General features: G+C 64.5%; 55 protein-coding genes and 1 tRNA gene (2 of these 56 cut by a window edge). 32 read left to right on the top strand and 24 right to left on the bottom strand.

The features are described from left to right. Positions 1 to 866 carry the 5' portion of an acetylornithine transaminase gene (locus tag NLM25_RS23820; RefSeq protein ID WP_254138612.1) on the bottom strand. Its footprint begins 325 nt before the window's first position, so only the first 866 of its 1,191 coding nucleotides appear in the window; it begins with the start codon at positions 864 to 866; its stop codon lies beyond the left edge, outside the window. Positions 867 to 1,137: 271 nt separating this feature from the next. After that, complete coding sequence (locus tag NLM25_RS23815) at positions 1,138 to 1,779, bottom strand: hypothetical protein (RefSeq protein WP_254141250.1); 642 nt, start codon at positions 1,777 to 1,779, stop codon at positions 1,138 to 1,140. 300 nt (positions 1,780 to 2,079) lie between these two features. Here NLM25_RS23815 and NLM25_RS23810 point away from each other — a divergent pair, with 300 nt between their 5' ends. Then, on the top strand, positions 2,080 to 3,021 hold the full coding sequence (locus NLM25_RS23810) for a hypothetical protein (protein ID WP_254138611.1): 942 nt from the start codon (positions 2,080 to 2,082) through the stop codon (positions 3,019 to 3,021). Between the two features lie 36 nt (positions 3,022 to 3,057). Here the strand turns inward: NLM25_RS23810 and rimO are convergent, their stop codons facing one another. After that, the gene (rimO, locus tag NLM25_RS23805) at positions 3,058 to 4,383 is read right to left on the bottom strand and encodes a 30S ribosomal protein S12 methylthiotransferase RimO (protein ID WP_254138610.1); all 1,326 of its coding nucleotides are present in this window, start codon (positions 4,381 to 4,383) and stop codon (positions 3,058 to 3,060) included. A 111-nt stretch (positions 4,384 to 4,494) separates the two neighbouring features. On the opposite strand from rimO, the gene NLM25_RS23800 reads away from it, so the two are divergent. From NLM25_RS23800 to NLM25_RS23780, 5 genes are all read left to right on the top strand, one after another. After that, positions 4,495 to 5,085, top strand: coding sequence for an ANTAR domain-containing response regulator (locus NLM25_RS23800; protein WP_129275551.1), 591 nt, complete (start codon positions 4,495 to 4,497; stop codon positions 5,083 to 5,085). Further along, positions 5,082 to 6,245, top strand: coding sequence for a CmpA/NrtA family ABC transporter substrate-binding protein (locus NLM25_RS23795; RefSeq protein WP_254138609.1), 1,164 nt, complete (start codon positions 5,082 to 5,084; stop codon positions 6,243 to 6,245). Before NLM25_RS23800 ends, NLM25_RS23795 begins: the two co-directional genes overlap by 4 nt. A 334-nt stretch (positions 6,246 to 6,579) precedes the next feature. After that, complete coding sequence (locus NLM25_RS23790) at positions 6,580 to 8,361, top strand: NirA family protein (protein WP_254138608.1); 1,782 nt, start codon at positions 6,580 to 6,582, stop codon at positions 8,359 to 8,361. Beyond that, complete coding sequence (locus NLM25_RS23785) at positions 8,358 to 9,965, top strand: sulfite reductase subunit alpha (RefSeq protein WP_254138607.1); 1,608 nt, start codon at positions 8,358 to 8,360, stop codon at positions 9,963 to 9,965. The genes NLM25_RS23790 and NLM25_RS23785 overlap by 4 nt, the downstream gene beginning before the upstream one ends. A gap of 305 nt (positions 9,966 to 10,270) precedes the next feature. After that, entirely contained in the window at positions 10,271 to 10,423 is a 153-nt protein-coding gene (locus NLM25_RS23780; RefSeq protein ID WP_167561251.1) for a hypothetical protein, read from the top strand. A gap of 130 nt (positions 10,424 to 10,553) precedes the next feature. Here NLM25_RS23780 and NLM25_RS23775 read toward each other — a convergent pair whose 3' ends face one another. Genes NLM25_RS23775 through pxpB form a run of 3 tightly spaced genes read right to left on the bottom strand, consistent with a single transcriptional unit; the run spans position 10,554 to position 13,120 of the window. Beyond that, on the bottom strand, positions 10,554 to 11,321 hold the full coding sequence (locus NLM25_RS23775) for a LamB/YcsF family protein (protein ID WP_254138606.1): 768 nt from the start codon (positions 11,319 to 11,321) through the stop codon (positions 10,554 to 10,556). Between the two features lie 33 nt (positions 11,322 to 11,354). Beyond that, positions 11,355 to 12,392 (bottom strand): biotin-dependent carboxyltransferase family protein, encoded by a 1,038-nt coding sequence (locus NLM25_RS23770; protein WP_254138605.1) that lies wholly within the window; start codon positions 12,390 to 12,392, stop codon positions 11,355 to 11,357. Continuing rightward, a complete protein-coding gene (gene pxpB, locus NLM25_RS23765; RefSeq protein WP_254138604.1) occupies positions 12,389 to 13,120 on the bottom strand; it encodes a 5-oxoprolinase subunit PxpB in 732 nt (243 codons plus the stop codon). The genes NLM25_RS23770 and pxpB overlap by 4 nt, the downstream gene beginning before the upstream one ends. Positions 13,121 to 13,370: 250 nt before the next feature. Here pxpB and NLM25_RS23760 point away from each other — a divergent pair, with 250 nt between their 5' ends. After that, entirely contained in the window at positions 13,371 to 14,069 is a 699-nt protein-coding gene (locus NLM25_RS23760) for a ribonuclease activity regulator RraA (RefSeq protein ID WP_008129640.1), read from the top strand. Between the two features lie 23 nt (positions 14,070 to 14,092). Continuing rightward, a complete protein-coding gene (locus NLM25_RS23755) occupies positions 14,093 to 14,497 on the top strand; it encodes a cupin domain-containing protein (RefSeq protein ID WP_254119572.1) in 405 nt (134 codons plus the stop codon). 61 nt (positions 14,498 to 14,558) lie between these two features. Here NLM25_RS23755 and NLM25_RS23750 read toward each other — a convergent pair whose 3' ends face one another. The 3 genes from NLM25_RS23750 to NLM25_RS23740 all read right to left on the bottom strand — a co-directional run bounded on the left by NLM25_RS23750 (position 14,559) and on the right by NLM25_RS23740 (position 17,017). Continuing rightward, positions 14,559 to 14,915 carry a hypothetical protein gene (locus tag NLM25_RS23750; protein WP_254138603.1) on the bottom strand — a complete coding sequence of 119 codons (357 nt, stop codon included), beginning with the start codon at positions 14,913 to 14,915 and terminating at the stop codon, positions 14,559 to 14,561. A 180-nt stretch (positions 14,916 to 15,095) separates the two neighbouring features. Next, a complete protein-coding gene (locus NLM25_RS23745; RefSeq protein WP_254138602.1) occupies positions 15,096 to 15,959 on the bottom strand; it encodes a DUF2147 domain-containing protein in 864 nt (287 codons plus the stop codon). Between the two features lie 275 nt (positions 15,960 to 16,234). Then, complete coding sequence (locus NLM25_RS23740) at positions 16,235 to 17,017, bottom strand: transporter substrate-binding domain-containing protein (protein ID WP_254138601.1); 783 nt, start codon at positions 17,015 to 17,017, stop codon at positions 16,235 to 16,237. 113 nt (positions 17,018 to 17,130) lie between these two features. On the opposite strand from NLM25_RS23740, the gene NLM25_RS23735 reads away from it, so the two are divergent. Next, positions 17,131 to 17,628 (top strand): DUF1993 family protein, encoded by a 498-nt coding sequence (locus NLM25_RS23735; RefSeq protein ID WP_254141249.1) that lies wholly within the window; start codon positions 17,131 to 17,133, stop codon positions 17,626 to 17,628. On the opposite strand, the gene NLM25_RS23730 is transcribed toward NLM25_RS23735, so the two are convergent. The 6 genes from NLM25_RS23730 to NLM25_RS23705 form a co-directional block, all read right to left on the bottom strand. After that, positions 17,629 to 18,117 (bottom strand): hypothetical protein, encoded by a 489-nt coding sequence (locus NLM25_RS23730; protein WP_254138600.1) that lies wholly within the window; start codon positions 18,115 to 18,117, stop codon positions 17,629 to 17,631. A gap of 257 nt (positions 18,118 to 18,374) precedes the next feature. Continuing rightward, the gene (locus tag NLM25_RS23725) at positions 18,375 to 19,364 is read right to left on the bottom strand and encodes a hydroxyacid dehydrogenase (RefSeq protein WP_254119562.1); all 990 of its coding nucleotides are present in this window, start codon (positions 19,362 to 19,364) and stop codon (positions 18,375 to 18,377) included. Positions 19,365 to 19,398: 34 nt separating this feature from the next. Continuing rightward, positions 19,399 to 20,499: an ABC transporter ATP-binding protein gene (locus tag NLM25_RS23720; protein WP_254119560.1), complete on the bottom strand. Its 1,101-nt coding sequence runs from the start codon at positions 20,497 to 20,499 to the stop codon at positions 19,399 to 19,401. A 19-nt stretch (positions 20,500 to 20,518) separates the two neighbouring features. Continuing rightward, on the bottom strand, positions 20,519 to 21,430 hold the full coding sequence (locus NLM25_RS23715; protein ID WP_254119558.1) for a carbohydrate ABC transporter permease: 912 nt from the start codon (positions 21,428 to 21,430) through the stop codon (positions 20,519 to 20,521). After that, complete coding sequence (locus tag NLM25_RS23710) at positions 21,430 to 22,368, bottom strand: carbohydrate ABC transporter permease (RefSeq protein WP_254138599.1); 939 nt, start codon at positions 22,366 to 22,368, stop codon at positions 21,430 to 21,432. The genes NLM25_RS23715 and NLM25_RS23710 overlap by 1 nt, the downstream gene beginning before the upstream one ends. A 153-nt stretch (positions 22,369 to 22,521) precedes the next feature. After that, entirely contained in the window at positions 22,522 to 23,862 is a 1,341-nt protein-coding gene (locus tag NLM25_RS23705) for an ABC transporter substrate-binding protein (protein WP_254119554.1), read from the bottom strand. Positions 23,863 to 24,343: 481 nt separating this feature from the next. Here NLM25_RS23705 and NLM25_RS23700 point away from each other — a divergent pair, with 481 nt between their 5' ends. Beyond that, positions 24,344 to 25,147, top strand: coding sequence for a Spy/CpxP family protein refolding chaperone (locus tag NLM25_RS23700; RefSeq protein WP_254138598.1), 804 nt, complete (start codon positions 24,344 to 24,346; stop codon positions 25,145 to 25,147). Between the two features lie 111 nt (positions 25,148 to 25,258). Further along, the gene (locus NLM25_RS23695) at positions 25,259 to 25,636 is read left to right on the top strand and encodes a response regulator (protein ID WP_254119550.1); all 378 of its coding nucleotides are present in this window, start codon (positions 25,259 to 25,261) and stop codon (positions 25,634 to 25,636) included. Between the two features lie 113 nt (positions 25,637 to 25,749). Here NLM25_RS23695 and NLM25_RS23690 read toward each other — a convergent pair whose 3' ends face one another. The 3 genes from NLM25_RS23690 to glk form a co-directional block, all read right to left on the bottom strand. Next, the gene (locus NLM25_RS23690) at positions 25,750 to 25,905 is read right to left on the bottom strand and encodes a hypothetical protein (protein WP_254138597.1); all 156 of its coding nucleotides are present in this window, start codon (positions 25,903 to 25,905) and stop codon (positions 25,750 to 25,752) included. 146 nt (positions 25,906 to 26,051) lie between these two features. Further along, entirely contained in the window at positions 26,052 to 26,255 is a 204-nt protein-coding gene (locus tag NLM25_RS23685) for a hypothetical protein (RefSeq protein WP_254119546.1), read from the bottom strand. A gap of 143 nt (positions 26,256 to 26,398) precedes the next feature. Continuing rightward, positions 26,399 to 27,385, bottom strand: coding sequence for a glucokinase (gene glk / locus NLM25_RS23680; RefSeq protein WP_254138596.1), 987 nt, complete (start codon positions 27,383 to 27,385; stop codon positions 26,399 to 26,401). A gap of 258 nt (positions 27,386 to 27,643) precedes the next feature. On the opposite strand from glk, the gene pncA reads away from it, so the two are divergent. The 9 genes from pncA to NLM25_RS23635 all read left to right on the top strand — a co-directional run bounded on the left by pncA (position 27,644) and on the right by NLM25_RS23635 (position 38,295). After that, a complete protein-coding gene (gene pncA / locus NLM25_RS23675; protein ID WP_254119544.1) occupies positions 27,644 to 28,270 on the top strand; it encodes a bifunctional nicotinamidase/pyrazinamidase in 627 nt (208 codons plus the stop codon). A 16-nt stretch (positions 28,271 to 28,286) separates the two neighbouring features. Next, complete coding sequence (locus tag NLM25_RS23670; protein ID WP_254138595.1) at positions 28,287 to 29,402, top strand: alpha/beta fold hydrolase; 1,116 nt, start codon at positions 28,287 to 28,289, stop codon at positions 29,400 to 29,402. Positions 29,403 to 29,543: 141 nt separating this feature from the next. Beyond that, positions 29,544 to 31,577 (top strand): NAD(+) synthase, encoded by a 2,034-nt coding sequence (locus NLM25_RS23665; RefSeq protein ID WP_254138594.1) that lies wholly within the window; start codon positions 29,544 to 29,546, stop codon positions 31,575 to 31,577. 472 nt (positions 31,578 to 32,049) lie between these two features. After that, the gene (locus NLM25_RS23660; protein WP_254138593.1) at positions 32,050 to 32,865 is read left to right on the top strand and encodes a sugar phosphate isomerase/epimerase; all 816 of its coding nucleotides are present in this window, start codon (positions 32,050 to 32,052) and stop codon (positions 32,863 to 32,865) included. A gap of 30 nt (positions 32,866 to 32,895) precedes the next feature. Then, positions 32,896 to 34,533, top strand: coding sequence for an ABC transporter substrate-binding protein (locus NLM25_RS23655; protein ID WP_254119537.1), 1,638 nt, complete (start codon positions 32,896 to 32,898; stop codon positions 34,531 to 34,533). Next, on the top strand, positions 34,534 to 35,520 hold the full coding sequence (locus tag NLM25_RS23650) for an ABC transporter ATP-binding protein (RefSeq protein WP_254119535.1): 987 nt from the start codon (positions 34,534 to 34,536) through the stop codon (positions 35,518 to 35,520). Further along, on the top strand, positions 35,517 to 36,509 hold the full coding sequence (locus NLM25_RS23645; protein ID WP_254138592.1) for an ABC transporter ATP-binding protein: 993 nt from the start codon (positions 35,517 to 35,519) through the stop codon (positions 36,507 to 36,509). Before NLM25_RS23650 ends, NLM25_RS23645 begins: the two co-directional genes overlap by 4 nt. Next, positions 36,509 to 37,438, top strand: a complete 930-nt coding sequence (locus NLM25_RS23640) for an ABC transporter permease (RefSeq protein WP_254119531.1) — start codon at positions 36,509 to 36,511, stop codon at positions 37,436 to 37,438. The genes NLM25_RS23645 and NLM25_RS23640 overlap by 1 nt, the downstream gene beginning before the upstream one ends. Next, positions 37,435 to 38,295 carry an ABC transporter permease gene (locus NLM25_RS23635; RefSeq protein ID WP_254119529.1) on the top strand — a complete coding sequence of 287 codons (861 nt, stop codon included), beginning with the start codon at positions 37,435 to 37,437 and terminating at the stop codon, positions 38,293 to 38,295. The genes NLM25_RS23640 and NLM25_RS23635 overlap by 4 nt, the downstream gene beginning before the upstream one ends. A 46-nt stretch (positions 38,296 to 38,341) precedes the next feature. Here NLM25_RS23635 and NLM25_RS23630 read toward each other — a convergent pair whose 3' ends face one another. Then, positions 38,342 to 39,718 (bottom strand): SagB family peptide dehydrogenase, encoded by a 1,377-nt coding sequence (locus NLM25_RS23630; RefSeq protein WP_254141248.1) that lies wholly within the window; start codon positions 39,716 to 39,718, stop codon positions 38,342 to 38,344. Positions 39,719 to 39,813: 95 nt separating this feature from the next. Beyond that, entirely contained in the window at positions 39,814 to 42,060 is a 2,247-nt protein-coding gene (locus NLM25_RS23625) for a TOMM precursor leader peptide-binding protein (RefSeq protein ID WP_254138591.1), read from the bottom strand. Between the two features lie 850 nt (positions 42,061 to 42,910). Here NLM25_RS23625 and NLM25_RS23620 point away from each other — a divergent pair. From NLM25_RS23620 to NLM25_RS23590, 7 genes are all read left to right on the top strand, one after another. Then, positions 42,911 to 43,834: a VOC family protein gene (locus NLM25_RS23620; RefSeq protein WP_254141247.1), complete on the top strand. Its 924-nt coding sequence runs from the start codon at positions 42,911 to 42,913 to the stop codon at positions 43,832 to 43,834. Positions 43,835 to 44,033: 199 nt separating this feature from the next. Further along, the gene (gene ilvD, locus NLM25_RS23615) at positions 44,034 to 45,884 is read left to right on the top strand and encodes a dihydroxy-acid dehydratase (protein ID WP_254138590.1); all 1,851 of its coding nucleotides are present in this window, start codon (positions 44,034 to 44,036) and stop codon (positions 45,882 to 45,884) included. Positions 45,885 to 46,105: 221 nt separating this feature from the next. Further along, positions 46,106 to 46,429: a hypothetical protein gene (locus NLM25_RS23610; protein WP_254119523.1), complete on the top strand. Its 324-nt coding sequence runs from the start codon at positions 46,106 to 46,108 to the stop codon at positions 46,427 to 46,429. Between the two features lie 278 nt (positions 46,430 to 46,707). After that, positions 46,708 to 46,797 (top strand) — tRNA-Ser (locus NLM25_RS23605). 49 nt (positions 46,798 to 46,846) lie between these two features. Next, complete coding sequence (locus NLM25_RS23600) at positions 46,847 to 47,590, top strand: DUF2786 domain-containing protein (RefSeq protein WP_254138589.1); 744 nt, start codon at positions 46,847 to 46,849, stop codon at positions 47,588 to 47,590. Positions 47,591 to 48,048: 458 nt separating this feature from the next. Next, positions 48,049 to 48,528 (top strand): hypothetical protein, encoded by a 480-nt coding sequence (locus NLM25_RS23595; protein WP_254138588.1) that lies wholly within the window; start codon positions 48,049 to 48,051, stop codon positions 48,526 to 48,528. A gap of 119 nt (positions 48,529 to 48,647) precedes the next feature. Further along, on the top strand, positions 48,648 to 48,839 hold the full coding sequence (locus NLM25_RS23590; RefSeq protein ID WP_254119506.1) for a hypothetical protein: 192 nt from the start codon (positions 48,648 to 48,650) through the stop codon (positions 48,837 to 48,839). A gap of 57 nt (positions 48,840 to 48,896) precedes the next feature. Here the strand turns inward: NLM25_RS23590 and NLM25_RS23585 are convergent, their stop codons facing one another. Next, positions 48,897 to 49,121: a hypothetical protein gene (locus tag NLM25_RS23585; protein WP_254119504.1), complete on the bottom strand. Its 225-nt coding sequence runs from the start codon at positions 49,119 to 49,121 to the stop codon at positions 48,897 to 48,899. Positions 49,122 to 49,382: 261 nt separating this feature from the next. Here NLM25_RS23585 and NLM25_RS23580 point away from each other — a divergent pair, with 261 nt between their 5' ends. Then, the gene (locus tag NLM25_RS23580; RefSeq protein ID WP_254119502.1) at positions 49,383 to 49,700 is read left to right on the top strand and encodes a DUF1476 domain-containing protein; all 318 of its coding nucleotides are present in this window, start codon (positions 49,383 to 49,385) and stop codon (positions 49,698 to 49,700) included. Between the two features lie 19 nt (positions 49,701 to 49,719). On the opposite strand, the gene NLM25_RS23575 is transcribed toward NLM25_RS23580, so the two are convergent. After that, positions 49,720 to 50,298, bottom strand: a complete 579-nt coding sequence (locus tag NLM25_RS23575) for a TIGR00645 family protein (protein WP_254138587.1) — start codon at positions 50,296 to 50,298, stop codon at positions 49,720 to 49,722. A 174-nt stretch (positions 50,299 to 50,472) separates the two neighbouring features. Between NLM25_RS23575 and NLM25_RS23570 the strand changes: the two genes are divergently transcribed. After that, the gene (locus NLM25_RS23570; RefSeq protein ID WP_254141246.1) at positions 50,473 to 50,757 is read left to right on the top strand and encodes a hypothetical protein; all 285 of its coding nucleotides are present in this window, start codon (positions 50,473 to 50,475) and stop codon (positions 50,755 to 50,757) included. Between the two features lie 32 nt (positions 50,758 to 50,789). Here the strand turns inward: NLM25_RS23570 and NLM25_RS43930 are convergent, their stop codons facing one another. After that, complete coding sequence (locus NLM25_RS43930) at positions 50,790 to 50,918, bottom strand: hypothetical protein (protein ID WP_256565480.1); 129 nt, start codon at positions 50,916 to 50,918, stop codon at positions 50,790 to 50,792. An 804-nt stretch (positions 50,919 to 51,722) separates the two neighbouring features. Here NLM25_RS43930 and NLM25_RS23565 point away from each other — a divergent pair. Beyond that, positions 51,723 to 52,643: a septal ring lytic transglycosylase RlpA family protein gene (locus NLM25_RS23565; RefSeq protein ID WP_254138586.1), complete on the top strand. Its 921-nt coding sequence runs from the start codon at positions 51,723 to 51,725 to the stop codon at positions 52,641 to 52,643. Here NLM25_RS23565 and NLM25_RS23560 read toward each other — a convergent pair. Beyond that, a complete protein-coding gene (locus tag NLM25_RS23560; RefSeq protein WP_254138585.1) occupies positions 52,637 to 53,593 on the bottom strand; it encodes an alpha/beta fold hydrolase in 957 nt (318 codons plus the stop codon). The genes NLM25_RS23565 and NLM25_RS23560 overlap by 7 nt on opposite strands. Positions 53,594 to 53,747: 154 nt before the next feature. On the opposite strand from NLM25_RS23560, the gene NLM25_RS23555 reads away from it, so the two are divergent. After that, the gene (locus NLM25_RS23555) at positions 53,748 to 55,010 is read left to right on the top strand and encodes a D-alanyl-D-alanine carboxypeptidase family protein (RefSeq protein WP_254138584.1); all 1,263 of its coding nucleotides are present in this window, start codon (positions 53,748 to 53,750) and stop codon (positions 55,008 to 55,010) included. A gap of 2 nt (positions 55,011 to 55,012) precedes the next feature. Next, a protein-coding gene (gene tmk / locus NLM25_RS23550; protein ID WP_254119492.1) for a dTMP kinase crosses the window boundary here: on the top strand, positions 55,013 to 55,487 show its 5' portion. The gene runs 212 nt beyond the window's last position; 475 of the gene's 687 nt are visible here — the first part of the coding sequence; the start codon lies at positions 55,013 to 55,015; its stop codon lies beyond the right edge, outside the window.

Raw genomic sequence — 55,487 nt, 5'->3', positions numbered from 1 at the left:
AGCACCGCGAGCCCTGCCGCGCACATGATCGGGTTGCCGTTGAACGTGCCGCCCTGATCGCCGTGCTCGAAACAGGAGGCGCGTTCGGTTGCGAGCAGCGCCGCGAGCGGCACGCCGCCGCCGATGCCCTTGCCGAGCGTCATGATGTCGGGCGCGATCCCGGTGTGCTCGTAGTGGAAGAGTTTTCCGGTCCGGCCCACGCCGGTCTGGATCTCGTCAAAAATGAGCAGCAAGCCATGCGCCTCGGTGAGCGCGCGCAACGCTTGCAGGAACTGGTCGCTCGCCGGCCACACGCCTGATTCACCCTGGATCGGCTCGAGCATCACAGCGACCGTGTTGTCGTTGATCAGCTTCTCCACCGAGGCGATATCGTTCAGCTTGGCCTTCTTGAAGCCTGCGACCTTCGGCTCGAACAGCGGCTCGAACGCCTTCTTGCCCGAGGCCGACATCGTCGCCAGCGTCCTTCCGTGGAAGCCGCCCTCGAAGCTGATGATCTCGAACGCGCCGCCTTTGTGCAGGCTGCCATATTTGCGCGCGAGCTTGATCGCGCCTTCATTGGCTTCCGCACCTGAATTGGCGAAGAACACCTGGTCGAGGGCGCTGTTTGCGACCAGCGCCTCGGCGAGCTTCAAACTCGGCTCGTTGTAGAAGGCCGGGCTCGGCGTCAGCAGCCGCTTGGCCTGCGCGCTGAGCGCGTCGGCAATCCCCGGAGGGGAGTGGCCGAGGCAGTTGACGGCCCAGCCCTGCACGAAATCGAGATAGCGCTTGCGGCTGTCGTCCCAGAGGTAGGAGCCGGCGCCGCGGACGAACACGGCCTTGGGCCGTGCGGTGATGTCCATCAGCGCGTCATAGGGATGCGTGGTCATGTCGAACTCCTGTGGGGACGGGTGGGAAAAGGGGCACAAAAAGCAGAAAGGCCGCACCTTGCGGGTGCGGCCTTCTCGAAAACTCGGCTGAATTTTAATGATTCAGCGGCGTCGTCGGACATGGCGCACCCTCTCATCGTCGCGGATGCGACGACGGAGCATTTCGGTGCGCTGATGGGTCCGAGCGTTGATCATGGGGCGCGTCCCTACAGCCGAATGGCCGGGCTTGTCAAGCGGGCGTTTTGCACATTGCTCGCCGAGCGTGCATCGGTCAGGTCGGATGCGCGGCTTCCCCGGTGTCCTTGTCGCCCCAATCCGCATCGGCAATTGCGGTGTCGATGAACTCGCCGCGCAAGAGCTTGAGCGGCGATGACCAGTACAGCGCGATGTTGTGGAAGGGATCGGTCAGCACTTTGAACACCCACACCAGCCCCGTGGCGACATCACGCGTCGCGAACAGCTGGATCATGCGAATGATGCCGCCGCTGACGCCGATCGCAAGCCAGAGCGCGCCGACATGGCGGATGTAGTCGAGCCGGGTGGCGGGCGGATCAAACAGTCCGAACAGCGTCGGGAAGGCGTAAAGCGCAATCGGCGCGCTGCCCCAGACCAGGAGCAGGATGATCTTGCGCGTCTGATTGTAGCCGACCTTGACCGCTTCCTTGTAGTCGTTGCTGACGTCGTTGACGGCGTCATAGCCGCTTGGCTCGAAGAAGAAATGGCCGGTCTGGCGCGTCAGCATCGCGAGCCAGCCGACGATGCCGGCGAGCGCGGGATCGTTGAACAGCAGCGTATAGCAACCGAGGAAGATGACGGCGCTGACGAGGTGCAGCGTCTGGTTAACGGTGCTCTGGTGGTAGAAGCGGTAGTCGTCGAAGCGCTGCGTGCGCAGCATGTCCGGGAGGCGGCTCATCATCACTCCTCGCTCGCGTTGAAATGCGCGCGGAGAGTTAGGCCGAGTCCGTGACTGGTGCGTGAATGCACTATAATTTCATATCGCAGCGCGTTTGCAGTGGTGCGCTGCAGAACGATGTCGTGGTAGAGGATTACTGAGTCCTCACCGAACGTCCCTCCCGGTCGAAACCCGCCGAGTATCGCGATGGAAACCAACAAGCCTCTAGCGCGTTTGTGATCGAACGACGCGAATTGGTTCGAACCCAACGTACCGCGGCTCAGACCAAGAGGGGCGGGACCAACCAGACAGTTTTCAGCCTTGTCAGATACGCTCTACCCGATCGACCTTGACAGCATTCGCGGCGCGTTTCCGCCAGGTATCGAGGCGCCATCCCTCCTGGTCGACTTCGCCGGCTGGCTGAAGGGGCGCCCCTGGGGCAGCGTCGGCCGCTTCTCCCTCCAGGGCCAGTTCTCCGACCATGCGCCGATCGTCGACGGCAGTCCTTTGCGTGACAGGTTTTCGCTGTTCATGCGGCTGCCGGACGGCTCGGCCGTCGGCGGCTGGTATGGCGCCGGTCTCGATCGCGACAATCCGCCGATCGTGGGACTGGGCTCGGAGGGCGACTACGAGCTGCTGGCGCCGAGCCTCGATGGCCTGCTCGCAAAACTGACATCGCAGCAATTCGAGGACGCCTGGAGCGACCTGAAGCCGCACGACGAGGTCGAGTGCCAGACGGTCGAGCTCGCACAGTGGCTCGCCGGACGGCCGACCGGCGAGGCGGCGGCGCCCGACGACAATTCGTCGGAGCTGCCTGACTTTCGCGGCTTCGTGGAAAAATGGAGCCGGGATCGCGAGGACTATTGGGCCAATCATCGCCTGATGGCCGAGCTTGGCTGGCGGCTGGCTGCACATCTGCCCAAGGGCAAGAAGCCTTGGGACCAGACGCGCTTCGAGATCGCGATCGTCGGCAAGCAGTATGAGGCGCGCGTCCTGACGCGTGGACCGCAGCCGTTCGAGGAAGCCGCCGCGATCGAATCCCTGCTGCGCGATCTGCGCGAGGAGATGCGCAAGGCACAGCCCGAACTCGGGCTGTGGTATGCGATGAAATTCGGCCTCTATGCCGATGGCCGCGTCATGCCGAATTTCGAATACGACGTGCGCCCGAGCATCGACGGCGAGCCTGCGAAACTATCCGAGGCACAGGCCGATCTCACCCGCGCGCCGCGCCCGGAGCGCTGGGTGCCGAAATGGCTGGCGTGATTGCCTCCACACCGTCATTGCAATGACGGAGCGCCGTCAGAACCCCGCGACGCTGCCGTGCAGATCGTACTGGTCGGCACGCTCGATCTTCGCGGTGACGATCTCGCCGACGCGCAAGGGGCGGCGGCTGGAGAGATAGACCGCGCCGTCGATCTCGGGTGCGTCGGCCTTGGAGCGGCCTTTTGAAACCGTCGGGCCGACTTCATCGATGATGATCTGCTGGCGCGTGCCGACCTTGCGCTTGAGCCTTCGTGCGGAGATCTTCTGCTGGCGGGCCATCAGCGCGTTGTAGCGCTCCTGCTTGACCTCTTCCGGCACCGGGTTCTCGATTGCGTTCGATGTCGCGCCCGCGACCGGCTCGTATTTGAAGCAGCCGAGGCGATCGATCTCGGCTTCGTCCAGCCAGTCGAGCAGATAGGCGAAATCGGCATCGGTCTCGCCGGGGAAGCCGACGATGAAGGTCGAGCGCAAGGCGAGATCGGGACATTCCTCGCGCCAGCGCTTGATCCGCGCCAGCGTCTTGTCCTGCGCTGCCGGCCGCTTCATCGCCTTCAGCACCTCGGGGCTTGCATGCTGGAACGGGATGTCGAGATAGGGCAGCACCTTGCCCTCATTCATCAAGGCGATGACCTCGTCGACATGCGGGTAGGGGTAGACATATTGCAGCCGGACCCAGGCCCCTAGCTCACCAAGCTCGCGCGCGAGATCGAGGAATTTGGCGCGGACCTGGCGATCCTTCCACGGGCTCTCGGCGTATTTGAGGTCGACGCCGTAGGCCGAGGTGTCCTGCGAGATCACCAGCAGCTCCTTGACACCGGCGCGGACCAGACGCTCGGCCTCGCGCAGCACGTCGTTGGCCGGGCGCGAGACGAGATCGCCGCGCAGCTTCGGGATGATGCAGAAGGTGCAACGGTTGTTGCAGCCCTCGGAGATCTTCAAATAAGCGTAGTGGCGCGGCGTCAGCTTGATGCCCTGCGGCGGCACCAGGTCGACATGCGGATTGTGCGCCGGCGGCAGCGCGCGGTGCACGGCGTCCAGCACGCTCTCATATTGCTGCGGGCCGGTGATGGAGAGCACGCCGGGATAGGCCTGCTCGATCTGCTCGGGCTCGGCGCCCATGCAGCCCGTCACGATCACCTTGCCGTTCTCGGCCATGGCCTCGCCGATCGCCGAAAGCGATTCCTGCTTGGCGCTGTCGAGGAAGCCACACGTATTGACGATGACGATGTCGGCTCCGTCATGCTTGCGGGCGAGCTCGTAGCCTTCGGCGCGCAGGCGCGTGATGATGCGCTCGGAATCCACCAATGCCTTGGGACACCCGAGCGACACGAAGCTGACCTTGGGCGCAGCCGTCTGATCCATATCCAAATCTGCCTGATTGACCGGCTTGAGCTAGTCCCAATTGCCCATAATTACAACCCTTTGCATGGCTTCCCGGCGTGCTATGGATGAATCGCCTGACGTGAGTGAGCAATGAGCGCCGAACAGTCGCCTAAAATCGTGATTGTCGACGAAAGCCCGATCCGGGCTGCGATCCTCGAGGAGGGGTTGCGGGAGGCCGGATTCACGCAGATCGTCCATATCCGCGAGATGCAGAGCCTGCTCGCCCGTATTTATGCGGTGGACCCCGACATCATCCTGATTGATCTGGAGAACCCCAGCCGCGACGTGCTGGAGGCGATGTTCCAGGTCAGCCGGGCCGTGAAGCGGCCGATCGCCATGTTCGTGGACCAGAGCGATTCATCCTCGATCCAGGCCTCTGTGGAGGCGGGGGTATCCGCCTACATCGTCGACGGGTTGAAGAAGGAGCGCATCAAGCCGATCCTCGACCTCTGCGTGTCCCGCTTCAATGCCTTCGCAAAACTCCAGGAAGAGCTGGAGCGCACTAAGTCGCAGCTCGAGGATCGCAAGATCATCGAGAAGGCCAAGGGAATCCTGATGAAGGTGAAGGGCCTCAACGAGGACGAGGCCTACGTGCTGCTGCGCTCCACCGCCATGCGCGAGAAGAAGAAAATCGGCGAGATCGCCCAGTCGATCATCACCGCGTCGGAGATGCTGAAATGACCGCACCCCTTCGCATCGGGTTCATTCCGCTGGTCGATGCCGCCGCCCTGATCATCGCCGTCGACAAGGGTTTTGCCGCCGCCGAGGGGCTCGAGGTCGAGCTGGTGCGCGAAGTCTCCTGGTCCAACGTGCGCGACAAGCTCAATATCGGCCTGTTCGATGCCGCGCATCTGCTCGCGCCTGTCGCGATCGCATCCTCGCTCGGGCTCGGCCACGTCAAGGTACCGATCGCAGCGCCTTTCAATCTCGGTATCAACGGCAACGCGATCACGGTCTCGCCGGCGCTTCATGCCGCGCTGATGGAAGAGATCGACGGCGACCGCTTCGATCCGCTCGCCACCGCCAAGGCGCTGGCGAAGGTCGTAGCTAGGCGGCGCAAGGCTGGCGCCGATCCATTGACCTTCGGCATGACGTTCCCGTTCTCGACCCACAATTACCAGCTGCGGTTCTGGATGGCGGCGGCCGGTGTCGATCCGGATGAGGACGTGCGCCTCGTGGTGCTGCCGCCGCCTTACATGGTCGACAGCCTCGCCAATGGTCACGTCGATGCGTTCTGCGTCGGCGCACCCTGGAATTCGGTCGCGGTCGATCTCGGCATCGGCCACATCCTGCATTTCGTCTCCGACATCCTGCTGCGCGCGGCGGAGAAGGTGCTGGCGGTTCGCCAGGTCTGGGCCGAGAAGCACCCGGAGGTGGTCGCAGCACTGGTGCGTGCGGCGGTCAAGGGCGCCGAGTTCATCGAGGAGCCCGCGAACCTGACCGAGGCCGCGCGGATCCTGGCACAGCCGGAACGGATCGGTGTCGATGCCGAGGTCATTCAGCGAACCCTCACGGGTCGCTTGAAGATCTCGCCCGACGGCACTCTGCGCGAGAGCGGCCGCTATCTCCTGGTCGGACGGGAAGGGGCAGGGCGCCCCGAGCCGGTGCAGGCCGCGTGGCTCTACGCGCAGATGGTGCGTTGGGGGCAGACCGCGCTGACCCCGGATGGCGTCAAGACGGCGATGGCCGTGTTCAGGCCCGACCTTTACGACGCAGCCCTCGGTCACCAACCTCCCGAGGAAGCGCCCGCGGCGTTCGGGGCGTTTGCGGGCCCGGCCTTCGATCCCGACAACATTCGGGGGCATCTGGAGGCCTTCGAGGTCGGACGCTGGAGGGCCTGATTCGAATCTGCACTGTTTTTAGGCAGTATAGATTATCGTCTAAATTTTGAGCTGGCTGCTCGAATTTCGTGAGAGTTCCGGAACCGGGATTTTCCGGGGGTGTCCCTAATTTACTGAAATCAAACATCTTTCTATTTCGTCAAAGCTGGCACGCAACTTGAATGTTGCAGTGCGGCCAGCTTGTCACAGGTGCCTGCTGAGCCGAGTCCCGCAGCAACGAAGCTGATCGGACCGTTGGGTAACGAAGCGGGCTCCAGGAGCCAGCCGTTCCTCGCGGGTCGCGCCAATGTCCGTCGATACCACTCAGGTGGCCGCAGGAGCTTCGTTACCGACCATGAAAATCGATACGCTCGCAGTCGACTTTACCGACGAGCAGAAACGCTATCTCGAAGGCTTCACGACCGGTTTGCAGATCAGCCGGGTCGGTCGCGGTCTCGGCGGCAGCAGCGGCAAGGCCAATGCCGAGCCGACCGGTCCCGACGCCGTGCACATCAAGGCGCAGGACAAGGTCATCGCGTCCGGCAAGAAGCTCGCCGACCAGGAGAAGTTCAAGCGCGACGAGCATCCGTTCGACGCCTATCCGCGTCTGCGCCAGCAGGCGCTCGACAACGCGCCGCCGAGCCCGGCAGACAATTTCCGCTGGCGCTATTACGGCATCTTCTATGTCGCGCCGACGCAGGACTCCTACATGAGCCGTCTGCGTATTCCGAACGGCATCATGAAGCACTGGCAGCTATCCGGCCTTGCCGATCTCGCTGATGAGCTGTGCGGGCCCTACAGCCACGTCACGACGCGCGCCAATCTCCAGCTGCGCGAGATCCCGCCGAAGAACGCCGTGAAGCTGCTCGAGGGCATTCAGGACCTCGGCCTGTGCTCGCGCGGCTCCGGTGCCGACAACATCCGCAACGTCACGGGAACGCCGACGGCGGGCATCGATCCGCAGGAGCTGATCGACACCCGGCCCTATGCGCGGGAGTGGCACTACCACATCCTCAACGACCGCTCGCTCTACGGCCTGCCGCGCAAATTCAACGTCGCCTTCGACGGTGCCGGCAGGATCGCGGTGCTCGAGGAGACCAACGACATCGCGTTCACCGCATTCGAGGTGAAGGACGGTTTCGGCGTCGAGCCGGGGGTCTGGTTTCGCCTCGGCCTTGGCGGCATCACCGGCCACAAGGATTTCGCAAAATACTCCGGCATCATCGTCAAGCCGGAGGAGGCCACCGCCGTTGCCGACGCGATCGTGCGCGTCTTCATCGACCATGGCGACCGCACCAACCGCAACAAGGCGCGGCTCAAATACGTGCTCGACAGCATGGGCCATGACGGCTTCCTCAAGCTGGTGGAGGAGCGGCTGAAGACGCCGTTCACGCGCGTGCCGGAGGAGGCGTTTCTCCCGCGGCCGGCCGCGGACCGCATGGCGCATATCGGCGCGCACAAGCAGAAGCAGGACGGCCTCAACTGGATCGGCGTCTCGCTGACACTCGGCAAGATCACCTGCGACCAGATGCGGGGGCTCGCCAAGGTGGCGCAGGACCTCGGCGACGGCGAGATCCGCCTGACCGTCTGGCAGAACCTGCTGATATCGGGCGTGCGCGACGAGAATGTCGAGCTCGCCTCTGCTGCGATCAAGCAGATCGGGCTCGCCGTCGAGGCCTCGCATATCCGCGCGGGTCTGATTGCTTGCACCGGCAATGCCGGCTGCCGTTTCGCGGCTTCCAATACCAAGCGCAACGCCGCCGAGATCGGCGACTGGTGCGAGCCGCGCGTCGCGATGGACAAGCCGGTCAACATCCACGTCACCGGCTGTCACCATTCCTGCGCGCAGCACTATATCAGCGACATCGGCCTGATCGGTGCGCGTGTTCCGGTGAATGAAGACGACACGGTGGAGGGCTATCACCTCTTCACCGGCGGCGGGTTCGGTCCCGACGCCGATGTCGGGCAGGAGGTCTATCACGACCTCAAGGCCGAGGACGCGCCGAAGACGGTCGAGGGACTGCTCAAGGCCTACATCGCCCATCGCTCGTCTCCCGACGAAACCTTCCTGTCCTTCGCGCGCCGCCATGACGGCGAGACGCTGCGCAAGCTTGCCGATGCACAGGTGTCCGCATGAACCAGATCACGCCTCCGCCGAAACTCGACATCATTCCCGCCAGCGCGCCGTTCTCGGACGCGCAGCGCTCCTGGCTGAACGGCTTCTTTGCCGGATTGCTGTCGCCCGATGTGGCAGCGCCGCTGTCGGCGGAGCAGGGCGCCGCTGTCATGCAGGCCGGCGACGGCGACGACGGTGAGGCGCCGTGGCACGACCAGACCATGCCGATTGCGGACCGGATGAAGCTTGCCGAAGGCCGTCCCGTGCGCCGCAAGATGATGGCGGCGATGGCGCAGCAGGATTGCGGTCAGTGCGGCTACAATTGCCACGACTATTCGGAGGCGATCGCGGGCCGCAGCGAAGCACGGCTCAACCTCTGCGTCCCCGGCGGCAAGGAAACCGCGCGGATGCTGAAGTCGCTGTACGAGGAACTGGACAAGGCACCGGCGGCCAATCCGGCTGACAAGCAGGACGCGGTGGCAGCCCCTGCTGTGACGGTGACGATCGCCGAGCCCGGCCGCTCGCGCGACAATCCGGTCGCGGCGACGTTCCTGTCGCGGCGCCTGCTCAACAAGGGAAAGTCGGAGAAGGAGACCTATCACGTCGAGTTCGATCTCTCCGAGAGCAAGCTCGACTATATCGTCGGCGACAGTTTTGGCGTGTTCGCGCGCAACGAGGTCGGCCTCGTCGACCAGATCATCGCGCTGCTCGGCGCCTCCCACACCACGAAGGTCAATGGCAAGACCCTGCGCGAGGTGCTGATCGACGACGTCTCGCTGTCGCCGGCGCCCGACACGCTGTTCGAGCTGCTCTCCTTCATCACCGGCGGCGCGCAGCGCGAGAAGGCGCGGGCGCTGGCGCAGGGCGAGGATCCCGATGGCGATGCGGCGACGCTCGACGTGATGGCGGCGCTGCAGAAGTTTTCGGGCACGCGGCCGCATCCCGAAGCCTTCGTCGAGGCGCTGGAGCCGCTTCAGCCGCGGCTTTATTCGATCTCGTCCTCGCACAATGCGACGCCGGGTAAGCTGTCGCTGACGGTCGATTCCGTGCGCTACGTGATCGGCAAGCGCAAGCGCCTCGGCGTGGCCTCGACCTTCCTCGGCGAGCGCATCGCTGAAGGCGAGAAGCTCAAGGTCTATGTGCAGAAGGCGCACGGCTTCGGTCTGCCGCAGGATCCGAAGACGCCCGTGATCATGATCGGCCCCGGTACCGGCATCGCGCCGTTCCGCGCCTTCCTGCTCGACCGCAAGGCGACCGGCGCCCCCGGCAAGAACTGGCTGTTCTTCGGCCATCAGCGCAGCGATTGCGATTTCTTCTACCAGGAAGAGCTCAATGCGATGAAGACCTCGGGTCAACTGACGCGGCTGTCGCTGGCCTGGTCGCGCGACGGCGAGAAGAAGTTCTACGTGCAGGACCGCATGCGCGAGGTCGGCCGCGAATTGTGGACCTGGCTCGCCGACGGTGCGCATCTCTACATCTGCGGCGATGCCAAGCGCATGGCCAAGGACGTCGAGCGCGCGCTGGTCGACATCGTCGCCCAGTTCGGGGCGCGTTCGACGGATGAGGCCGTCAGTTTTGTCGCCGAGCTCAAGAAGACCGGCCGCTTCCAGGCTGACGTGTACTAGGGACGGCTTCGTAAGGTGGGTTAGCCGAAGGCGTAACCCACCTCTTCTGTCACAGCCGATGCAGAAGTGGCGGATTACGCCTTCGGCTAATCCGGCCTACAAGAGCTGTCATCTCGCCGTCATCGATGTTGGTTCCAGTTCGCTCCGATCTTAACGAATAAGATTCTCGGAACCCGGATTTCAGAAGAATTTGCGCCTGCGATGCGGCTTCTTCAGAGAAGGCGCATCGCTATTTCCGCCGCCGTCTTGCCTCCCGCCCTGGTTGATCCTTCATACTCCCGCAAATGGGGCGTTGGAGATCGACCATGCGCGAACTATCGGCGGAAGCCAGGCTGCACTTCTATGCGCGCTCGCTCTCGCGTCGGACCGGGGCGAGCATGCATCATGTTGCGCTCTACAGCGCCTTTGCCGTCATCGCAGCGATCGTGTTCGGCACGTTGTCGGTGCACCCGTTCTAACGAAGCTTCACCGCTCTCGTAGGGTGGGCAAAGGCGCGCCCTTGGCGCGCCGTGCCCACCATGTCTCAACATACGAAATCGATTTGGTGGGCACGCTTCGCTTTGCCCACCCTACGGCACCTGTTGCGCTTTACCCGCGCTTGAACGGCGCGACCTCGATCCCCGCATCCTTTAACGCCTGACGTAGGCCGCGCGCGATGTCGACCGCGCCGGGCGTGTCGCCGTGGATGCAGACCGTGTCGGTGCGCATCTTGATCACCTTACCCGTCACCGAGACCACCGCGCCGTCCTGCACCATGCGCACCACGCGATCGGCGATCGCCCTGGCATCGTGCAGCACTGCGCCGGGCTTCTTGCGCGAAACCAGGTTGCCGTCGTCCTCATAGGCACGGTCGGCGAACACCTCGTGCACCATCGGCAGATTGGCGTCCTCGCCGGCCTTCACCAGCTTTGAGTTGGCAAGCACGACGAAGATCAGGCTGGGATCGACGGCCTTGATGCCCGCGGCGATCGCCTTCGCCGTCATGTCGTCCTCGCAGGCGACGTTGGAGAGCGCGCCATGCGCCTTCACATGCGTCACCTTGTGCCCGGCCGCGGTCGCGATCGCCTGCAATGCGCCGATCTGGTAGGCGACGAGATTCTCGATCTCGGAGGCCTTCAGGCCCGCGATCGGATGCCGGCCAAAACCGTGCAGGTCGCGGTAGCCGGGATGGGCGCCGACCGAGACGCCGCGCGCCTTCGCGAGCTCAACCGTCCGGCGCATGATGTCGGGGTCACCCGCGTGGAAACCGCAGGCCACATTGACCGAGCTCGCAAGGTCGATCATCGCGGAATCGTTGCCCATCTCCCACGCGCCAAAACCTTCGCCGAGGTCGCAATTGAGATCGATCGTTTTCATGGGGGTGCTCTCCGCCTCTGGTCGTCTTGTCCCTTACGGCTCCGCCACGACCTGCCAGGTTCCGGCATCGACGGCGCTGACCGCATAGCCCGCAACATTAGCATCGCTGAGCGCCTCGATGTTGAGCTCGACGGTGTCGGACGAGCGCAGGCGATCGGGCAGGTTGCGAATAAGTTGCGCGAATTTGCGCGCCTCGTCCTGCGCCTCGGCCATGGTGACCTCGAGGAACCGGAACGCGGTTCCCGCCGAGGTCTGCGCGAGGCGGCCGACATCGGCCGTGATCACGGTTGCGATCTTCGGATAGCCGCCGGAGGTGCCGCGGTCCATCATCAACGCGATCGGCGAGCCGTTGCCGGGGACCTGGATGCTGCCGTTGACGGTGCCGTCGGAGACGATGTTGTGGCCGTGCAGATGCTTGATCGCGGGGCCCTCGAGCCGGTAGCCCATGCGGTCGGAGGTCGCCGAGATCTTCCACTCGCTGTCGAGGAACAGCGCCTTGTTGGCATCGTCGAACTCGTCGTCCTGCGGCCCCAGCAGGACGCGGATCGGACCGCTCACAGGCTTCGGCAACTCGATGCGCAATTCAGGCGCTCCGCTTGCCGCATCGACCGTAAACTCGTCGCCCGCCTGGAGCGGGCGCGGGTAGGGGCTGCCGAGACCGGCGCGGGCATTGACCGCGAGGCTGCCGAATACCGGCTCGCCGCGAATGGCCCCTTCGATCGCGAGGTAGGTGAAGGCACCGCCGCGGGCAAAGCCCAGCGTCAGCGTCTCGCCGTCTTTCAGCGTCACCGAATTGTCCATCGCCACCGGCTTTCCGGCGACGTCGGCATTGCGCGGCGCCCCGGCGATAGCGACGCGCACGGCGCCGTCCTTGGCAGTGAACGTAGCGCCGAACGGGCCGATCTCGACGGCGGCTGCGAAGGGCTCGTTGCCGACCAGCGTATTCGCCGCCGCGAGCGACAGACGGTCCATCGCACCGCTGACCGTCAGGCCATAGCGTTGCGCGCCGTGGCGTCCGCCGTCCTGGACGGAGCTTGCGGGACCGATGCTGGCGACGACGAGCCGGCTCATGCGATCACCTGCTCGGCAATGATCTCGCCGGCTTCGGCGGCGCGGTCCAGTTCCTCGAATGTCTTGTGATCGATGGCGAAAAACGTCACGCGATCACCGGGTTCGGTGAGAAAGGTCGGATTCCGGTGGAGCTGATAGGTTCTGACAGGCGTGCGGCCGAGCAGGTGCCAGCCGCTCGGGGCAGCCAGGCATTGGATTCCGGCCTGGATGCCGCCGATCGAGATCGTGCCGGCGGGCGTGAACAGCCGCGGGCTCTGGCGCCGCGACATGTGCAGGGATTTGTCGAGGCCGCTGAGATAGGACCAACCCGGCGTGAAACCGATCATGGCGACACGATAGTCGCCACCGGCGTGACGGGCGACGATGTCGTCGGGCGTGGTGTTCAGCGCCTTGGCGACCTCCTCCAGATCGATGCCGTGCTCGCCGCCATAGGCGACGGGAATGCGCCAGCGCCGCGCCCTGGTGGCCGGCGGTAGCGGCTGGCTGGCGAGCGCGAGCAGCCTTTCGCCGAGCGCGTCGAAGCCGATCTTGCCGGGGTCATAATGCACCAGCAGCGAGCGATAGGTCGGAACGGACTCGGTGATGCCGTCGATGGGGCTTGCTGCGAGCGCCTTGTCGAGCGCGAGCACGCGCTCGTTGGCGGCATCGTCGATGGTGCGGCTGAACTCGACCGTGACGGCGCTGTCGCCACTGGGCAGAAGGCGGGGCGGGGGGAGCGTCGCGGCCATGAGCTGTCGAAATCGGGCCTGGAGGAAATGCGCGGCGCTCGACCTTGAGTTCCGCCTCAACCCTGCTTCGCGTAAATGCGCCGGCAAGTCCAATAAATTAATGCAGGGGTCCGCGATAAAGCGTTGTTATCGCGTCGCATAACAGCCCTGCGGCCCTGCGTTATTGTTGGCCTTTTGGCCCTTGACGCAAAGCGCCCGGCTCGCAAGATGCGCGCGTTCTTTCCCGCCCATCCGGAGCTCGTCTGTTTCCATGTCGCTGTCCCCCGAAGCCCGCAAGACCCTCGCCGGCATCACCACTGCCACCATCACCACGGTCCTGCTGAAAAAGGGCCTGCGCAATGTGTGGATGCGCGGCGCGCGTCCGCTGCGCCCGGGCCTGCCGCGCCTGGTGGGGCCGGCCTTCACGCTGCGCTTCGTGCCGGCGCGCGAGGATCTCGCGACACCGGAATCCTGGTCGTCGCCGATCTCGACCCGCACCGCGATCGAGGCGATGCCGGACGGCTGCATTGCAGTGGTCGACGCCATGGGCATCACCGATGCGGGCATTTTCGGCGACATCCTCTGCGCGCGCATGATGAAGCGCGGCGTCACCGCGCTCGTCACCGATGGCGTCGTGCGTGACGTCGAGGGCGTGCTCGGCACCAATCTGCCGGTCTGGTGCGACGGCTATGCCGCGCCGCCGTCGGTTGCGGGCCTCACCTTCGTCGGCTGGGGCGAGCCGATCGGCTGCGGCGGCGTTGCGGTGTTCCCGAACGACATCGTCGTGGCCGACCAGGACGGCTGCGTGCTGATCCCGCAGGCGATGCTCGATCACGTGCTCAATGAGGGCGTCGAGCAGGAGCGGATGGAAGCCTGGATCGTCAACGAGGTGAACAACGGCGCCGTGCTGCCGGGCCTCTATCCCATGAATGCCGAGACCAAGGCACGTTACGCCGCCAGCAAGAAGTAATCGGGAAGGAGCGAGGTAATCCCATGGAGATCACTGTTGCAGGCACCCGGCCCACCCGCCGCGCGCCCAAGGAAAACTTCACCGGCACCGTGTTGCAGGACCCCATCAACATGGCGCCCGCGCCGGCGCGGTTGAACGTCTCGCGCGTCTCGTTCGAGCCCGGCGCCCGCACCAACTGGCACCACCATCCGCTCGGGCAGACGCTCTACGTGATTTCGGGGGTCGGCCGCGTCCAGACCAAGGGGGGCCCGGTCCAGGAAATCCGCCCCGGCGACACCGTCTGGATTCCGCCGGGGGAATTGCACTGGCATGGCGCTTCACCGAACAACAGCATGTGCCATATCGCCATGCAGGAAGCGCTCGACGGAAAGTTCTCGACTTGGCTGGAGCCAGTCACGGACGAGGAATACGGGGCGCCGCTCGGCTAGCTCCGTTCTCCGACAGGACGCATCGCCCCTGGGCGATGCGTCGCCCGACGAAGGCTTGCAGCTAAATCCGCTCCGCCGTCCACGTGCCCGTGCACATGGCGCCGCGCCACGTGCCGGAGCCGGAGGTGCCGCTGAGCCGGCCGAAGCCGACGGCGCGCTTGATGCCGGTGCTCAGGGTGACGTTGATGCTGCCGGCATCGGCCACGCGGCCGGACGCGGTCACTGCGGCGCTGCTCGACGCGATCTGGCCGTTGCTGATGCCGATCGAGACCGTTGCGCCGTTGCCGCAAGTCTCGCTCGATGATGAGATGCGGACATTCCATGCACCGTCGAAGGTGGAGGTCGTCGCGCTGGCCTGCGTCAGCGGGACGGCGATGGCGACCATGCCGGCGAGGAGACCTTTGCGAAATCCGTTCATGACACGCCCCTTGGGTTGACCATGCGGGGATCGTGGCACCGTCGGTGGAACCGGCGATATGAGGGTTGTCACGTGCGCATGAGGCTGTGTGAGGTGGCGCACCCGGTGTGACACGGTGGACAAAAGCAAAGGGGCCCGCATGACGGGCCCCTTGTCTTCGTTAGAGCGTCATACCCGAAGTCAGTTCACCCGCGTCCAGGTCTGGCCGCCACAGAACATGCCGCCGAAGGCGCAGCCCTGCACGCGCAGCCGGTCGGTGCCCTTCATGGCGATCGTCGAATCGTAGGTCGAGCCGGAGTTGGGGTCGAGAATGCGGCCGGACCATTTCTGATCCTTGCCGGGCTTCATGTTGATCAGGACCTGCTCGCCATTCTGGTTCGATTTGCTGTCGACCGAATAGCCGCACAGGTTGGTGCCGCATTGCTCGATGCGGACCTTGCCTTCCTTCTCCTCGGTGAGCCAGATCCCGAGCGGTGAACTGAGGTCGCGCGTCGGCGCGACCGCGGCGGCCTGAACGGGTGCAGGTGCAGGGGCCGGCGCGGGCGGCGGAGGCGGTGCCGGGGGCGCGGCAGCCACGGTCGGAGCCGGTGGCGGTGCTACGGCGGGAGCAGCCTGTTGCTCGACCGGCGCCGGCGCGGGAGGCGGCGCAGGCGGCGGCGGCAGCACGGCCGTTTCGGCAGGCGCATTGCTGGCGGTCGCTGCCGGCGGTGGAGCAGGTGGGGGCGGAGCCGCAGGCGCTGCTGCTGCGGGCGCAGGAGCCTGTTCGGCTGCGGGCGGTGCTGCGATAGGCGCGGGAGCCGGAGCGACGGCGGCCGGTGTTTGCGGGTCGGCCTTGGCCTGCTGCGGCGGCTGGCCCGGGGTCGTCTCGTTCTTCTTGGCCTTCTTCGCCTTGCCCTGGCCGGTGTTGTCGTAGACGCCGGGAATCTGCACCGTACCGCGGTCCGGATCGATGCGGATCGTGCGCCCGCCATATTCGAAAGTGTACTGCGCTTGGGCAGCGGTGCTCGCCAAAAGGAATGCGGCCGTGGCCAACAGCTTCCTCATTTCGCATCTCCTGAGCAGGTGGTCCCCGCACCGAGGCGTACGCCCCGGCTCGATCCTAAAAAGTGATCTAGATCACTGTCACCGTATGAGTCGTGTTCCAGCGGTTCCGGGTTCAATATGCCTGGAGCCGGTCCAAAGTTTGGCGAGGCAAGGGACATGAGGACGCGGGCCGCCTGGAGCCTTTTCCGTTCCGATGGAATCGGAACGGGGCTCCAGGTTCTTATATCGACGCGTTTTCTTTACACGAACCGGTACCCACTTCGCTCGACAACGCTCTAGTCGAACCAGGCGGCGTAGATCTTCCTGTAGCTGCCATCCTCCATCGAGATGTGCAGCCACTGGTCGACGAACGCCTTCAGCGCCATGTCGCGCTGGAGCCAGTAGGCCTTCTCGGAGAAATCGAACGGCTTTTCGGGATGCACCGCGCAGAGCACGCCTGCATGCTGCTTCTGCTGGTAGCGGGTCTCGGAGGCGTCCGTCATCATCAAATCGGCATTGCCCTTGGCGATCTCGTCGAAGATCACGGTGTTGTCGGAGAAGACGGTGATCTCGGCGTCCTTGATGTTGGCGCGCGCGAAGCGCTCGTTGGTGCCGCCGGGGTTGACGATGACGCGGGTACCCTTCTTGTCGATGTCGGCGATGCTTTGGTACTTGCCGATGTCGGCACAACGCGCGATCGGCGTCTTGCCTTCGCGCATGATCGGCATCGAGAAGAAGCCCTTCTTCTGCCGGTCGAACGTGACCGAGACGCCGCCCATGGCGATGTCGAACTGGTCGGCCTCGAAGTCCTTCATCAGCTTCGGCCAGGCCGTCGGCACGAACTCGACCTTGACCCCGAGCGCCTTGCCGAGCGCCTCCGCCATGTCGACGTCGAAGCCGCTGAACTGCTGCGTCGCCTTGTCCAGATAGGTGAAAGGCTTGTAGTCGCCGGTCATGCCGACGCGCAAAGTGCCGCGTTTGACGATCTCGTCGAGACGCGAGGGCGGCGGCTGCTGCGCGTAAGCCGAGACGTTTGCCAGCAGGACCACGGCCAAAGCCGCCACGATTCGAACGATCATCTCTTTTCCACCCATGCCCGAGCTGTCATTGTGCAGCTCTTGAGACCTGGATTTAGACCAGATGCCCGTCGCTGGCGAGGCGGAATTGAAGGGAATTCGACGTGACGATCTCGATGTATGACGCCTCGGTCGGCGTCTTCGTGCCGTATCTGCGCAACCTGTCCGTCCTGCTCGACAAGGGCGTCGCCTATGCCGAAAGCCGGAAGTTCAATCCGGCGGTCCTGCTCGGCATGCGCATGGCGCCGAACATGTACGATCTGGCGCAGCAGGTGGGGGAGGCGTGCCGCCATGCCACGGTCGCCCCGGCCTTGCTGGCGCAATGCGAGCCGGTGGCGCTGCCGGCGCTGGAGCACGACATGGCCGGGCTTCAGGCGCGCATCGCGACCTCAATCGAGTTCATCGAGAGCTTGCCGCGCGCCGATATCGACGCTGCTGCAGAGCTGAAGGTCTTCTTCAGGCTGAAGAACGGGACAGAGCTGCCGTTCACCGGGCGGACGCTGCTCCTGACCAACAGCATCCCGCAATTCTTCTTTCACGTCACGACCGCCTACGACCTGCTCCGGCACGCAGGCGTCGAGCTCGTGAAGAAGGATTATCTCGGACGCAAGTGACTAAGCTTCGCCCTTGCGTTCGTAATCGGCGAGCGAGCTGCGGCCGGCGATCTCGCTGCGCAGCTCCTCGAAGCGTCGATGGGCTTCATCCTCGTGCGTGTCGACGAAATGCACCGCGGCTTCGCTCGTCATCGGGCCGCTGACCACGGGCGCGGACTGCTCGCCGATGGTCTCGTGGACGTAGAACTGGCCGTCATCGCCGCGATGGACCGTCCATTTCAGGCGGATCGCAACCACCGGCCCGGGACCGACCTTGCTGTAGCCGTCGGCATCGGTGTGCTCCGGCACCAGCGGCTGCTCCTCGACGACCGGATGCTCGTCGGCGACCTCATGCTCGTCAGAGGCCGGGTGCACGTCGGCGACCGAATACTCATCTGCAGCCGCGGCCGTCTCCGTTTCGGTGTCGCGGACGACGAGAACGGGCTCGGGGTGCTCCAGAATGCTTGCGATGGTCGCGAGCGCGTGGTCGGTCGGGTCGATCTCTGACAAGGGTCCATCCTCCAGCTCGACGCGGCCGGCTAGTCTGTCCCACTGCCGCCGCGGCCGGATATATTACGCGGGTTTGATTAAGGCTGAGTTGGGGCCCGATCTGCACCAAAATGGGACGTATTCTGGCCATCCGAAGGCGGGCGGGCGAAGCATGATCCGGAAAAGTGCGCAGCGGTTTTCCGGAAAGATCATGCTCAAACAACAACCTAAAGCGCGATGACGATTCATCGCGCTTTAGCCGCCCGCCAATCGGTTTTTCAGCCCAGCACGTCCTGATTGATGATGTTCTGCCGGATCGGATCGCCGTCCAGCACGCTCAGGATGTTGCGCGCAGTCTGTTCGCTCATGCGGCTCACCGCCTCCACCGTGACGCCGGCGACATGCGGAGCCATGATGACGTTGGGCAGCGCGAACAGGGCATTGCTGACCGGCGGCGGCTCGACCTCGAACACGTCGATACCGGCACCGGCGATCTTGCCGGAAACCAGGGCGTCGTAGAGCGCGGCTTCCTTCACGATGCCGCCGCGTGCGGTGTTGATGAGATAGGATTTCGGCTTCATCCGGCCGATCCTGTCAGCATCGAACAGGCCGACGGTTTCCGGGGTCTTCGGGCAATGGATAGTGACGAAATCGGCGTTGGGCAGCGCTGCATCGAGATCGGCGACGGGCTCGCAGCCGGCAGCCTTGATCTCGGCGGCAGGCTTGTAGGGATCGTAGACCTGCACGTTCATTTCCATTGCCTGGCAACGCTTGGCGGTGCGGCTGCCGATGCGGCCGAAGCCGATGACCAGCACGGTCTTGCCGTAGAGGTCGAACGGCAGCATGCCGAGCCGGTTGGCCCATTGGCCGTCCTTGACGCAGGCATGCATTTCGTTCGCGCGCTTGGCCAGCGTCAGCATCATGAACAGCGCCTGCTCGGCGACCGAGGGCGAGTTCGCGCTGCCCGCGACCATCAGCGGCACCTTGCGGCGGGAGAGGGCGGGCACGTCGACGGCGTCATAGCCGACGCCGATGCGGGTCACCACTTTCATGTCGCGGGATGCCTCGAGCTCGGTCTCGCCGAAAGCGGTGGCGCCGAGCGCCACGCCGTGAACCGGGGCGTGGCTCTTCAGCAAGGCCTCGAAGTCCTTCGCCGAGATCAGGTTCGCAAACTCGACGAGCTCGATATCGTCCCGCTGGGTGAGGAGGGCGCGTGCCCCTTGCGACAAGGTTTGCGTAACGAAAATCTTCTTCTTGTTGGTCGCCATCGTCTCCTGCCTGCGCGAGTTTCTTGGACCGGCATCACAACACGGCGCCGGTCGCCTCGTTTAGCAGGTGCATATTGTTGAGGTCCATCGCCAAACGCATGGGTGCCCCGTCCTTGGCGCCGGCGTTGGGATCGACGCGGCCGCAGATGGGCGTGCCGTCGAGGCCGAAATAGACCAACGTCTCCATGCCCATTGGTTCGGTGACGTCGAGCACGGTCTCGAAGGTCTCGATCCCCGGGCCGAGATGGGCGTGCGACTCGGTGAGATGCTCGGGCCGGATGCCGAGCAGCAGCTGGTCGGTGCGCGGCAGTGCGTTGTAGCGCGCGGCGCGGGCGGCCGGCAGCGCGAAGGCGATGCGATCGCTCAGGCGGATCTGGAGCGTGCCGCCGGCATCCTCCAGCCGGCACGGGATGAAGTTCATCGCGGGCGAGCCGATGAAGCCGGCGACGAAGCGCGTTGCCGGCTTGTGGTAGAGCTCGTTCGGCGTGCCGATCTGCTCGATGCGGCCCTTGTTCATCACCACCACGCGGTCGGCCAGCGTCATCGCCTCGACCTGGTCGTGGGTGACGTACACCGTCGTGGTCCGCACCTTCTGGTGCACCTTCTTGATCTCGATCCGCATCTGCACGCGCAGCTTGGCGTCGAGATTGGACAGCGGCTCGTCGAACAGGAACACCTTCGGATTGCGCACGATGGCGCGACCCATCGCGACGCGCTGGCGCTGACCGCCGGAGAGCTGCTTCGGCTTGCGGTCGATCAGGTCGGTGATGTCGAGAAGGCGGGCGGCTTCCGTCACCCGCGCCTTGATCTCCGCCTTGGGATAGTGCTTCAGGCGCAGCCCGAACGACATGTTCTCCGCGACCGTCATGTGCGGGTAGAGCGCGTAGTTCTGGAACACCATCGCGATGTCGCGGTCCTTCGGCGGTACGTCGTTGACGACGTCGCCGCCGATCATGATGTCGCCGTCGCTGATGTCCTCGAGCCCCGCGATCATGCGCAGCGTGGTCGACTTGCCGCAGCCGGAGGGGCCGACCAGCACGATGAACTCGTGGTCGGCGATATCAAGGTCGATGCCGCGCACGGCCTCGACATCGTCGTAGCGCTTGATCACCTTACGCAGGGAAACATCGGCCATTGCACTTCTACCCCTCGATTCAACCCTTTGTCGCGCCGGCGGTCAGGCCGGCAATGTAGTAGTCCATCAGGAAGGCGTAGATGATCAGCGGCGGGGCCGCGCCGAGCAGCGCGCCGGTCATGATCTGTCCCCAGTTGAAGACATCGCCCTTGATCAGCGTGGTGGTGATGCCGACCGGCAGCACGAGCTGGTCCACCGACGTCGTGAACACGAGGGGATAGAGGAACTGAGCCCACGACACGGTGAAGGCGAAGATGGTCGCTGCGATCAGCCCGGGCAGCGCGACGGGGATGAATATCCGCGTCAGGGTCTGGAGCCAGGAGGCGCCGTCGATCAGGGCAGCCTCATCCAGCTCCTTCGGGATCGAGGCGAAATAGCCGATCATGATCCAGGTGCAGAACGGCACCGTCAGGGTCGGATAGATGAACAGCAACACGTACCATCTGTTGAGCAGCGTGATGCCGGTCAGATCCTGGACGAGCCCGAGTGTCTTGAACAGCGGAATGAACAGGAGGCTGTCCGGGATCAGGTAGGTGAGGAAGACGCCGGTGGCCAGCGTCGCCGAGCCCCAGAACTTCATCCGGGCGAGCGCGAAGGCCGCGGGGATGCTGATCAACATCGTGATGATGACGACCACGATCGACACGATCGACGAATTCCAGAAGAAGCGCAGAAACTGGTTCGAGGTCAGGAGCTCGACATAGTTCGACAGCGTCGGGTGGAACACCCACCAGGGGTTGGTCGCAGCCGATATTTCCGCGCTGCTCTTGAGCGACGTGATCAGCATGTAGATCGGCGGCGTCAGGAAGAAGATCGCGAACAGCACCAGGAAGAAATAGGACCAGCGCAGCGCCCAGGTGCGGTCGCGGCTCATGCTGCCAAGCTTGACCTTGCGCGTCGGTCCGCCCTTGTCGATTGCAAGCGTGCTCATCAGGCCTCGTTCCCGCGTTTGGTGACATCGCGCAGGATGAAGATCGCTGCGACGGCGAGGATCGGCACCATGAACAGGGAGACGCAGGCGCCGAGCGGAATGTCGCTGCTCTGGATGCCGACCTGGAACGCCCAGGTGGCGAACAGATGCGTCGTATCCAGCGGCCCGCCGGACGTCAGGATGCGCACGATGTCGAAGTTGGCGAAGGTCACGATCAGGGAGAACAGGGTCGTGATGGCGATGATGTTGCGCATCATCGGCAAGGTGACGTACCAGATCCGCTGCCACCAATTGGCGCCATCGATCGCGGCGGCCTCATAGAGCTGATCGGGCACTGATTTCAGCGCGGCGAGATACATGATCATGAAGAACGGAGCGCCGTACCAGATGTTGACGAGGATGACGGAGAACCGCGCCCAGAAGGTGTCGCCAAGCCACGGGATCGGCCCGACGCCGAAGAAGGAGAGCGTGTAGTTGAAGGCGCTGTAGGAGGGATCGAACAGCCACAGCCAGGCCAGGGTGCTCATCGCCGGAGGGATCACCCAGGGCACCAGCAACATGCCGCGCCATTTGCGCTGGCCCTTGGCCGGAATGTTGTGGACGAAATGCGCGACGATGAAGCCGATCAACGCCTTGAAGATCACCGCGGTGATCGCGAAGATGCAGGACTGCCGCACCACCATCCAGAATGTTTCGCGCTTGAACAGGAAGGTGAAGTTGCTCAAGCCGACGAATTTCGTCATCGCCTTGTTCAGCGTCGCGAGGTAAACCGAGTAAAAGGCGGGGTAGAGCACGAGCAGTGCGATCAGGAGGATCAGCGGCAGAGTCAGGAAGAATGCGACCGTCGATTTTCGCCCCAGCGCATTGCGCAGGCTTCGTCCCTTCCTCGCGCCCGTCGCACGGGCGACGCGACCTTGCTCGACGACGACATCGGCCATGTCAGCTTCCTCAAGTCGGCACTAGTGAGTCTGCTTCTTGCAAACTGTGCAACCGCGAAGCCCGCCATCTGGGTCGGCTTCCCGGTCATGCGGATCGGATGACGGGGTGTGGTGGCTCACGCAATTGGCGTGAGCCACCCTGGCACATCCCGCTCAGCTTCGCATGAAGCCTTCGCACTCGCCTTCGGCCCAGGCGAGCGCCTGCTCCATGGTTTCGCCGCGCGCAAAGCGCAGCGCCATCTTGGTCAGCGTCGCCTGGAAGTAGATTTGTTGCGCGATCTTCGGCGGCGCGGGCGACGCTGCGATCGACAGCGTCTGATGCTTGTAGGGGTCCGGGTAGTGGAAGAGCGTTCCCTTCGGCGGACCTTCCTCCTCCCATGTCTTGAACTTGGTCATGTTCGCGTAGGCCGGCAGGTCGTAGCCGCCGCTCACCGCGACGAATTTCTCGATCGAGGCTGGCGATGACATGTGAACGAGCAGGCTCTTGGCCGCCTCCTTGTTCTTGCCGAAGCTCCAGACGCCCCAGAAGTAGGGCAGGTACGGCGCAAACCGCCCCTTGGGACCCGACGGGAAGCCGTGCGTCCAGCACTGTTCGGCGACCTGCGGCGCGTCGCGCTTGGCAACGGCCCAGGCGCTCGGCGGATTGAGGATCATCGCGCCGCGGCCGGAGATCAGCCATTTGTTGTTCGAGGCGTCGTCCCAGGACGGCGCGTCCGGCGGCAGGAACGCGATCAGCTTCTTGTAGAACTCCATGGCTTGGCGAACCTGGTCGGTCTTCACCGTGATGTCGCCCTTGGCATTGACGAGCTCGGCGCCGAACGACTGGAAGAGCGCGCCGGCGGTGTCCACGCTGTCGGTGGTTTCACCGAGACCGATGCCGAACGCGAAGCCCGCCTTGTGGCAAGCCTCGGCCGCCTTCAGGAAGGTCTCCATCGTCCAGTTCTCGACCTTGGGCGGGCCGCCGGCCGGATACATCTCCTGCACGTCGATGCCGGCATGCTTCTTCATCAGATCGATGCGGGAGCAGGGGCCCTTGATCTGGCTGCCGGGAGTCGCAGGCACTGCGAGCCATTTGCCGCCGGACTGTCCGAGATATTTGACGGTGCCGTTCACGTCGCCGTTCTGCTTGAGCAGCGGCTCCATGACGTCGTTGAGCGGCTCGAGATTCTCGGCGTAGGCCTGCGGCCACCAGCTCGGCATCTGAAGAATGTCATGACCGGACTTGGCCTGCGCTTCGGCCGCGGCGGTCAGCTCGATCTTCTTGTTGTTGCTGGTGATGTAATCGATGGAGACTTCGACCTTCTCCTTTGCGGCCCATTCGTTGACCAGATCCGTCGAGGCCTTGTTGGCGCCGGGGACCCAGTGGTCCCAGAAGCCGATCGAGAGTTTGCCGGCGGCGTAAGCGCCCCGGACATAGGGCGCCGAGATCAGCGCCGCGGAGGACATTGCAGTGGCAGCCACAAATTGACGTCGCGTCAGTGTCTTGCGTGACATCTCGTTTCCTCACCTGGGTGTTTTATTGTTCTGGTGCTTCCTCTGGCATTCCGAGTTTTGTTTTTGATTTTCTTGTTCGCGTTTCTTCTTGTGCTACCTCGCGGTCGATCGCGCAACGGCCAGCAAATTGGTAGCGCGATCAGATCATGATTGATCCCGTCTGTCGAGGAAGCCGAACGGCTTGCCGTCTAGAACTAACGTTGCGTCCGGAACGTGGCGGCGCCGTCTCGCGATGCGCGTTCGAGGTGAACCTCCGCCGCGCTTTTTGCGACGCACACTTCGGGCAAGGAGTGCGGGACAAATCGTGCGCAATTACGCCGCAGTTTCGAATAAGCCTTCATAACCGCTTCGCGCCAAACGCTTTTCGGGCGTGGACCGCAGTTGGCTGCGGCTGGACCCCGAAGCGGCGGAAACGATAGAGTTGCAACCGGCGGGTGGCCCCCACCCAGACAGGATAATCGGATCGACGATGGAGACCAGAATGATCAACCCGGCGCCGCCAGCGCAGCTTCACCCGCGGCGATGGCTCGCGCTGGGCTCCGTGCTCGCATTGCTGCTCGGCGCAGCCACGGTTGCGCAGGCACAAGGCCTGGTCAAAGGCGTTCAGGATGGGGCCGCGGCCGGCAACAAGGCGGCCGGCCCCGTTGGCGGCGTGCTGGGAGGTGCGATCGGCGGCGTGGTCGGTGTCTTCACCGGCGTGCTCGGCGTCAATAACAACCAGGCGCCGCCGCCGGCGGCCAAGGACGCCAACAAGGATGCGAGCAAGGACGCCAGCAAGGATTCCAAGCAGCCGGGCGCCGGCAAGGACAAGGACGCCAAGAGTGCCAAGGCGGGCAAGGGCGCCAAGGCGACCAAGGAAGCCAGGAACGCGCCGCAGGACAACAAGGACAAGGACGTCACCGTCCTCACCCAGCCCGGCGCGCCGCAACAGACCGCCGAGCAGATCGTCGCCAACAGCGATTCCTATATCGAGCGGATCAAAACCGAGTTGAACCTGACGCCCGATCAGGAGAAGCACTGGTTCGGCTTCTCGAGCGCCATGCACTACCTGGGGCATAACGGCGCGGAGCGGCTCAACCTGCGGATTGCCCGCGCCAAGCGGGATCCGCCTGACGACATCATCGAGCAGATGCGCAACGAATCGCAATTCCTGATCGACCGCGCCGCCGATCAGCGCAACGTCGCCGATGCCGCCGAGCCGCTCTATTCGAGCCTCGACGACAAGCAGAAGCAGGTCTTCATCCAGGAAATGGTGCGCCTCAGCCACGAGCGCGGGCTGGATTGATCAAGTTGAATCCGATTGCGGGCGTCTGAATTAACGGCGCCCGCCACGAATTCGTGAATCCTCTCCGCAATTCGGTTATGATTAGCTTCGCTAGCTGACTGCGGGGTTGATATGGCGGACGGACTCTCCGTTTTCCTGGTCGAAGACGAGGCGTTGATCCGGATGATGATCGCCGACATGGTGGAGGAGCTCGGCCACCATGTCGTCGCTGAAGCGGACAATGTCCGGGACGCGAGCGCCTTCGCGATGACGGCGCAATACGATTTCGCAATTCTCGACATCAATCTGAAGGGCCTCTACGTCGATCCCGTCGCCGACCTGATCGAGCGCCGCGGCAAGCCGTTTCTGTTCGCCACCGGCTACGGGCCGGAGCTGCTGCCGTCCTTGCTCCGGCGCCGGCCGATCCTGCGTAAGCCGATTTCCCTCGACCAGCTCAAGACGATGATCGACACGCTGTTTCCGGACGCGATCGCCAAGGCGCCTCACTAAGAAAGGCACCTCACTGAGAAGGCGCCTCACTGAGAAGGCGCCGCATTGAGATCGCCAACGAAAATGGCCGCCCGTAAGGGGCGGCCATTTGGCGAAAGAAATGTGGCGCGGTCTCAGATCAGCCCGGCGCTGAGGTCGATGCCGTGCGCCATCAGGCCGAACGAGGCGACCAGGCCCATGCAGCAGAACAGCAAGATGGTCTTGAACGAAGAATCAGCGAAACGCGCTTCGACGGCAGCCGGCATCGCGGCGAGCGAAATCATGCTCATGTTCATTCCCCCCTTTGTTGATCCCTGAATTGCATCAGGTGGGGGAACTCTTAGAGCAAAAAGTTTGACGTGAGCTTGCGAGGGATCGTTAACGGAATCGCAAATCGCTTGCGCGTTTGCGCGAGCGGCAAACGGTCCCGCAAGTCTCAGTTGCGGCCGTTCTTCAGCACGGTGGCAATGGTATGGGCGGTCATGGCGGCGCGATCAGAGGCGCGCTGCGCGGCCAGTCGGTCGCGCGCTTTTTCCTCGATCAGGAGCTCGATCAGGGCCAGCCGCTTGTCATCGTCGTCCGCTTCCGTCAGCAGGCGGTGATAGCGGTGATAGTCGAAACCCAAGTCTTGCTTACGCATGTCACGCCCCCGCAACTACGCCACATCCGTGGATTGTTTCTTATCGGATACAAACGGGCAAGCACGATCCAGCGTGGAACCGCGGGCACGTTGCAATCATCTGTGTATTACTGGAACCGGCGCGTGATGAGGGCGATCGCGCCTCAATCCGGATTGTGGTCGGCGAACATCTTCAGGCCGAGGAAGCTTGCGTCAGGCTTCGTGACGAGCCTGGTCGGGATGTTGCGCAAGTAATCCTGGAAGCGCCCCTTGGCTTCGAAGCGCGCCCGGAACGCGGACGCGGCGAGGAACTCCGGAAAGCGCGGCACGATGCCGCCGGCGATGTAGACGCCGCCGCGGGCCCCGAAGGTCACCGCGAGATTGCCTGCGACCGAGCCGAGGATGGCGCAAAACATCTCGAGCGTCGCACGGCTGAGTTCGCAACTGCCCTCAAGGGCCGCCTTGGTGATGGCGGCGGCGTCGCGGTGCGGCACCTGAGCGCCGTCGACCTCCGCCAGCGCCTCGTAGAGGCTTTGTAGGCCGGAGCCCGAAAGCGCGCCGCGCTCGATGGAGACATGGCCGAGACGCCGGCGCAAGCACGCGATCACACGCTCTTCGCGCTCGTTCTCGGCCGGCAAAGTCGCGTGGCCGGCCTCGGTGACGACCGCCAGCCGGGCGCCGTGCCGCTCGACCAGACAGGAGACGCCAAAGCCGGTCCCGGGGCCGACCACCAGCAGCGGCTCTCCGGGAAGGCCGTCCTGGCCCCCGAGCGGGATCAAATCGGCTGGTTCCAGGGCGGGCAGGGACCAGGCCACCACCTCGAAATCATTGAGCACATGCACGCTCTCGAAGCCGAGGGCCGGCTGGAGCTCGTTGCCGTCGATGACCCACGGGCTGTTGGTCATGACGCAGCGGTTGTTGGTCACCGGACCTGCGACGGCCAGCACGGCTCTTTTGGGCTGCTCGTCGCCGGACTGGCGCGCGAGGACGTCGGCGATGGCTTCCCGGACGGTCGGGAAGTCGGCGACCTTCACATAGTCGATGGGGCCGGCCTGGTCGCCACTGTTCGATGCGCTTTGACTCAGCGCAAAGCGCGCATTGGTGCCGCCGATATCGGCGAGAAGAATCTGTCCTGTCTTGCCGGTACTCATGACCATGTGGCTGCCGCGCCGTGCAGGCTCGCGGGAACCGTTTCCTCCGCTCCATCCGGTCCGCGATTTGCGAACGTGCTGTAGAATCCGTCCTTGGGTGAGCCTAGTCAACTCGGACAACGCCAAACCGTTGCATCCCGGCTACTATGGCGCGATACCGCCGTATCGGTCGGTGGTTGCGAAGCCGCGCGGGAAGATCGACATTGGACTGGAGCGGTCGGCGCCCGCCGCGCCGGACGGCTGGAACGGGACCTTGCGATGAAGATTTCCGACCGCGATGTGCTGCTGGTGATCGACGTGCAGAACGATTTTTGCACGGGTGGAGCGCTCGCCGTTCCCGGCGGCGAGAAGGTTGTCCCGGCCGTCAACCGGATCGCCCAAAAATTCACCAATGTGGTGCTGACCCAGGACTGGCATCCGCGCGACCACGTCTCGTTCGCGCCGAACCATGCGGGCAGGCAGCCGTTCCAGGCCATCGAGCTCGACTATGGCACCCAGGTGCTCTGGCCGTCGCACTGCGTGCAAGGCACCTCGGGCGCCGAATTCCACCGGGAGCTCGACGTCGGCAGGGCAAACCTCGTGGTGCGCAAAGGCTTTCGCCGCGGCATCGATTCCTATTCGGCGCTGTTCGAGAACGACCACCGGACGCCGACGGGCCTGCTCGGCTATTTGCGCGAGCGCGAGCTGAAGACCGTCTTCGTCGCAGGCCTGGCGCTCGACTTCTGCGTCCGCTTCTCGGCGGAAGATGCGCGCAAGGCGGGGTTTGAGGTCGCCGTCATCGAGGATGCATGCCGGGGAATCGATCTCGACGGCTCTGTGGCCGCGACCCATCGGAGTTTTCGCGAGCGCGGTATTTCAATCGTCAGCCTGGAGGCCTTCCTGTGAGGACCTTGAGCTAGTCATGGTGGAGAAGAGCGGCAAACCGCCGGGCGGATCGGATCGTCCTCAGGATGATACGCTGCTATGGCCGTTTGCGGCGGCGCGGCTCGCGATGGATGCCTGCTTCTGGTGGCTGGAGCGTGGTCCGCCGGAACAGGACGAGAGCACTCTGCCGTGGACGACGCCCAACACGGTCGCCTTGGAGCTTGCGACCATGCGCCTGCGCGATTGCACGCGGACGCGATCCGGCCAGCCGGCACTGGTCTGCGCGCCCTATGCGCTGCATCGGGCCCTGATCGCCGACTTCGCAGCAGGCCACAGCGTGGTGCAGTCCCTGCAAAATGGCGGCATCGGCCGGATCTATCTCACCGACTGGCGCTCGGCCACGCCCGACATGCGCTATCTCTCGATCGACAACTATCTCGGCGACCTCAACGTTGCCATCGACGAGATCGGCGCGCCGGTCGATCTCGTCGGGCTGTGCCAGGGCGGATGGCTGTCGCTGCTCTACGCGGCGCGCTTTCCCGCCAAGGTGCGGCGGCTGGTGCTGGTGGGTGCGCCCGTCGATCTCTCGATCGACTCCGAGCTGTCCCGGCTCGCTCGCAATGCGCCCGAGGCGGTCTACGACCAGCTCGTCGCGCGCGGCGGCGGCAATGTCAGCGGCGACGAGATGCTGCGCTTCTGGTCCAAGTCGCCAACCCGCGACGATATCGCGGCGGCGTTGCAGAAGGACCTCTCGGACGAGGAGGGCGCGGCACTGCTCGCGCGTTTCGATCGCTGGAATGCGGAGACCCTCAACCTGCCCGGCACTTATTATCTGGAGATCGTCAACCGGATCTTCCGGGAGAACCGGATTGCCGATGGCAACTTCACGGCGCTCGGCCGCGAGGTTGATCTGAAGGACGTCAAGGCGCCGGTCTTCCTGCTGGCCGGGCTCGATGACGATGTCGTGCCGGCCAGCCAGGCGCTTGCGACCGCCGGTCTGCTCGGTACGCCGCCGGCCTTCATTGCGGCGGCCTCCGAGCCCAGCACTCATCTCGGCCTGTTCATGGGCTTGCGCACCCACGCCCATGCCTGGCCCCGGATCGCCGAGTGGCTGCGCAGCGACCTGTCCGGCGTGCTGGCCCGCAGTGCCTGACTTCGCCGGGCGCCGGGCCGGGCGAACATGCAAATCCGTTATGCATGACGGCGGATGGCCTGCACCGGGCCGGCCCGATGGGCTACATATGGTCAGGAGCCGATGGCTGCGGCCGCGACAAGATTAAGGGTACTGCGCTCGATGACGTTCCATTCGATCTACGCCCACGGATTTGCGCGGGTGGCGGCCTGTGTCACCACGTCCCATGTGGCCGATCCAACTGCCAATGCGAAGGCAATCCTGGCGGCCGCGAATGCCTGCCACGAGCGGTCGGTGGCGGTCGCCGTGTTTCCCGAGCTGTGCCTGTCCGGCTATGCGATCGAAGATCTGGTGAAGCAGGACCCGCTGCTCGATGCGGTTGAGCGCGGACTCGTTGCCATCGTTGACGCCTCCACGGCGCTGATGACCGTCCTGATCGTCGGCGCGCCACTGCGCTTCGGCAATCGCATCTACAATTGCGCCGTCGTCATCCATCGCGGCAACGTCCTTGGTGTCGTGCCCAAGAGTTACCTGCCGACCTATCGCGAATTCTACGAGGGGCGGCATTTCGCCTCCGGCGCCGGCATTGCCGGAGAGACGATCGCCTTTGGCGGGCTGCACGCACCGTTCGGCGTTGATCTCCTGTTCGCAGCCGAGGACGTGCCCGGCCTGACCGTCGGCGTCGAGATCTGCGAGGACATGTGGATCCCGGTGACGCCGGCCTCCGAGCTTGCGCTCGCCGGCGCGAGCGTGTTGATCAACCTCTCGGGCAGCCCGATCACGATCGGCCGGGCGCGTTCGCGCGCGCTGCTCTGCCAGTCGACGTCGGCGCGCTGCCTTGCGGCCTATGTCTATTCCGCCGCCGGGGCAGGGGAATCGACCACGGATCTGGCCTGGGACGGCCAGACCTCGATCTATGAGAACGGCGTGCTGCTGGCCGAGGGCGAGCGGTTCCGCCAGGGTGGCCAGATCACCTATGCCGACGTCGATCTCGACCTGCTCAGGCAGGAACGCGCGCTGATGGGCACGTTCGACGATAATCGCCGGCAACGCGAAGGCTTTTTCCGGAAGATCACCTTCGCTCTGAAGCCGCCGGCCGCCGACATCGGCTTCCTGCGCAAGATCGAGCGCTTCCCGTTCGTGCCGAGCGACGAGACCCTGCTCGAGCAGGATTGCTACGAGGCCTACAACATCCAGGTCGCCGGCCTCGTGCAGCGCATGCGCGCGACCGGAACCAAGCGCGTGGTGATCGGCGTCTCGGGCGGTCTCGATTCCACCCACGCCCTGATCGTTGCCGCCAAGGCCGTCGACCTGCTCGGCTTGCCCCGCGAAAACATCCTCGCCTACACCATGCCGGGCTTTGCCACCGGTAGCGAGAGCAAGACCAACGCACTCGCGCTGATGAAGGCGTTGCGGACGACTTGGCAGGAGCTCGACATCCGCACCACCGCCACGCAAATGCTGAAGGACATCGGCCATCCCTTCGGCAAGGGCGAGAAGGTCTACGACATCACCTTCGAGAATGTGCAGGCCGGCCTGCGCACGGACTATCTGTTCCGGCTCGCCAACCATCACGGCGGCATCGTCATCGGCACCGGCGATCTCTCGGAGCTCGCACTCGGCTGGTGCACCTACGGCGTCGGCGACCAGATGGCGCATTATAATGTCAACGCCGGCGTGCCGAAGACGCTGATCCAGCATCTGATCCGCTGGGTGATCGCTTCAAAACAGTTCAGCGACGACGTCAACCTGACGCTGGCCTCGATCCTGTCGGCCGAAATCTCGCCCGAGCTGGTTCCCGTCAAACCGGGTGAGAAGCCGCAGAGCACGGAAGCTTCCGTCGGCCCCTACGAACTGCAGGATTTCAACCTGTTCTACACGCTGCGGTTCGGCATGCGGCCGTCCAAGATTGCTTTCATGGCGTTGCAAGCCTGGAAGGACGTCGCCAAGGGCGAATGGCCGCCGGCGTTCCCGAACGACCGGCGCAAGGCCTACGATCTCAAGGAGATCCGTCGCTGGCTGGAGGTGTTCCTGCGCCGCTTCTTCGCGTTCAGCCAGTTCAAGCGCTCGGCGATGCCGAACGGCCCGAAGGTTTCGGCCGGCGGCTCGTTATCGCCGCGTGGCGACTGGCGCGCGCCGTCGGATTCAAGTGCGGCGGCATGGCTTGAGGATCTCGAGCGGAACGTGCCGAACTGATCGGCAAGACGAGGGCAGACACGGCGCCTCAAAACGACTTCGCGCCGCGCGGCTCATGGAGCCGGCGGCGCGACGTTGCGTTCAATCCAGAAAAGTTTCGAGGTCCGGAGTGCCTAGGAGTCCGGACCTCGTCACCTTGCCCCAGCCTTTGATCCCCCCGCCCCATGTGGTCCCCCAACCCCGTGGTGCGCGATCAGAGGGTGATGCCCTTGGAAGGCCGCCGATCGATGTGCGCGATGTACGCGAAGTATGGTTAGGATTCCATTCCGGATCACTACGGACACGAACGCGCGTGATGCTGCACGCTGGTGCATTCGTCCGCATCCGCTTCGATTGCTGCTGCCTGAATTCGATGCAGGCGATCGGGGCGATGTCCACATCTGCGCATCGCCGCTGCCCCAGTATTTCACGGGCCTGTCATTGAACTGGTCTAGCGCTGCTCCCGTCATCGCTGACGGTCAAGGAGCAAGCCATGTCGAAGCCGGTGCTGGGCGCAGCATTGTCCATCAAATCGATCCCCGCCCACCGCGACTGGCTTCTGGAACGGCAGCGCGATCTCGAGATCCAGGATTTCTTCCGCGCGGATCTGCTCGATAGCGACTGGCGCAGCACGGCGAGCGAAATCAAACAGATGCTCTGCGGCCATACCGGCCGTCTCGGCATCCACGGCCCGTTCTGGGGCTTCAAGATCGACAGCCACGATCCCATGATCCGCCAGGCGGTGACGAAGCGCCTGCTTCAGGGCCTCGACGCCGCGGAGTTCCTCGGTGCGACGCAGATGGTGATCCATTCGCCGTTCACGACCTGGGACCATAACAACCTCGATCTCTATCCCGATAACCGCGTCAATATCGTCGAACGCGTCAAGGCGACGCTGGCCGAGGTGATCGCGCGCGCTGAAAACATCGGCTGCGAGATCGTCATCGAGAACATCGAGGACAAGGATCCGCGCGACCGCGTGCGCCTCGCCAGGGCGCTCGAGAGCAGCAAAGTCCGCGTCTCCCTCGACACCGGGCACGCCAACTACGCCCACATCTCCACGGGCGCGCCGCCGGTCGACTATTACGTCGAGACCGCCGGTGACACGCTGACGCATGTGCACCTCCAGGACACCGACGGCTTTGCCGACCGGCACTGGGCGCCGGGTGAGGGCAACATCCCCTGGGTGGCGGTGTTCCGCGCACTGGGTCGGCTGACGTCCAACCCGCGGCTGATCCTGGAACTGCGCAATCACGACGACGTTCGCGCCGGCGCAGCCCATCTCGCCGCGCTCGGTCTCGCTGAATAACCGACCTCACCAAGGGCAGGGCCTATTGTCATGAGCAAATTCACCCGTCGCACCATCCTGAAGTCTGGCGGCGCTGCCGCGGGCACACTTCTCCTGCCGCGCTTTGCGATCGGGCAGGCCGACAACCGACCGTCGGTGACGATCGCCGTGCAAAAGGTGACGAATTCGAACGTGCTCGACGTGCTGCGCGAGCAATCCAACGTCGGCGAGCGCGTGTTCTTCTCCTCGATCTGGGAGGGACTGATCTCGAAGAACTGGCGCGGCAGCCTCGAGGCCGTACCGGGCCTGGCCACCGAATGGCGCCGCATCGACGACCAGACCGTCGAGGTGAAGCTGCGTCAGGGCGTCAAGTTCCACAATGGCGACGAGCTCACGGCGGAGGACGTCGTCTTCACCTTCAGCCGCGAGCGCATGTTCGGCGAGACCGAGGCCAAGAGCCGCTCGACCATCCAGGCTTTCGAGAAGATCCCGACGCCGCGTCCGGGCAAGGAACTGCCGCCGGACGTGCCGGCAGTTGCCCGCCGCATCTGGCCGGACCTCGTGCGTGTCGATGCCGTCGACAAGTACACGGTGCGCTTCTACAACGCGACGCCCGACGTCACGATCGAGGGCCGGCTGTCGCGCTACGGCTCCGACATCATGAACCGCCGCGCCTGGGAACAATCCGCGAGCTATCTCGACTGGGCGCGCAAGCCTGTGACGACCGGCCCGTACAAGGTCGTCGAGCTCAAGCCCGACGTGTCGCTGACGCTCGAAGCGCATGACGAATATTGGGGCGGCCGTCCGCCGCTCAAGCGCATCCGTTTCCTCGAAGTGCCCGAGGTCGCGAGCCGCATCAACGGCCTCCTGTCGGGCGAGTACCAGTTCGCCTGCGACATCCCGCCGGACCAGATCGCCGGCATCGAGAAGAACTCCGCGTTCGAAGTGCAGGGTGGCACCATCCTCAACCATCGCCTGACCGTGTTCGACAAGAACCACGCCGTGCTCGCCAACCCGCTGGTGCGGCGCGCCTTCACCCATTCGATCGACCGCCAGGCGATTGTCGACAGCCTGTGGGCCGGCCGTACCCGGGTGCCGAAAGGCCTTCAGTGGGAATTCTATGGCGACATGTTCAACGCCGACTGGAGCGTGCCGGCCTACGACCCGAAGCTCGCGCAGGATCTGTTGAAGCAGGCCAACTACAAGGGCGATCCGATTCCCTATCGCCTGCTCAACAACTACTACACCAACCAGGTCGCGACCGCGCAGGTGCTGGTCGAGATGTGGAAGTCGGTCGGCCTCAACGTCCAGATCGAGACCAAGGAGAACTGGTCGCAGATCATGGAGCGTGCGCCGACCCGCGCGGTGCGCGACTGGTCGAACTCGGCCGCCTTCAATGATCCCGTGTCGTCGCTGGTCGCCCAGCACGGCCCGAACGGCCAGCAGCAGCAGATCGGTGAATGGACCAATGCTGAGCTGAACAAGCTCTCCGAGTTCCTGGAGACCTCGACCGACCGCGCTGCTCGCAAGAAGGCGTTCCACCGCATGCTGGAGATCGCCGAGCGCGAGGATCCCGCTTACACGGTGCTGCACCAGAACGCGACCTTCACGGCCAAGCCGAAATCGATCAAGTGGAAGGCGTCGCCGGCGTTCGCGATGGATTTCCGCGCTGGCAATTTCGAGGCGTAAATGGTCACGCCGCTGGTCGACATCCAGGGCCTCAGCGTCGCCTTCAACGGCGTACCTGTCCTGCGCGGTGTCGATCTCATCTTGCAGAAGGGCGAGGCCGTCGGCCTCGTCGGCGAATCCGGCTCCGGCAAGTCGGTGACGTGGCTCGCCGCGCTCGGCCTCTTGCCGCGGCACGCCCGCGTGTCGGGCTCGGTTCGACTTGACGGCCGTGAAATTCTCGGCGCGCCGGCCGCCGAGCTCGACCAGGTGCGGGGCGGGCGGGTCGCCATGATTTTTCAGGACCCCGCGAGCGCGCTCAATCCGGTGCTCACCATTCGCAGGCAGCTCTGCGAGGCCTTGGCGTTGCATCGCGGTCTATCGGGCGGGGCGGTGAAGGCCGAAGCGCGGCGGCTGCTCGATCTCGTCGGTATTCCCGATGCGGCGCGGCGGTTGTCAGCCTATCCGCACGAATTCTCGGGCGGCCAGGTCCAGCGCATCATGATCGCGATGGCGCTCGCCGGAAATCCCGATCTGCTGATCGCGGACGAGCCGACCACTGCGCTCGACGCCACCATCCAGGCGCAGATTCTGGAGCTGCTCTCCACCATTCGCCGCGAGATGAGCATGGCGATGGTCCTGATCAGCCACGATCTCGGCGTCGTCGCCGAGAATTGCGACCGCGTCGCGGTGATGTATGCCGGCCGCATCGTCGAGCAGGCACCTAGCAACCAGCTCTTCGCCGATCCCGTGCATCCCTATGCGCAAGGTCTGATCGGCGCGCTGCCGCCGCTCGATGGACCGCGCCGACGCCTCACGGCCATTCCCGGCACGGTTCCCGATCCCGCGCACATGCCCAGTGGCTGCGCCTTCGCACCGCGCTGCGCACTGGCAGCCGAGCCATGCGGCCTTGCAGCCCCGACGCTGGCGCCCATCGCGAACGACCGCGCTGTCGCCTGCATTCGCGCCGAGGCCTCGCGCCGCGCGCTGCTCGGGATCGCCGCCGAATGAGCGCGCCGCTCGTCGAGGTATCCTCGATCTCGCGCAGCTACTCCATGCGCTCCGGAATGTTCGGCCGCAGCACGGCCGTTCATGCTGTCGACGGCGTGTCGCTGACGATTCCCAGAGGTGAGACGCTTGGCCTCGTCGGCGAGTCCGGTTCGGGCAAGTCCACCACCGGCCGCATCGTGCTCGGCCTTGAGACGCCTGACCGTGGCGAAGTGCGGTTCGATGGCAAGCCGATGGCCGCGCCGGGGACGGCTGCGTGGCGCGCGCAGCGGGCGCACATGCAGATGATCTTTCAGGATCCGCTTGGCGCGCTGGATCGGCGGTTGCCGGTTGCGACCCAGATCCGCGAGCCCCTGGATATTCACGGTCTCGGCACGGCCGCCGAACGCGAGGACCGTGTTCGCGAATTGCTGCGGGCGGTCGAGCTGACCCCGGCGCATGGCGCGCGTTATCCGGGCGCGCTCTCGGGTGGGCAGCGCCAGCGCATCGTGCTGGCGCGGGCGCTGGCGACGAAGCCGGATTTCCTGGTCTGCGACGAGCCGGTCAGCGCGCTCGACGTCTCGATCCAGGCGCAGGTGGTGAACCTGCTTTGCGATCTCCAGGCGCAGCTTGGGCTCACGCTGCTGTTCATCAGCCACGATCTGCGCGTCGTCCGGCAGATCAGCAATGTCGTCGCCGTGATGTATCTCGGGCGCATTGTTGAGATCGGCAGCGCAGACGATCTCTTCGCGCGCCCGGAACACCCCTATACGCAGGCGCTGGTCTCGGCTTCGCCGGCACCGGGCCGTCGCAGCGCGGGCCGCATCGTGCTGGCAGGCGACCCGCCGAACCCGGCGGCTCGCCCCAAGGGCTGCGCCTTCCATCCGCGCTGCCCGCGCGCGATCGCGCGCTGCGCGAGCGAGGTGCCGGCGCTGTCGGCCGTCGGCGGCGACAGGCAGGTCGCCTGCCACCTCGTGACCGGACCGAAGGTCGAAACCCGGGACGCGGCGTGATGGGACGCTATTTCGCCATTCGGATCGGACGCGCGGCGCTGACGATCGTGCTTGTCGTCACCTTCGCGTTCGTGGTGCTGCGTCTCTCCGGCGATCCCGCGCTGATGATTTTGGGACCGGAAGCGCCGCCGGAGGTTCTCGCCGCCTTCCGCAAGGCGTGGGGCCTCGATGACCCCATCTGGTTCCAGTACCTCGACTACTTCGGCGCCATCGCCAAGGGCGAGCTCGGCCGCTCCATGCGCGACGGGCGGCCTGCGATCGAGCTCGTGCTGGAGCGGATTCCGGCGACGCTGGCGCTGACGCTGCCGGCGTTCGCCTTCAAGGTCGCGCTTGGCATTCCCGCCGGCATTTACGCGGCGTTGCATCGGGGCTCCGGGATTGATCGCGCTGTGATGATGACGGCGGTTGCCGGCTTCACCGTGCCGAGTTTTGTGCTTGCGCTGCTGCTCGTGCTCGTCTTCGCCGTGCAGCTCGGCTGGCTGCCGTCGGGCGGGCAGGACAGCTGGCGTCACGCCATCCTGCCGATCGCAACGCTGAGCCTTGGCGGCGCCGCGGTGCTGGCGCGCTTCACCCGCAGTGCGATGCTGGAGGTGCTGGGCCAGCCCTATATCCGCACGGCTTCCGCCAAAGGCGTGCCGTGGCGGAAAGTTGTGACCTCGCATGCTCTGCCGAACGCGGCGATCCCGACCGTCACCATCCTGGGCTTCATGGTAGGCACGCTGATCGCGGGCGCGGTCGTGGTCGAGAGCGTGTTCGCTTGGCCGGGAGTAGGGCGCCTGCTGGTCGTTGCCGTCGCCAACCGCGACCTCGCCGTGGTGCAATGCATCCTGCTGCTGGTCGCGATGACCATGGTCACGTCGAACCTCATCGTCGACTTCCTCTACGGCTTCCTCGATCCGCGCCTGCGCGCGAAGGGAGCCCATGCATGACCGACGCGACGCTGAAGGACGCTGCCGTCCGCCGCCGGATCAGCCTTCCGGCGATTCCGATCTCGGTCGCACTGGCGATCGGCTGGATCGTCGCGATGCTGGTGATCGCGGCGTTCGCCGAAAAGATCGCGCCCTACGGCTACACCCAGCTCGACCTGCGCAACCGGCTTTCTGCGCCCGGCAATGTCGCGCACTGGCTCGGGACCGACGAGCTCGGCCGCGACGTGCTGTCGCGGCTTCTGGTCTCCATCCGCATCTCGCTCTTGATCGCGTTCGGCGCGACGGCGATCTCCGCCATCGTCGGCACCACGCTCGGTTTCCTCGCGGCACATTTCCGCGGCGCCGTCGAGCAGCTCGTGCTGATGCTGACGGACTTTCAGGCCAGCATGCCGTTCCTGATCATGGCGCTCGCGGTGCTCGCCTTCTTCGGCAATTCGCTGCCGCTGCTGATCGGCCTGATGGGACTGTTCGGCTGGGAGCGCTATGCCCGCATCGCGCGTGGCCTCGCCATCTCCGCCAATGCACAAGGCTATGCCGCAGCGGTCCGCCAGCTCGGCGCGACGCCTTCGCGGATCTACTTGCGTCACATCCTGCCCAACATCGCCTCGACCCTGATCGTCTCGACGACGCTGGTCTTCCCCGAGGTGATCCTGATGGAGTCGGGCCTGTCCTTCCTCGGCCTCGGCGTGCAGCCCCCGATGACCAGCCTCGGCAACATGGTGGGCTATGGCCGCGAGTATCTGACTCGGGCACCCTGGATCATGCTGGCGCCGGCCACCACCATCGTGGTGACTACGCTCGCTGTCTCCGTGATCGGCGACTGGCTGCGCGACCGGCTCGATCCGACGCTGCAATAGCGCGACGGACTCGATGCGTGCGCCAATTTGCCGTCGGATGCCGATTCTAGCCTTGGACATCCGGCTTCCTGCCGCGCCCGAGCGCGAATTGACCTACCGGGCCCTCGATATGTAATTCCAACTCCGTCATCTTCGCGAACAGATCGATGTCGGTGGTCCCGATGGCGCAGCCACCAAGGCCCATATCGGTCGCTGCCAGATAAAACGTCTGAATCAGGCTGCCGACATTCTTCAGGATCAGCGCATATGCAATTGAGCTGTATTTCCAGGAGACCCGCCCAAAGCGCGCCGCGATCGTGATCAGGATTTGCGGCTCACCAGGCGCGTCCATGGCAAACTGAGCTGCCACCGAGAGCGCCTGGAGCTGTTGGGCGGAGGCGCCGATCGCGACCAGCGCGTGCCCCCCTGCGTCGTAGTGGTAAAGTCCGCGCGCGAGCCCGTCGCAGTTCGAGACCGCCAGGTACAATTCCAGCTCGTACGCGCTGCCCGCAGACGGATAAGGCCTCGTGCTGTAGGTGACCTCCGGACCGCCGTCAAAATACGGCTCGCTCTTCCATTCGGACACAACGCGCGCGGTGGTGTCGAGAAATTGCGCGAGTTCGTGGAGCGTGACTGGATGCTTGTCGTCGAAATCCCGTGTTGAATGGCGTTCGTGCAACAGCTTCGGGAAGAGAGAGTTCGGCTCCGAGGAGGAGAATGTGCGCAGGTCGATCTTGCTGCCTGGCCAGGGCGGACGCACCGCGGGCAGCGGCGGAACGACGCTCGCATAGCTGAAAGCGGCGCCGACCGGATTGGCTTGCCGGCCCTCCGTGCTCCGCGTGTGAAAGACCAGATCGTGGAAATCCCAGAGAACGAGATTGCCGTCGCCTTCATCTACTCGCAGGCCGTCGCCGCCTTTCGCATCGAGCTTGAGCAGAACACCGCTTTCCAGCAACAGCTCGAGCAGAAGGAGGTTGGAGGAGAGTGCCTTCCGGTCAAGCTTGCCGATCTGCTGAGGCTGTGACAGCGCAGCAAGGGTGGCGGCGATGGCGGGATCGCCAATCCGGAACAGCGCGCCGGCGCGTGGCGATTCCAGCACCATCTCATTGCCGCGCCGGCGCAGATAGGCAAAGCGCGACAACACGACGGTATCACGGCTGCCCAGCTTCGCGCGTCGCGGCCAGTAGTCGGGGACTTGAGGCTCGATGACCATGAGGTCGCGCTCGTCGCGCGGGGAGGAGAGGCGGTATTCCAGAAGCCCCTGCCGGGCCAGGCGATGCACCAGAGCGTCGATTTCCCTGGCGAGGATGCTCTTGCCTGCAAACGAAGCGATCGGAAGACCGGTGCCGAGATGTCGCGCGCGGTCCATCGCGGCCGCGCTGAATTGTCCGAGGTTGACGGAATAGTCGCCAAAAGTGGCGGCGATGTTTCCGTCCGGCTGCATCTGGAGGGAGAAGCGATGGCTCAATCGGGCAGCAATATCCGGCGCGATCTTCCTGGTCGGCTTTTTCCTGGGAGCACGCACGAAAGAGTAGCCCCTCAGGTGTGTGGAAGGAATGAAGTCAGATCGCCTTCCAGTCGCGGCGCGTCCAGCAATCCGAGCTTCACCGGCACATCGTAAAGACGGCCCGGTGCAAAGCGGCGATAAAAGTGACGCAAGCCGGGAACGAGCACTCTGACGACCGGAACCTCGACGTCGGGACGTGTCTGGTCGAGGACGAGGAAATCGTAGCCCGCACGGGCGGCGATCTCGACGCAGGCAATGACCTGGTCACGCGTATTGTCGTGAAGCTTGAGGCTCGGCGCTGGGGGGACGACCGGGCGATCGCTCGGTCTCAGGAACGGATAGTCTTCCAGGCGCAGCGGTGTGACACCATCGAGGGTCGGCTTCTCGCTGGTCGCACCGCTCATCATGCTGACGGACATGAATTGGGTCAGCTCGGTGAGAGCGCGCAGCAGGGCTATGCGGCGGTCGAAATGCGCGCCGGAGCCGAACTCGATATGCTCGTCCCCATTCTGCATCCAGTGCATGATTGCCACGTAGGTCGGAATGCCGAGATCGGTGGTGACATCGAGCACCCACAGCTTGCGACCGGCTTCCGCAAATTGAGCCTGGAGATCCCGGACATAGAAATCGTCAAACTGCTCGAGGTCGACCTCGGCGCGCTGCACCCGGTTGTACCACCAGATCGCGTAGGCATCGCGCTCGATCAGCTCCAGGAAGCCCTGGACAATCGCTTCGTCGCGGGTGTTGCCGGCCGCGCAGCCGTTGGAATCCGTATGAAATCCGCCATAGAAGAAGTACAGGAGGCCGGTCGGCAGATATTTGAAGCGCTTGTCGCGCAACGATGTGACCGGCGACCACTCGGTCCTCGCCGAGGGATCGAACGGCTCGGGAACCGGGTGGGGATCGTCCGGCTGCTGGAGAAACCTGTTCTTGAACTGCGTTTCGCTGAACAGCTGCACGTCGTTGGGCAGAAGGGCGTCGCCGGGCGCGAAGTCGGCAAAGCTGCGCGTCGTCCTGATCTCATCGCCCTGGAAAATGCCCGAATAGCGTTCGATCGATTCCATCAGCGCGCTGGCTTCGCCCTGCTCGGCGGTCGAGCCCTTGCCAAAACTGCCACCGCTCAATCCGGACCTGAGCTGGTCGATGCTGTGGGCCGGCGCGGAGAAATTATGCTGGGCGAAGTAGTTGGTGTTCATCGGCAGATCGACGTCGATTCGTTCGAGCCTGGTCACCACCCCTGTCAGGGGGCTCACATGCTTGCGGAAGCGCGACACCGTCGACCGCGACGTCACGGTGCGATATCCACCGCTGGTCATGACGAGCCTCTTGCCCTCTGCAATCTCGACCGGGGCCGGAGATCGGCGCGGGTTGTTCAGCTTCTTGCTGCCGCAGGTCGGGCATTGTGGACGTCGCATCACGTAGTGCTTGGCGATGGCGGCGCCGGTCAGGTCGAAACTGGCAATGTGATCGCACAGATCGGTGCGAAAATCCGATGCAATTGCCTTGGCGATTTCGACGGCCGCAAAATGGATTCCGGTCTGGCCGACGCCTTCTCTGACGAGCGGTGATATCGCAACCGCATGCGCCGGTCCCCGGTCGAGAAACCCCTTGATCTCGCGGTTGCGGATCATGCGATCGAACAGGCAGGTCCAGCAGGCGCTCTCGCCCGGTTTGAACACGGGCCCGACCAGCGGAAACGGGCCGGATGGCTGTACCAGCAACCAGGGTGTCTTGCCGGCCACGCGATCCTGGTTCAATTCAGCAAGGCGCTGGTCGAGATAGTCGTTCGCGAGCGTGATCGTGAGCTTTGGCGAGCGCTTGGCGATTTGAACGCCGAGCTTACCCAGGGCCGCGGTCAGCTCCTTGGCGCCTTTGACGTCAATCGACTCGACTCGCACGGAGCAACTGCGAAGATTTTGCTCCGCGACTTCCAGAGACAGGCCGAGGCTTGCCCAAAAACCGCCGACGGCCTCGTCGAATGCTGGCGAGGTCCGCGCAATGACATATCGGCGATCGAGGAGCCGCTTGATCGCCTCCTCGATCTTGGCGGCCGGGAAGCGCTTCGAAAGCTGCCGAATGATCTCCGGCCTGGCCTCGCCATGTTTTCCGAGCGCGGTGGCCAAGGCACAATAGAGTTCGCCGTGCAGGAAGAACTTGCGATCCTCGGAATAGAGGCAAACCGCATCGGGAGGCAGGACGTAGGCGGTGAAGTTCGGTGCAAATCGGAGGAGTTCTTTGTGGGTCTTCCGCGCAACGCGGGTCTTGCTATTGGCATTCATTGAGTCAGCACGCTGATCCTGTTGCCGTTACGTCAAATCGCCGGCGCAAGACGGATCGTCGTACCCGCGCGCTGATATTTCCCGGAGTGTTGAAACAATTCGCCCGCCATCGATGCAGGCGCCGTAGCGAAAGCAAGCATTTGGCCGGCCCCTGTCTCAGGGCCGGCCAATGATGTACCGGCTTGTGGACACGCCATTCGGAGCGCGCCGAGGCCTAGCACAGGCGGCAGCGGCCCCACGATGCGCAGCAACCCGCGCATGATACGGCGCATCCCACGACACCAACGCCGCAGCCAACGCCACAGCCGACAGCACAACCTGCACATCGGCAACCGACGCCACATCGGCAGGCCCGGCAAGCCCGGCAGCCTCTGCAGCCGCGGCAACCGCCGCATCCGCGCCATGCCAGCTGCACACGGCTGCCGGCATTTTCCTTGTCGAAGAGATGGAAGGTGGCGAGGCTGACGTCAGCCATTTCCTCTTCATCGAGCGTGATAGCCTGACCCGGTCCAAGGTGCTGCAATTGTTGTGTGTCGGGTGTCGGCACTGCGGAGGCCGATGCGCCCCCCGCCAGCGAGAACGTCAACCCTGCGGCTCCGAACGCCGGCACGGCGACTTTGGTTACGCGCTTCTTCCCTTTAGAAGTCTTCTTCGCCTGCCGCATGGTCGAACCTCCGAGCATTGCAAGAAGCATCCCAGCCACGGTAAGTCTACGCTCAGGAAATCACGCGAGCAACAATGACGCGCACGAAAGCGCGGGGCCGCACGTTCAGGATGTATTCATCTTCATGAACGGCAACCGGCGCGACCGGTTGACACAGCGCATCAACGATCCACGCTCTTGGTGCGCATGCTGTTTGGTGCAGTGCCGCAAGAGCATCGCATCTTGAACGGAGAGATCGGCGTGGCAGATCAATCAGGGCTTTTCGCTTGGTATGAACTCCTGACCACGGATGTCGCGGCGGCGGGCGCATTTTATCGCAAGGCCGTCGGTTGGGACGTGAAGGAGGAATCGACCCCGGAGCTGCCTTACACGGTGCTGCGCAGCGGCGGGGCTCCGCTGGGCGGACTTATGGAGATCCCGGAAGAGGGGCGGAGATTGGGGGCGACGCCGAGATGGATGGGATACGTCGCCGTCGACGACCTGGACGCCACCACCGCGCAGATCCAGCGTCTTGGAGGCACGATCTTTGTGCCGCCGACGGACACCAATATTGGCCGAATAGCAGTCGTTGCAGATCCGCAGGAAGCGACGTTCGGACTGATCCAAGAACCGACCTATGGCCGGGGGAAACCGGGTCGGCTGGACGAGCCGGGGCGCGTAGGCTGGCATGAGCTGCTGGCCGCCGACCGAACAGCGATCTTCGATTTCTACGGAGAACTATTTGGTTGGCAGAAGGCCGACGCTCAAACCGATCCAACGGACTGGTATCAATTGTTTTCGGCGGGTGGGCAAACGGTCGGCGGCATGCTGACGAAGCTTCCGGCCGTCGCGCAGCCATGCTGGCTGCATTACTTCAATGTCGACGACATCGGCGCTGCGGCGAGGCATGTGACTGCTGGTGGAGGCCGTATCCTCCAGGGTCCGATCGAATTGCCAGATGGCTGCTGGATTGCACGATGTGTCGATCCCCAGGGCGCGCTGTTTGCACTGCAGGGGGCCCGAGGTCAGGCTGACATCGAGCAATCCGCGGCCTCGGAGGTCGGGTGGTCCGCCAAGTGGGGCGGCATTGCCTCCCAGGGGAGAATTGTGCTGCCCAAGCCGAAGCGCTAGCTCCAGGGTCCGTCCGGCGCTGGCGCGACCCTGAATAGTCCGCGCCGGGAGCAGGGGAGGCCTGCGCAAGGCCGATCCGGGGCTATCAGGGGCAAGTTCCCGTTGCGCGCGCCCACCCCGTGCGCTATCCGGCCGGAAAGGCTTGAGGCGGCTTCGATATTTTCCCGCCCGGCCAGCCAAACCGAGGACGGAAACCGCCATGCCAGCCTATCGCTCCCGCACCACCACCCACGGCCGTAACATGGCGGGCGCCCGCGGCCTCTGGCGCGCGACGGGCATGAAGGATGCGGATTTCGGCAAGCCGATCATCGCGGTCGTCAACTCCTTCACCCAGTTCGTGCCCGGCCACGTCCATCTCAAGGACCTCGGCCAGCTGGTGGCGCGGGAGATCGAGCAGGCGGGCGGCGTCGCCAAGGAATTCAACACCATCGCGGTCGACGACGGCATCGCCATGGGCCATGACGGCATGCTCTACAGCCTGCCGTCGCGCGAGCTGATCGCCGACAGCGTCGAGTACATGGCCAACGCCCATTGCGCCGACGGCCTCGTCTGCATCTCCAACTGCGACAAGATCACGCCCGGCATGCTGATGGCCGCGCTGCGGCTCAACATCCCCGCCGTGTTCGTCTCGGGCGGCCCGATGGAGGCCGGCAAGGTCAAGCTCGCCGGCAAGACCAAGGCGGTCGACCTCATCGACGCCATGGTGGCCGCGGCCGACTCCAAGGTCAGCGACGAGGACGTCAAGGTGATCGAGCGCTCGGCGTGCCCGACCTGCGGCTCCTGCTCGGGCATGTTCACGGCGAACTCGATGAACTGCCTGACCGAGGCGCTCGGACTCGCGCTGCCCGGTAACGGCACAGTGGTCGCGACCCATGCCGACCGCAAGCGCCTGTTCGTCGAGGCCGGCCACACCATCGTCGATCTCGTCCGCCGCTATTACGAGCAGGACGATGACTCGGTGCTGCCGCGCAACGTCGCCAACTTCAAGGCGTTCGAGAACGCCATGACGCTCGACATCGCGATGGGCGGCTCGACCAACACCGTGCTGCATCTTTTGGCCGCCGCCCACGAAGGCGAGGTCAAGTTCACCATGCAGGACATCGATCGCCTGTCGCGCCGCGTGCCGGTGCTCTGCAAGGTCGCGCCGTCGGTCGCCGACGTGCATGTCGAGGACGTGCACCGTGCCGGCGGCATCATGGGCATTCTGGGCGAGCTCGACCGCGCCGGGCTGATCGACACCTCGGTCTCGACGGTGCACGCGCCGACCATGAACGATGCGCTGGAGCGCTGGGACATCAAGCGCTCGAAGAGCGAGTCCGTCCGCACCTTCTATCGCGCTTCGCCCGGCGGCATCCCGACCCAGGTCGCCTTCAGCCAGGAGCGCCGCTACGACGAGCTCGATGCCGACCGCGAGAAGGGCGTCGTGCGCGATCTCGAGCATGCCTTCAGCAAGGACGGCGGTCTCGCCGTGCTCTACGGCAACCTCGCGCAGGACGGCTGCATCGTGAAGACTGCCGGCGTCGACGCCTCGATCCTGAAATTCTCCGGTCCCGCGCGTGTGTTCGAGAGCCAGGACGCAGCCGTCGAAGGCATCCTGGGCGGCAAGGTCGTCGCCGGCGAGATCGTGGTCATCATCTATGAAGGCCCGCGCGGCGGCCCCGGCATGCAGGAGATGCTGTATCCGACCAGCTATCTGAAATCGATGGGCCTCGGCAAAGCCTGCGCGCTCGTCACCGACGGACGCTTCTCCGGTGGCTCGTCCGGCCTGTCGATCGGCCACCTGTCGCCGGAAGCGGCCGAAGGCGGCAATATCGGTCTCGTCCGCACCGGCGACCGCATCGCCATCGACATTCCGAACCGCAGCATCAGCCTGGAGGTTTCCGACGAGGAACTGGCCAGCCGCCGCGCCGCGGAGGAGGCGAAGGGCGATGCCGCCTGGCAGCCCGCTGCGCGCAAGCGCAACGTCTCGACCGCGCTGCAGGCCTACGCTGCGCTCACCACCAGCGCCGCGCGCGGTGCGGTGCGCGAGGTGAAGCGGCGCACGAACTAGGCACTGCACCGTTCGCGCTCGTGTGCATGGTCAACAAGTTCTGAACGGCCGGCGAGAGCCGGCCGTTCGCATTAAGGATGCCCCGACGAACTTCGGCAGCTCAGGATTTTGCGGCGTATACTGCGATCGACCTTCGCAAATCCATTTCGGGAAACTGGGGCACCACCGCAATGTCTCGTACTTTCGCTGTCGTTTTCTCAACAGTCGTCGCCGCGATTTCGATGACGGGTGCAGCCTCCGCCGGCTGCTACAATTGCTACACGCCGCCGCCGTGCACGACCTGCTACCAGCAGCAATATGTGCAGCCGCAATACCGCACCGTCGACGAGACCGTGATGGTCTCTCCCGGCTCCGTCGTCGCGCATCGCACGCCGGCGCAGTACCGCACCGTGATGGTGCCGCAGACCGTGATGGTCGCGCCGCCCGGCGTCCAGTACGAGCGCATCCCGCCGCAATACGCGACGCGCCAGCGCGTCGAGATGGTCTCGCCCGGCTATTCCTACTACGCCCCGGTGCAGATGGGCTGCGCGTCCTGCGGCTACTGAGCCGACGCAAGCAACAACGGTTTCGAGCGGCGCTCCTCACGGGGCGCCGTTTTCTTTTGCGGGCAGAAAGCGAGGCCCGGAAACGGAGGCAACTCCAAACCGGGCCTCGCAACCGGCGACGCCCTGGGAGATGTCGCCAGTGTCCGGGATTGCTGCGGAATACAGGCTAAGGGAACACGCTGACGCTCGCCTGACAGATCGGGTGTTTGGGATAGGGCGCGCCAACTTCGCGTTGCCTTGCGCCTTCGACTACGTTAAGCGACAGCCATTCCGGGTTTGGAAGGGTGGCCGAGTGGTTTAAGGCACCGGTCTTGAAAACCGGCGTGCCCGCAAGGGTACCGTGGGTTCGAATCCCACCCCTTCCGCCAGAATATGCGACCGGGGTTTGTCGGTCAGGCTTTCCCGGGCAGGTGATCGGTGAATCAGACGTTCAATCCGGCCGCGCTCGACAAGCTGAAGGCCCGCATTCAGGCGTTGCGCGCCAAAACGATCGCCAATGGCTGCACCGAGGACGAGGCGCTGTCTGCCGCCGCCAAGGTCGCCGAGCTGCTGGATCGCCACGATTTGTCGCTCTCCGACGTCGAGCTGCGCGCGTCGCCGTGCGAGCGGAGGGTCTTTGAGACCCATCGCAAGAAGCGAATTCCCCTGGACGACTGTATCGGCGCGATCGCTCATTTCTGCGATTGCCGGGTCTGGCGCGAGAAGAACGCGGCCGGCGAGAGCTGCTATGTGTTCTTCGGTCTCGGCGCGGATATCGAGGTCGCGCATTATCTGGCCGAATTGATCGACGGCGCCGTGCGCGCCGAACTCGGCCGCTTCAAGACTTCGGTCGACTACATCAGGTTCCGGCACCAGGAGCGGCATCTGGCCAATGGCTCCTTCGCGCTCGGGATGGTGGCGTCGATCGCGCGCAGGATGGTGGCGATCAAGGCCAGTCGCGATCAGGTCAACGAAACCACCGGCCGCGGGCTGGTGGTTCTCAAGACCTCGGTGGTCGATGCAGAATTCGACAAGCTCGACCTCAAGCTCCGGACCCAGCGCAGCACGAGCCGGATGGTTTCGATGACGGCCTATGAAGCCGGCGGCGCCGCCGGAGCGTCGCTTGCCATCAATCCCGGCCTTGGCGGGTCGCAGTCGGGGACCACTCCCAAAGGGAGCTGAACGGACCAGGGAGGGCGCGGCTTCGGCTGGAGCCGAGAGGATCGCGGTGTCATGAGGTCACACGACCGCAATCCTCTCATCGTCACTCTTCTGGCTACGCGCTTGGCGAACCATAGCTTTCAGGGCAAGTGACCATTTCGGAATAATAGTATTCTACCCCTGTTTTGCCCGACGAGTCAAAACGGCCTTATACAGGACGCGCAAGCCGTTGATTTCAAACGCATCGGCTACTGTGCATGGGGTTGTTTTCGACAATTTGAATGCAGCGCTCTCCGTCCATTTCGGTTGTATGAAATAGCTCACGCTACCTGACAAAATATTCGCCGTTCATTCGGGCGCGAAGGTGCGTGTTGAGATGACGGCATCCACAGCCGCCTTCTCCGTCATGCTTTGCCCGGGGGCTGGAATGGACACCGAAGCACTGACCGTTGCTCATGCGCGGGTGAAGGCGATCCTGGATGAAGCCGCGGGCGACAGCACTGCCGACTATGGCGGTGCGGGCGGTTCTGGGGCAACGGCGCGGCGGCGCTGGAGGCGGCCGACATCTTCGGCATCAAGATGGTCGCGCCGGTGCCGGCGGGGTCGGTGACCTCAAGATGGTGACCGAGTGGTGCAGGCTCGGCTTCATCGTGCGCAATCCCTACGAGCCGGCGGTCCAGCCCGCCGACAGTTACAGCGCCAAATGCATCAGCGTCGAGCGAACAACGAGATCGAGACCCGATCCAAAAAAGCGAGGCATCATGAGCGACGATCCATTCGTCGGACATTGGACCTACCGCAGCCTGCTCAACGATCCTCGACGTCATGGAGGTACGGAGCTGGCGCGTCAGGTTCAGCAAAATACCCAATACTATCCAGACCCTCCCGTTCGCAGCGCGATTCCCGCAGCACCGCAATGCCCTCTCGTCGGCGTCAAGGCGCCGGGTTCGAAGCAATAGGTCCGGCCGACCACCGAGCGCATCATCTAACTATCTGATATTTTGAGACTTCGATCGGCCACGCCGGCCTGTCTGGTTCAGCTCGTGGAACCCTTTCGCCGCTTCCGCGTTATCTTGGCATGACTGAAGACCTTTCCTTCCGACGCAAACCCTTGACCCCTGAGCAGCGCCAGGCTCGTGATGCCGCACGCCGAATCGAGGCCGAAAAGGCCATGCGAGATCACGAAGAGGCGCAGAAGGCGTTTTACGCCAACAAGGATCGGCTGAAGGCCGAGCGGCTCGCGCGCGAAGCGGCCGCAGCGAAGGGCTGACCGAACGCGGTCGACGCCAGCAATCGCCTGAATCGATCTCCCGACCGTGACCGGCAGCTAATGCCGGTTGGACATCCCGGTTGCGCTCAAAGCCAGCTTGAGCGCCTGGACGGCGCCTGCGAACGCGCCGCGAGGCGCTTGCGCCTCGATCGCTTCGGCCGCGATGCGACAATCGTCGGCGACCTTGAGCAGCCCGCTTCGCGTGAGGTCCATGGTGGAGAGGGCGGCCTGCTCCAGGCAGACCCGTTCAAGCCGTCGAAACTCCCGCAGGTCCTTGTTCATGCGTCAGCTCTCGATGTCCCCCGGGCCATCCCGCGCCGAGTCTGTTTAACAAACGGTAAACGGCTCTGCCTAGCCGAGCTGGCTGGCGCAGCGCTGGTGCTTCCGTGCACACGCCCGGGCCCGGCGCACCGCCGCGCCAGGCTTGACGGCGTCTGCCTTCCGGGAGGAAGATTCAAATGATCCTAAACTGACGAGAACCACGGAGACGTTCGCTCCCAGCCAGTCCGATCCTCATCGAGCGAAAACGCAATGGAGCTGACCATGACCACGTTCGACAAGCGCGAGCAGGGCTTTGAGGCCAAATTCGCCCATGACGAGGACCTCATGTTCAAGGCCACGGCCCGGTCCAACAAGTTGCTCGGGCTCTGGGCCGCGGGCCAGCTCGGGCTCAGCGGCGATGCCGCGGCCAGCTACGCGACCGCACTGGTGACGGACAATCTGGGGAGCCAGACGATCGACGATGTCGTGGGCAAGGTCTCAGCCGATCTCGCCGGCAAGGGCGTCGGGCGTGAGCAGGTCGCCCTGAAGCTGCAGGAATGCCTGCACCAGGCGCTGCAGCAGCTCGAGGCGGACAAGTAAGGAGGGCCGCCGTGGCACTTCACTCGGCGTGCTTGCGCATGCCTGAATCGCTGAGCTTATCCACGTAGGCAATGCCGATCGCCGAGAGAATGAAGGTGATGTGGATCAGCACCTGCCACATCACGCCGGTCTCGGTGAAGCCGGCGCGGCTCGAGCCGAGATTGCCGGCCTCGATGAAGGTGCGCAGCAGCGCGATCGAGGAGATGCCGATGATGGCCATGGCGAGCTTGATCTTCAGGACGCTCGCATTGACGTGGCCGAGCCATTCCGGCTCGTCGGGATGGCCCTGGAGGTCGAGCCGCGAGACGAAGGTCTCGTAGCCGCCGACGATCACCATCACGAGCAGATTGGAGATCATCACGACGTCGATGAGCGCGAGCACGCTCATCATGATCTGCTGCTCGGTGAGGTCGAGGGCGTGCCAGGAGAGATGCCACAACTCCTTCAGGAACAGCGCGATGTAGACGCATTGCGCCACGATCAGTCCGAGATAGAGCGGCAGTTGCAGCCAGCGCGATCCGAAGATGACCATCGGGAGCAGGCCCAGGCGCGGCAAGGGCGGGCGGGGTTCGGTCCTGGGCTCAGGCTCAACCGACATTCAGGCAGCATCCTCGCGAGCTGAGATGATCTCGCTTTCATGTAACCCGACAAGATGGCCGGCGGAAGACGCGAAGCCGCCCTGCCTCGGCCGACAGATTGCGTCGTCTCGTGCTACCGTGCCGAACGGCCACGGCGCGACGGCTTGAATCGGGAGGCGGAAGTGTCTTCGGGAGTGTCTTGGAGCGGCTTCGGCAGGGGGCTGGGCGGCATCGCAGTCGCAATGCTGGTTGGCGCCGGCGGCGCGGAGGTCGCGGCGACACCACTGACGCCGTTTCGCTATGAGGCGCAGGCGCAGCGTCATTGCCCGCACGACCAGGTGGTCTGGCTCGATTTCAGGAAAGGCATCTACTACGGCAAGGGCCAGAAGCGGTACGGTCAGGGTTTCGACGGGAGCTTTGTCTGCCTCCGCGAGGCTCGCGACAGCTCTTATCGCCGCTCGCTATTGGGCCTGCGCTGAGCGCCACGTGATTCGGAAGTTCGCAGGCCCGGCTATTTCCGGCCTGGCAGCTTCATCGGCACGTGCGGGGAGGTGCTGATGACGCGGGGACTTCCGTCGGGATAGGTGCGATCGCCGCGGATCAGGGATTCCAGAACCAGGAAAAATTTTTCAGCAAGCATTTGCGTCACCCTCGTTGGTGATGGCCTCTTGAAATGAGTCGAGGCGTCAAACGCAGAAATTCAATCAACTAAATGGGAGCGGGGCAATCCAAAACGGGTGCCGTGCTGCATCGCGGTATAGTTGTGGTTAGAAATAAGAAAAGTGGTGGTGGTGCTCAGCCGAAGGCCAGCGCCACAAGGCTCGAGCAGAGTAGGACCAAGCCGCCGGCGGTCAGTGCCAGGAAGCCATCCGATACGAAGTCATGATTGCGCATGGGACACCTGCCGCTCTCGTCTTCTATGCTCGGTCGGATCGCTTAAAATTATCCGAACGTGCTGGCTTGAAAGAGGGGATGCTTGCCGTCCGCGCGAATGCCGTCAGGCCCTCGTGCGGTAACCTTCAAACGCATGGGCCAGGAAGATCCCCGCGCTTACCAGACCCATCAGTGCCGAAACCGTCTCGATCATCGTCAAATTCCAGTTCGCCCTTGCAGCCGAGAAAACGCGTGCGGCCTTGCACAGTCAAAAGAATTCCAGTGAGCCACAAGACAATGGGGGTGGAGTGAGGATTCAGCGCAACAGAATGTCCAGGAGTGGCACAGGGCGGGGGCTTCCTCTCCCGTAGAGCAACGGGAGAAAAGCGAACGTCCCGTTTACCATCCCAGCGTGATCGCCGTGGGCTCCCCATTTCCGCCGTGTTCGGGTTGCGTTATCCTTACTGCTTCCGACGCGGTGGTGGGCCGCCTCGGATCAAAGGACCGGACAGCGCTCCCCCGTAGCCAAAGCGGGTTGGGTACGCCTCCGGCGAAGTGGTATTTGGGGCACATGGGGATCCGACGGTCAGATTCGGTTTTGCGGGCCGCGCGCGGTGTTGCGGCGGTCGCGACCTGCCTTGCGCTCGCCAATTGCGCCTCCTCCAACAAGTTCGCCAGCCGGGTCGATCCGAAATACGGCGTATCCTCGAGCCCCCGGGTCGTGGCGTTTGGGGATCCGGTCCCGAAGGGCGGCGGCACCTACCGCGTCGGCAAGCCCTATGTCGTGGCCGGCCGGACCTATGTGCCGGAGGAGGACGTCAACTACCGCGCCGAGGGCATGGCGTCCTGGTACGGCGACGATTTCCATGGCCGCCTGACCGCCAATGGCGAAGTGTTCGACATGACCTCGCTGACGGCGGCGCATCCGACCCTGCCGATGCCGTCCTATGCGCGGGTGACCAACATCTCGAACGGCAAATCGCTGATCGTGCGCGTCAACGACCGCGGGCCCTATCACGGCAACCGGCTCATCGACGTATCGAACAAAGCTGCCGAACTCCTTGAATTCAAAGGTAATGGCGTCGCCAAGGTCCGTGTCGAATATGTCGGCCGGGCGCCGCTCGAAGGCTCCGACGATCGCCAGCTGATGGCGACCCTGCGCACCGGGATCCCGGCGCCGTCGCCCTCGATGGTGCGGGTCGCCTCGGCAAGGCCCTTCGTGCCGGAGCTGCCATCGTCGAACCGCAGCGCCATTCGCGGCGAGGTTCCGATGCCGGAGGGCCGGCCCTACAATCTCGGCAACACCTCCGCCGACATGGCTTCGCTCAATGCGACCTCGGAGATGTCGGCCTCGAGCCGAAGCCGGGCGCTCCAGAATGCGCGAGCCGTGTCCTATGACGAGGATGGCCGCTACGCGACCGAGAACGCGCCGTCATCGGCAGACGGCGCTGCCGAGGCTCGCAGCATCCTGAGTGGCCGCGGCCTCTACTGAGCCGCGCGCTCCTTCAAGAACTTCACCAGCGCAGCGTTGACCTCGTCGGGCCGCTCCTGCTGGACCCAATGGCCCGCGCCCTCGATGATCAGTTTGCGCGTCAGATTGGGCAGCACGCGCTCGAGCTCGTTGACCCGCTTGGCCCCGATCAGGCCGGTGATGACGGCGTCTTTCGAGCCGGCGATGAACAGCGAGGGTTGGTGGATCTGCGCGTCCTGCCAGGGCGCCGTCAGCTCCCAGTTGCGGTCGAGGTTGCGGTACCAGTTCAGCCCGCCGCGGAAGCCGGACTTGGCGAAGGTCTTGGTGAAATAGGCCAGATCAGCCTCGCTCAGCCAGCCCGGCAGCGGCTCCTCGACAGTTGCGTGACCGAGAAAGCCCTTGCCCTCCTGGACGAACATCGCGGCGCTGGGATCGGCGAGGCCGCGTCCGCCGAGCACGATGCGCATGGTGCGGGCGACGTCATGCTCGAACTCGGCCTCGGCGACGCCGGGCGTCTGGAAATACTGCCAGTAGAAATTGGTGACGCCGCCCTGGCGCAGCAGATCGAGCGGCTTGCCGCGGCCGCGGAATGGTGGCGGCACGCTCAGGCCCGCCACCGCCGTGAAGATGTCAGGCCGGAACAGCGCCGCATGCCAGGCGACCGGTGCGCCCCAGTCGTGGCCGACCACCGTCGCCTTGCTCTCGCCGAGTGCATGCACGAGGCCAACGACGTCGCCGACCGTGTCGAAGATCGAGTAGGCGGCGACGTCCGCCGGCGCTGCGCTCTGGCCGTAACCGCGCATGTCGGGGGCCACGACGTGGAAACCAGCGTCCGCAAGCGCAGGGATCTGGTGGCGCCAGGAGTAGGATAGCTCCGGCCAGCCATGGCACAGCACCACCAGCGGACCCTGGCCGGCTTCGCGGATGAACAGATCGATCCCGTTGGCCTTGATCACGCGGGTGGACAACATTCGCTTTTCCGCCTTGTTTCAGGGGTTTGGTCGAGAAATATGAGGTGACACGATAGGGGCGCCGCGAGAATCGTGCAATCTCGGGTTCCGGCGGTTAGCCTCGTGTTGTTCGCACCGGTTCCTGCTGTTAGAACGCCGCTCTCAGGGCTTGGCCATGGCATTTCGTCTTTTTCCGCTTCGTCGCACCCGGTTCTCCGCAGGAGTGCTGGCGCGCGGGCTGGTTGCTGCGGTTCTGGTGGCGGGCATCGGCTGGGGCGGGGCGATCTACGCCGCCAACCAGAGCATCCAGGGTGTCAAGAAAGCGGAAGATTCCGGCTTTGATGGTGATGCCCCCACCGCGATCCTGATCGAGGCTTCCAGCGGCAGCGTGCTGTTCGAGAAGAACGCCGACGAGCTGCGCGCGCCCTCCAGCATGATGAAGCTGATGACGGCGGAAGTCGTCTTCAACGCCATCAAGAAGGGCGACATCAAGCCGACCGACGAGTACCGGATCAGCGAGAACGCTTGGCGCAAGGGCGGGGCGCCCTCGGGCGGCTCGACCATGTTCGCCGCCATCAACAGCAAGGTCTCGGTCGACGATCTCCTGCACGGCGCGATCATCCAGAGCGGCAACGACGCCTGCATCGCGCTGGCCGAAGGCATCGCCGGCAACGAGAGAATCTTTGCCTCCGACTTCATGACCAAGCGCGCCCGCGAGCTCGGCATGACGAAGTCGACTTTCGGCAATTCCAACGGCCTGCCCGACCCCGGCAACAAGATGACGGTGCGCGAGCTCGGCATCCTCGCGCGGCACATCATTCTCGACTTCCCCGAATTCTACAAACTGTTCGGCGAGAAGGAGTACACCTGGAACAAGATCCGGCAGCCCAACCGCAATCCGCTGCTCAATTCGATGGAGGGCGCTGACGGTCTGAAGACCGGCTTCACCAAGGAGGGCGGTTACGGCATGGTCGGCTCGGCGGTGCAGAACGGCACGCGGCTGATCGTCGTCGTCAACGGGCTGGAAGATCCGGAAGATCGCGCCACCGAAGCCAAGAAGATGCTGGAATGGGGTTTTCGCAATTTCGAGACCCGCACCCTGATCGCGGCCGACCAGCAAGTCGGCTACGCCAAGGTGTTTGGCGGCGAGAGCCGCTCGGTCAAGCTCGTCGCCAAGACGCCCGTGAAGGTGATGGTGCACAAGAACGGCAGCGACAAGCTGATCGCGCGCGTCGTCTATAGCGGACCGGTGCGCGCCCCGATCGAGGCCGGCCAGAAGGTCGGCCTGGTCAGGGTCTGGCGGAGCGGCAACATCGCGGTGGAGACGCCGGTCTATGCGGCTGAGGCGATTGGCACCGGCTCGACCATGCGCCGCGCCATCGACGGCGCCAGCGAGCTCGTGATCGGTATGTTCCGCGCAGGCGCCGAGAAGCTCTGATCATGAGTGAGAGCGCGGCACAGCGGCCGTCCGGACGCGGACGCTTCATCACCTTTGAAGGTGGCGAGGGGACCGGCAAGTCGACCCAGATCAAGAAGCTGGCCGACCGGCTCAACGCGGCCAGGATGCGGACCCTCGTCACGCGCGAGCCCGGCGGTTCGCCGGGCGCCGAGATCATGCGTCATCTGGTGCTGTCGGGGATGGGCAAGCTGCTGGGGCCCGACGCCGAGACCCTGCTGTTTGCCGCTGCCCGCGACGACCATGTCCGCACCGTGATCGAGCCCGCGCTCAATCGGGGCGCCTGGGTGTTGTGCGACCGCTTTGCCGACTCGACCCGCGCCTATCAGGGCAGTCTCGGCCAGGTGCCGGCTGGCCTCATCAACGCGATGCAGCGGGTCACGATCGGCGATCTCAAGCCGGATCTCACCATCATCCTCGACCTGCCGGTCGAGATCGGCTTGCAGCGCGCCGCCGCAC

This window comes from Bradyrhizobium sp. CCGB01 (assembly GCF_024199795.1).
In the GTDB taxonomy this organism is placed as follows: Bacteria; Pseudomonadota; Alphaproteobacteria; order Rhizobiales; family Xanthobacteraceae; genus Bradyrhizobium.
Note: the sequence above shows the minus strand (reverse complement) of the source record. Positions and strands in the feature narration are given on the sequence as shown.

Bases quoted from the DNA above. Each gene is read 5' to 3' on its own strand.
- NLM25_RS23815 (WP_254141250.1), bottom strand. From the start codon at position 1,779: ATGAGCCGCCTCCCGGACATGCTGCGCACGCAGCGCTTCGACGACTAC.
- rimO (WP_254138610.1), bottom strand. From the start codon at position 4,383: ATGGATCAGACGGCTGCGCCCAAGGTCAGCTTCGTGTCGCTCGGGTGT.
- NLM25_RS23800 (WP_129275551.1), top strand. From the start codon at position 4,495: ATGAGCGCCGAACAGTCGCCTAAAATCGTGATTGTCGACGAAAGCCCG.
- NLM25_RS23795 (WP_254138609.1), top strand. From the start codon at position 5,082: ATGACCGCACCCCTTCGCATCGGGTTCATTCCGCTGGTCGATGCCGCC.
- NLM25_RS23790 (WP_254138608.1), top strand. From the start codon at position 6,580: ATGAAAATCGATACGCTCGCAGTCGACTTTACCGACGAGCAGAAACGC.
- NLM25_RS23785 (WP_254138607.1), top strand. From the start codon at position 8,358: ATGAACCAGATCACGCCTCCGCCGAAACTCGACATCATTCCCGCCAGC.
- NLM25_RS23780 (WP_167561251.1), top strand. From the start codon at position 10,271: ATGCGCGAACTATCGGCGGAAGCCAGGCTGCACTTCTATGCGCGCTCG.
- NLM25_RS23775 (WP_254138606.1), bottom strand. From the start codon at position 11,321: ATGAAAACGATCGATCTCAATTGCGACCTCGGCGAAGGTTTTGGCGCG.
- NLM25_RS23770 (WP_254138605.1), bottom strand. From the start codon at position 12,392: ATGAGCCGGCTCGTCGTCGCCAGCATCGGTCCCGCAAGCTCCGTCCAG.
- pxpB (WP_254138604.1), bottom strand. From the start codon at position 13,120: ATGGCCGCGACGCTCCCCCCGCCCCGCCTTCTGCCCAGTGGCGACAGC.
- NLM25_RS23760 (WP_008129640.1), top strand. From the start codon at position 13,371: ATGTCGCTGTCCCCCGAAGCCCGCAAGACCCTCGCCGGCATCACCACT.
- NLM25_RS23755 (WP_254119572.1), top strand. From the start codon at position 14,093: ATGGAGATCACTGTTGCAGGCACCCGGCCCACCCGCCGCGCGCCCAAG.
- NLM25_RS23750 (WP_254138603.1), bottom strand. From the start codon at position 14,915: ATGAACGGATTTCGCAAAGGTCTCCTCGCCGGCATGGTCGCCATCGCC.
- NLM25_RS23745 (WP_254138602.1), bottom strand. From the start codon at position 15,959: ATGAGGAAGCTGTTGGCCACGGCCGCATTCCTTTTGGCGAGCACCGCT.
- NLM25_RS23740 (WP_254138601.1), bottom strand. From the start codon at position 17,017: ATGATCGTTCGAATCGTGGCGGCTTTGGCCGTGGTCCTGCTGGCAAAC.
- NLM25_RS23735 (WP_254141249.1), top strand. From the start codon at position 17,131: ATGTATGACGCCTCGGTCGGCGTCTTCGTGCCGTATCTGCGCAACCTG.
- NLM25_RS23725 (WP_254119562.1), bottom strand. From the start codon at position 19,364: ATGGCGACCAACAAGAAGAAGATTTTCGTTACGCAAACCTTGTCGCAA.
- NLM25_RS23720 (WP_254119560.1), bottom strand. From the start codon at position 20,499: ATGGCCGATGTTTCCCTGCGTAAGGTGATCAAGCGCTACGACGATGTC.
- NLM25_RS23715 (WP_254119558.1), bottom strand. From the start codon at position 21,430: ATGAGCACGCTTGCAATCGACAAGGGCGGACCGACGCGCAAGGTCAAG.
- NLM25_RS23710 (WP_254138599.1), bottom strand. From the start codon at position 22,368: ATGGCCGATGTCGTCGTCGAGCAAGGTCGCGTCGCCCGTGCGACGGGC.
- NLM25_RS23705 (WP_254119554.1), bottom strand. From the start codon at position 23,862: ATGTCACGCAAGACACTGACGCGACGTCAATTTGTGGCTGCCACTGCA.
- NLM25_RS23700 (WP_254138598.1), top strand. From the start codon at position 24,344: ATGATCAACCCGGCGCCGCCAGCGCAGCTTCACCCGCGGCGATGGCTC.
- NLM25_RS23695 (WP_254119550.1), top strand. From the start codon at position 25,259: ATGGCGGACGGACTCTCCGTTTTCCTGGTCGAAGACGAGGCGTTGATC.
- NLM25_RS23690 (WP_254138597.1), bottom strand. From the start codon at position 25,905: ATGAGCATGATTTCGCTCGCCGCGATGCCGGCTGCCGTCGAAGCGCGT.
- NLM25_RS23685 (WP_254119546.1), bottom strand. From the start codon at position 26,255: ATGCGTAAGCAAGACTTGGGTTTCGACTATCACCGCTATCACCGCCTG.
- glk (WP_254138596.1), bottom strand. From the start codon at position 27,385: ATGAGTACCGGCAAGACAGGACAGATTCTTCTCGCCGATATCGGCGGC.
- pncA (WP_254119544.1), top strand. From the start codon at position 27,644: ATGAAGATTTCCGACCGCGATGTGCTGCTGGTGATCGACGTGCAGAAC.
- NLM25_RS23670 (WP_254138595.1), top strand. From the start codon at position 28,287: ATGGTGGAGAAGAGCGGCAAACCGCCGGGCGGATCGGATCGTCCTCAG.
- NLM25_RS23665 (WP_254138594.1), top strand. From the start codon at position 29,544: ATGACGTTCCATTCGATCTACGCCCACGGATTTGCGCGGGTGGCGGCC.
- NLM25_RS23660 (WP_254138593.1), top strand. From the start codon at position 32,050: ATGTCGAAGCCGGTGCTGGGCGCAGCATTGTCCATCAAATCGATCCCC.
- NLM25_RS23655 (WP_254119537.1), top strand. From the start codon at position 32,896: ATGAGCAAATTCACCCGTCGCACCATCCTGAAGTCTGGCGGCGCTGCC.
- NLM25_RS23650 (WP_254119535.1), top strand. From the start codon at position 34,534: ATGGTCACGCCGCTGGTCGACATCCAGGGCCTCAGCGTCGCCTTCAAC.
- NLM25_RS23645 (WP_254138592.1), top strand. From the start codon at position 35,517: ATGAGCGCGCCGCTCGTCGAGGTATCCTCGATCTCGCGCAGCTACTCC.
- NLM25_RS23640 (WP_254119531.1), top strand. From the start codon at position 36,509: ATGGGACGCTATTTCGCCATTCGGATCGGACGCGCGGCGCTGACGATC.
- NLM25_RS23635 (WP_254119529.1), top strand. From the start codon at position 37,435: ATGACCGACGCGACGCTGAAGGACGCTGCCGTCCGCCGCCGGATCAGC.
- NLM25_RS23630 (WP_254141248.1), bottom strand. From the start codon at position 39,718: ATGCAGCCGGACGGAAACATCGCCGCCACTTTTGGCGACTATTCCGTC.
- NLM25_RS23625 (WP_254138591.1), bottom strand. From the start codon at position 42,060: ATGAATGCCAATAGCAAGACCCGCGTTGCGCGGAAGACCCACAAAGAA.
- NLM25_RS23620 (WP_254141247.1), top strand. From the start codon at position 42,911: ATGCTGTTTGGTGCAGTGCCGCAAGAGCATCGCATCTTGAACGGAGAG.
- ilvD (WP_254138590.1), top strand. From the start codon at position 44,034: ATGCCAGCCTATCGCTCCCGCACCACCACCCACGGCCGTAACATGGCG.
- NLM25_RS23610 (WP_254119523.1), top strand. From the start codon at position 46,106: ATGACGGGTGCAGCCTCCGCCGGCTGCTACAATTGCTACACGCCGCCG.
- NLM25_RS23595 (WP_254138588.1), top strand. From the start codon at position 48,049: ATGAAGCCGCGGGCGACAGCACTGCCGACTATGGCGGTGCGGGCGGTT.
- NLM25_RS23590 (WP_254119506.1), top strand. From the start codon at position 48,648: ATGACTGAAGACCTTTCCTTCCGACGCAAACCCTTGACCCCTGAGCAG.
- NLM25_RS23585 (WP_254119504.1), bottom strand. From the start codon at position 49,121: ATGAACAAGGACCTGCGGGAGTTTCGACGGCTTGAACGGGTCTGCCTG.
- NLM25_RS23580 (WP_254119502.1), top strand. From the start codon at position 49,383: ATGACCACGTTCGACAAGCGCGAGCAGGGCTTTGAGGCCAAATTCGCC.
- NLM25_RS23575 (WP_254138587.1), bottom strand. From the start codon at position 50,298: ATGTCGGTTGAGCCTGAGCCCAGGACCGAACCCCGCCCGCCCTTGCCG.
- NLM25_RS43930 (WP_256565480.1), bottom strand. From the start codon at position 50,918: ATGCTTGCTGAAAAATTTTTCCTGGTTCTGGAATCCCTGATCCGCGGC.
- NLM25_RS23565 (WP_254138586.1), top strand. From the start codon at position 51,723: ATGGGGATCCGACGGTCAGATTCGGTTTTGCGGGCCGCGCGCGGTGTT.
- NLM25_RS23560 (WP_254138585.1), bottom strand. From the start codon at position 53,593: ATGTTGTCCACCCGCGTGATCAAGGCCAACGGGATCGATCTGTTCATC.
- NLM25_RS23555 (WP_254138584.1), top strand. From the start codon at position 53,748: ATGGCATTTCGTCTTTTTCCGCTTCGTCGCACCCGGTTCTCCGCAGGA.